At 73.9% G+C, this 55,530-nt stretch carries 57 protein-coding genes and 1 pseudogene; 36 read left to right on the top strand and 22 right to left on the bottom strand.

What is annotated here, in order from left to right; all coding sequences use genetic code 11:
* Positions 1-41: 41 nt before the first annotated feature.
* The 10 genes from ACU436_RS03575 (at position 42) to ACU436_RS03530 (ending at position 10,495) form a co-directional block, all read left to right on the top strand.
* Positions 42-740 carry a helix-turn-helix transcriptional regulator gene (locus tag ACU436_RS03575; RefSeq protein WP_459021546.1) on the top strand — a complete coding sequence of 233 codons (699 nt, stop codon included), beginning with the start codon at positions 42-44 and terminating at the stop codon, positions 738-740.
* A 45-nt stretch (positions 741-785) separates the two neighbouring features.
* Positions 786-1,505: a hypothetical protein gene (locus ACU436_RS03570; protein WP_459021544.1), complete on the top strand. Its 720-nt coding sequence runs from the start codon at positions 786-788 to the stop codon at positions 1,503-1,505.
* Positions 1,502-1,825, top strand: a complete 324-nt coding sequence (locus tag ACU436_RS03565; RefSeq protein ID WP_459021542.1) for a transcriptional regulator — start codon at positions 1,502-1,504, stop codon at positions 1,823-1,825. The genes ACU436_RS03570 and ACU436_RS03565 overlap by 4 nt, the downstream gene beginning before the upstream one ends.
* A 639-nt stretch (positions 1,826-2,464) precedes the next feature.
* Entirely contained in the window at positions 2,465-4,171 is a 1,707-nt protein-coding gene (locus ACU436_RS03560) for an HNH endonuclease signature motif containing protein (protein ID WP_459021540.1), read from the top strand.
* Positions 4,172-4,710: 539 nt separating this feature from the next.
* A complete protein-coding gene (locus ACU436_RS03555) occupies positions 4,711-6,258 on the top strand; it encodes an ABC transporter substrate-binding protein (protein ID WP_459021538.1) in 1,548 nt (515 codons plus the stop codon).
* A gap of 12 nt (positions 6,259-6,270) precedes the next feature.
* Positions 6,271-7,200, top strand: a complete 930-nt coding sequence (locus ACU436_RS03550; RefSeq protein WP_459021536.1) for an ABC transporter permease — start codon at positions 6,271-6,273, stop codon at positions 7,198-7,200.
* Positions 7,197-8,024, top strand: a complete 828-nt coding sequence (locus tag ACU436_RS03545; RefSeq protein WP_459021534.1) for an ABC transporter permease — start codon at positions 7,197-7,199, stop codon at positions 8,022-8,024. Before ACU436_RS03550 ends, ACU436_RS03545 begins: the two co-directional genes overlap by 4 nt.
* Positions 8,025-8,029: 5 nt before the next feature.
* Entirely contained in the window at positions 8,030-8,950 is a 921-nt protein-coding gene (locus ACU436_RS03540; RefSeq protein WP_459022607.1) for an ABC transporter ATP-binding protein, read from the top strand.
* Positions 8,951-8,966: 16 nt separating this feature from the next.
* Positions 8,967-9,755, top strand: a complete 789-nt coding sequence (locus ACU436_RS03535; protein ID WP_459022605.1) for an ABC transporter ATP-binding protein — start codon at positions 8,967-8,969, stop codon at positions 9,753-9,755.
* Positions 9,752-10,495 (top strand): class I SAM-dependent methyltransferase, encoded by a 744-nt coding sequence (locus ACU436_RS03530; RefSeq protein ID WP_459021532.1) that lies wholly within the window; start codon positions 9,752-9,754, stop codon positions 10,493-10,495. Before ACU436_RS03535 ends, ACU436_RS03530 begins: the two co-directional genes overlap by 4 nt.
* A gap of 2 nt (positions 10,496-10,497) precedes the next feature.
* On the opposite strand, the gene ACU436_RS03525 is transcribed toward ACU436_RS03530, so the two are convergent.
* Genes ACU436_RS03525 through ACU436_RS03480 form a run of 10 tightly spaced genes read right to left on the bottom strand, consistent with a single transcriptional unit; the run spans position 10,498 to position 21,209 of the window.
* Positions 10,498-11,706 carry a CaiB/BaiF CoA transferase family protein gene (locus ACU436_RS03525; RefSeq protein ID WP_459021530.1) on the bottom strand — a complete coding sequence of 403 codons (1,209 nt, stop codon included), beginning with the start codon at positions 11,704-11,706 and terminating at the stop codon, positions 10,498-10,500.
* Between the two features lie 8 nt (positions 11,707-11,714).
* Positions 11,715-13,190, bottom strand: coding sequence for a dihydroorotase (locus ACU436_RS03520; RefSeq protein WP_459021528.1), 1,476 nt, complete (start codon positions 13,188-13,190; stop codon positions 11,715-11,717).
* Complete coding sequence (locus tag ACU436_RS03515) at positions 13,187-14,548, bottom strand: FAD-dependent oxidoreductase (protein ID WP_459021526.1); 1,362 nt, start codon at positions 14,546-14,548, stop codon at positions 13,187-13,189. The genes ACU436_RS03520 and ACU436_RS03515 overlap by 4 nt, the downstream gene beginning before the upstream one ends.
* The gene (locus tag ACU436_RS03510; protein ID WP_459021524.1) at positions 14,545-15,162 is read right to left on the bottom strand and encodes an aspartate/glutamate racemase family protein; all 618 of its coding nucleotides are present in this window, start codon (positions 15,160-15,162) and stop codon (positions 14,545-14,547) included. Before ACU436_RS03510 ends, ACU436_RS03515 begins: the two co-directional genes overlap by 4 nt.
* On the bottom strand, positions 15,144-16,502 hold the full coding sequence (locus ACU436_RS03505) for an MmgE/PrpD family protein (RefSeq protein WP_459021522.1): 1,359 nt from the start codon (positions 16,500-16,502) through the stop codon (positions 15,144-15,146). Before ACU436_RS03505 ends, ACU436_RS03510 begins: the two co-directional genes overlap by 19 nt.
* Positions 16,499-17,200 carry an ABC transporter ATP-binding protein gene (locus tag ACU436_RS03500; RefSeq protein WP_459021521.1) on the bottom strand — a complete coding sequence of 234 codons (702 nt, stop codon included), beginning with the start codon at positions 17,198-17,200 and terminating at the stop codon, positions 16,499-16,501. Before ACU436_RS03500 ends, ACU436_RS03505 begins: the two co-directional genes overlap by 4 nt.
* Positions 17,187-17,918 (bottom strand): ABC transporter ATP-binding protein, encoded by a 732-nt coding sequence (locus tag ACU436_RS03495; protein ID WP_459021519.1) that lies wholly within the window; start codon positions 17,916-17,918, stop codon positions 17,187-17,189. The genes ACU436_RS03500 and ACU436_RS03495 overlap by 14 nt, the downstream gene beginning before the upstream one ends.
* Positions 17,915-18,970, bottom strand: coding sequence for a branched-chain amino acid ABC transporter permease (locus tag ACU436_RS03490; protein WP_459021517.1), 1,056 nt, complete (start codon positions 18,968-18,970; stop codon positions 17,915-17,917). The genes ACU436_RS03495 and ACU436_RS03490 overlap by 4 nt, the downstream gene beginning before the upstream one ends.
* Positions 18,967-19,950 carry a branched-chain amino acid ABC transporter permease gene (locus ACU436_RS03485; RefSeq protein ID WP_459021515.1) on the bottom strand — a complete coding sequence of 328 codons (984 nt, stop codon included), beginning with the start codon at positions 19,948-19,950 and terminating at the stop codon, positions 18,967-18,969. Before ACU436_RS03485 ends, ACU436_RS03490 begins: the two co-directional genes overlap by 4 nt.
* A complete protein-coding gene (locus ACU436_RS03480; protein WP_459021513.1) occupies positions 19,947-21,209 on the bottom strand; it encodes an ABC transporter substrate-binding protein in 1,263 nt (420 codons plus the stop codon). Before ACU436_RS03480 ends, ACU436_RS03485 begins: the two co-directional genes overlap by 4 nt.
* 176 nt (positions 21,210-21,385) lie before the next feature.
* On the opposite strand from ACU436_RS03480, the gene ACU436_RS03475 reads away from it, so the two are divergent.
* From ACU436_RS03475 to ACU436_RS03425, 11 genes are read left to right on the top strand one after another with little or no spacing between them, the layout of a single operon-like run.
* On the top strand, positions 21,386-22,186 hold the full coding sequence (locus ACU436_RS03475; RefSeq protein ID WP_459021511.1) for an IclR family transcriptional regulator: 801 nt from the start codon (positions 21,386-21,388) through the stop codon (positions 22,184-22,186).
* Positions 22,183-23,016 carry an HpcH/HpaI aldolase/citrate lyase family protein gene (locus ACU436_RS03470; RefSeq protein WP_459021509.1) on the top strand — a complete coding sequence of 278 codons (834 nt, stop codon included), beginning with the start codon at positions 22,183-22,185 and terminating at the stop codon, positions 23,014-23,016. The genes ACU436_RS03475 and ACU436_RS03470 overlap by 4 nt, the downstream gene beginning before the upstream one ends.
* Positions 23,013-23,828: a cyclase family protein gene (locus tag ACU436_RS03465; protein ID WP_459021507.1), complete on the top strand. Its 816-nt coding sequence runs from the start codon at positions 23,013-23,015 to the stop codon at positions 23,826-23,828. The genes ACU436_RS03470 and ACU436_RS03465 overlap by 4 nt, the downstream gene beginning before the upstream one ends.
* Positions 23,825-25,252 carry an MmgE/PrpD family protein gene (locus tag ACU436_RS03460; RefSeq protein WP_459021503.1) on the top strand — a complete coding sequence of 476 codons (1,428 nt, stop codon included), beginning with the start codon at positions 23,825-23,827 and terminating at the stop codon, positions 25,250-25,252. The genes ACU436_RS03465 and ACU436_RS03460 overlap by 4 nt, the downstream gene beginning before the upstream one ends.
* Positions 25,249-26,595, top strand: coding sequence for an MmgE/PrpD family protein (locus tag ACU436_RS03455; protein ID WP_459021501.1), 1,347 nt, complete (start codon positions 25,249-25,251; stop codon positions 26,593-26,595). Before ACU436_RS03460 ends, ACU436_RS03455 begins: the two co-directional genes overlap by 4 nt.
* Positions 26,592-27,104, top strand: a complete 513-nt coding sequence (locus ACU436_RS03450) for a pyridoxamine 5'-phosphate oxidase family protein (RefSeq protein WP_459021499.1) — start codon at positions 26,592-26,594, stop codon at positions 27,102-27,104. The genes ACU436_RS03455 and ACU436_RS03450 overlap by 4 nt, the downstream gene beginning before the upstream one ends.
* Entirely contained in the window at positions 27,105-27,476 is a 372-nt protein-coding gene (locus ACU436_RS03445) for an EthD domain-containing protein (protein ID WP_459021498.1), read from the top strand.
* Positions 27,473-28,036: a hypothetical protein gene (locus ACU436_RS03440; RefSeq protein WP_459021496.1), complete on the top strand. Its 564-nt coding sequence runs from the start codon at positions 27,473-27,475 to the stop codon at positions 28,034-28,036. The genes ACU436_RS03445 and ACU436_RS03440 overlap by 4 nt, the downstream gene beginning before the upstream one ends.
* The gene (locus ACU436_RS03435; protein ID WP_459021494.1) at positions 28,033-28,959 is read left to right on the top strand and encodes an LLM class flavin-dependent oxidoreductase; all 927 of its coding nucleotides are present in this window, start codon (positions 28,033-28,035) and stop codon (positions 28,957-28,959) included. Before ACU436_RS03440 ends, ACU436_RS03435 begins: the two co-directional genes overlap by 4 nt.
* The gene (locus ACU436_RS03430) at positions 28,956-30,329 is read left to right on the top strand and encodes an MmgE/PrpD family protein (protein WP_459021492.1); all 1,374 of its coding nucleotides are present in this window, start codon (positions 28,956-28,958) and stop codon (positions 30,327-30,329) included. Before ACU436_RS03435 ends, ACU436_RS03430 begins: the two co-directional genes overlap by 4 nt.
* Positions 30,330-30,386: 57 nt before the next feature.
* Complete coding sequence (locus ACU436_RS03425) at positions 30,387-31,211, top strand: endonuclease/exonuclease/phosphatase family protein (RefSeq protein WP_459021490.1); 825 nt, start codon at positions 30,387-30,389, stop codon at positions 31,209-31,211.
* 9 nt (positions 31,212-31,220) lie between these two features.
* On the opposite strand, the gene ACU436_RS03420 is transcribed toward ACU436_RS03425, so the two are convergent.
* Positions 31,221-31,949 carry an SDR family NAD(P)-dependent oxidoreductase gene (locus ACU436_RS03420; protein WP_459021488.1) on the bottom strand — a complete coding sequence of 243 codons (729 nt, stop codon included), beginning with the start codon at positions 31,947-31,949 and terminating at the stop codon, positions 31,221-31,223.
* 87 nt (positions 31,950-32,036) lie between these two features.
* Between ACU436_RS03420 and ACU436_RS03415 the strand changes: the two genes are divergently transcribed.
* Positions 32,037-32,378: an ArsR/SmtB family transcription factor gene (locus ACU436_RS03415; protein WP_459021486.1), complete on the top strand. Its 342-nt coding sequence runs from the start codon at positions 32,037-32,039 to the stop codon at positions 32,376-32,378.
* A gap of 61 nt (positions 32,379-32,439) precedes the next feature.
* Here the strand turns inward: ACU436_RS03415 and ACU436_RS03410 are convergent, their stop codons facing one another.
* The 3 genes and pseudogenes from ACU436_RS03410 to ACU436_RS03400 form a co-directional block, all read right to left on the bottom strand.
* Positions 32,440-32,751 (bottom strand): HNH endonuclease signature motif containing protein, encoded by a 312-nt coding sequence (locus ACU436_RS03410; protein ID WP_459022603.1) that lies wholly within the window; start codon positions 32,749-32,751, stop codon positions 32,440-32,442.
* Positions 32,688-33,065, bottom strand: coding sequence for a DUF222 domain-containing protein (locus ACU436_RS03405; RefSeq protein WP_459021484.1), 378 nt, complete (start codon positions 33,063-33,065; stop codon positions 32,688-32,690). Before ACU436_RS03405 ends, ACU436_RS03410 begins: the two co-directional genes overlap by 64 nt.
* Positions 33,066-33,195: 130 nt before the next feature.
* Positions 33,196-33,483, bottom strand: a pseudogene (locus tag ACU436_RS03400) (DUF222 domain-containing protein); the annotation flags it as partial.
* A gap of 649 nt (positions 33,484-34,132) precedes the next feature.
* Between ACU436_RS03400 and ACU436_RS03395 the strand changes: the two are divergent.
* The 5 genes from ACU436_RS03395 to ACU436_RS03375 all read left to right on the top strand — a co-directional run bounded on the left by ACU436_RS03395 (position 34,133) and on the right by ACU436_RS03375 (position 38,109).
* Positions 34,133-34,741, top strand: coding sequence for a TetR family transcriptional regulator (locus ACU436_RS03395; RefSeq protein WP_459021482.1), 609 nt, complete (start codon positions 34,133-34,135; stop codon positions 34,739-34,741).
* Positions 34,738-35,400, top strand: a complete 663-nt coding sequence (locus ACU436_RS03390) for a VC0807 family protein (RefSeq protein ID WP_459021480.1) — start codon at positions 34,738-34,740, stop codon at positions 35,398-35,400. The genes ACU436_RS03395 and ACU436_RS03390 overlap by 4 nt, the downstream gene beginning before the upstream one ends.
* Positions 35,401-35,474: 74 nt before the next feature.
* Positions 35,475-36,248, top strand: a complete 774-nt coding sequence (locus ACU436_RS03385) for a class I SAM-dependent methyltransferase (RefSeq protein WP_459021479.1) — start codon at positions 35,475-35,477, stop codon at positions 36,246-36,248.
* 47 nt (positions 36,249-36,295) lie between these two features.
* Positions 36,296-37,312, top strand: a complete 1,017-nt coding sequence (locus ACU436_RS03380; RefSeq protein ID WP_459021477.1) for a zinc-dependent alcohol dehydrogenase family protein — start codon at positions 36,296-36,298, stop codon at positions 37,310-37,312.
* 17 nt (positions 37,313-37,329) lie between these two features.
* Positions 37,330-38,109 carry a GntR family transcriptional regulator gene (locus tag ACU436_RS03375; RefSeq protein WP_459021475.1) on the top strand — a complete coding sequence of 260 codons (780 nt, stop codon included), beginning with the start codon at positions 37,330-37,332 and terminating at the stop codon, positions 38,107-38,109.
* A gap of 31 nt (positions 38,110-38,140) precedes the next feature.
* Here the strand turns inward: ACU436_RS03375 and ACU436_RS03370 are convergent, their stop codons facing one another.
* Together ACU436_RS03370 and xylB are read right to left on the bottom strand one after the other, a co-directional pair.
* Positions 38,141-39,130, bottom strand: coding sequence for a phosphotriesterase family protein (locus ACU436_RS03370; protein WP_459021473.1), 990 nt, complete (start codon positions 39,128-39,130; stop codon positions 38,141-38,143).
* Positions 39,127-40,623, bottom strand: coding sequence for a xylulokinase (xylB, locus tag ACU436_RS03365; protein ID WP_459021471.1), 1,497 nt, complete (start codon positions 40,621-40,623; stop codon positions 39,127-39,129). Before xylB ends, ACU436_RS03370 begins: the two co-directional genes overlap by 4 nt.
* Before the next feature lie 137 nt (positions 40,624-40,760).
* Between xylB and ACU436_RS03360 the strand changes: the two genes are divergently transcribed.
* The 7 genes from ACU436_RS03360 (at position 40,761) to ACU436_RS03330 (ending at position 47,469) form a co-directional block, all read left to right on the top strand.
* On the top strand, positions 40,761-41,369 hold the full coding sequence (locus ACU436_RS03360) for a glucose-6-phosphate isomerase family protein (protein WP_459021469.1): 609 nt from the start codon (positions 40,761-40,763) through the stop codon (positions 41,367-41,369).
* A complete protein-coding gene (gene eda, locus ACU436_RS03355; RefSeq protein ID WP_459021467.1) occupies positions 41,369-42,022 on the top strand; it encodes a bifunctional 4-hydroxy-2-oxoglutarate aldolase/2-dehydro-3-deoxy-phosphogluconate aldolase in 654 nt (217 codons plus the stop codon). The genes ACU436_RS03360 and eda overlap by 1 nt, the downstream gene beginning before the upstream one ends.
* Entirely contained in the window at positions 42,019-42,963 is a 945-nt protein-coding gene (locus ACU436_RS03350) for a shikimate dehydrogenase family protein (protein WP_459021465.1), read from the top strand. Before eda ends, ACU436_RS03350 begins: the two co-directional genes overlap by 4 nt.
* Positions 42,964-43,033: 70 nt before the next feature.
* Complete coding sequence (locus ACU436_RS03345) at positions 43,034-43,894, top strand: SIS domain-containing protein (protein ID WP_459021464.1); 861 nt, start codon at positions 43,034-43,036, stop codon at positions 43,892-43,894.
* Between the two features lie 43 nt (positions 43,895-43,937).
* Positions 43,938-45,446 (top strand): sugar ABC transporter ATP-binding protein, encoded by a 1,509-nt coding sequence (locus ACU436_RS03340; RefSeq protein WP_459021462.1) that lies wholly within the window; start codon positions 43,938-43,940, stop codon positions 45,444-45,446.
* The gene (locus ACU436_RS03335; protein WP_459021460.1) at positions 45,443-46,438 is read left to right on the top strand and encodes an ABC transporter permease; all 996 of its coding nucleotides are present in this window, start codon (positions 45,443-45,445) and stop codon (positions 46,436-46,438) included. Before ACU436_RS03340 ends, ACU436_RS03335 begins: the two co-directional genes overlap by 4 nt.
* Before the next feature lie 23 nt (positions 46,439-46,461).
* Positions 46,462-47,469, top strand: a complete 1,008-nt coding sequence (locus ACU436_RS03330; protein WP_459021458.1) for a substrate-binding domain-containing protein — start codon at positions 46,462-46,464, stop codon at positions 47,467-47,469.
* A 163-nt stretch (positions 47,470-47,632) separates the two neighbouring features.
* Here ACU436_RS03330 and ACU436_RS03325 read toward each other — a convergent pair whose 3' ends face one another.
* The 5 genes from ACU436_RS03325 to ACU436_RS03305 all read right to left on the bottom strand — a co-directional run bounded on the left by ACU436_RS03325 (position 47,633) and on the right by ACU436_RS03305 (position 52,405).
* Positions 47,633-47,860: a hypothetical protein gene (locus tag ACU436_RS03325; protein ID WP_459021455.1), complete on the bottom strand. Its 228-nt coding sequence runs from the start codon at positions 47,858-47,860 to the stop codon at positions 47,633-47,635.
* 96 nt (positions 47,861-47,956) lie between these two features.
* Positions 47,957-48,379, bottom strand: coding sequence for a hypothetical protein (locus ACU436_RS03320; protein WP_459021453.1), 423 nt, complete (start codon positions 48,377-48,379; stop codon positions 47,957-47,959).
* 454 nt (positions 48,380-48,833) lie between these two features.
* Positions 48,834-49,844, bottom strand: coding sequence for an ABC transporter permease (locus ACU436_RS03315; RefSeq protein ID WP_459021452.1), 1,011 nt, complete (start codon positions 49,842-49,844; stop codon positions 48,834-48,836).
* Positions 49,841-51,361: a sugar ABC transporter ATP-binding protein gene (locus ACU436_RS03310; protein ID WP_459021450.1), complete on the bottom strand. Its 1,521-nt coding sequence runs from the start codon at positions 51,359-51,361 to the stop codon at positions 49,841-49,843. Before ACU436_RS03310 ends, ACU436_RS03315 begins: the two co-directional genes overlap by 4 nt.
* 3 nt (positions 51,362-51,364) lie before the next feature.
* Positions 51,365-52,405 carry a substrate-binding domain-containing protein gene (locus ACU436_RS03305; RefSeq protein WP_459021448.1) on the bottom strand — a complete coding sequence of 347 codons (1,041 nt, stop codon included), beginning with the start codon at positions 52,403-52,405 and terminating at the stop codon, positions 51,365-51,367.
* A gap of 142 nt (positions 52,406-52,547) precedes the next feature.
* On the opposite strand from ACU436_RS03305, the gene ACU436_RS03300 reads away from it, so the two are divergent.
* The gene (locus tag ACU436_RS03300; protein WP_459021446.1) at positions 52,548-53,735 is read left to right on the top strand and encodes a TerC family protein; all 1,188 of its coding nucleotides are present in this window, start codon (positions 52,548-52,550) and stop codon (positions 53,733-53,735) included.
* Between the two features lie 6 nt (positions 53,736-53,741).
* Here the strand turns inward: ACU436_RS03300 and ACU436_RS03295 are convergent, their stop codons facing one another.
* Positions 53,742-54,464, bottom strand: a complete 723-nt coding sequence (locus ACU436_RS03295) for an SDR family NAD(P)-dependent oxidoreductase (protein WP_459021445.1) — start codon at positions 54,462-54,464, stop codon at positions 53,742-53,744.
* Between the two features lie 107 nt (positions 54,465-54,571).
* Between ACU436_RS03295 and ACU436_RS03290 the strand changes: the two genes are divergently transcribed.
* The gene (locus ACU436_RS03290) at positions 54,572-55,471 is read left to right on the top strand and encodes a LysR family transcriptional regulator (RefSeq protein ID WP_459021443.1); all 900 of its coding nucleotides are present in this window, start codon (positions 54,572-54,574) and stop codon (positions 55,469-55,471) included.
* Positions 55,472-55,530: the final 59 nt, after the last annotated feature.

Raw genomic sequence — 55,530 nt, 5'->3', positions numbered from 1 at the left:
AGAAAGTTGGCGTTACCACGCCGCGCAGCTACCGTGTCCGGATGGCGGACGGAGGGCCGATCAAAGCGGTCGCCGCGCTGGCGGACGACCTGCGCCAGGGGTTGTACGAGTACGTCCGCCGGGAGCGGCGGCCGGTCACCCGCGACGAGGCCGCCGCCGCCGTGGGGATCTCCCGCAAGCTCGCGGCGTTCCACCTCGACAAGCTCGTCGACGCGGGCCTGCTGCGCGCGCGGAACGAGGCCCGGGGCGGGGTTCGCAAGGTCGGGCGCGCACCCAAGGTCTACGAGCCCACCGACTCCGACATCCGGGTCAGCATCCCGGACCGCCGCTACGAGCTCCTCGCGGAGATGCTCCTGGACGCCGTCCTCACGACGCCCAGGGACCAGGATGTGCGCGACGCCGCGGTCCGCGTCGCACGGACGCGGGGTGAGCGGCTCGGCGCGAGCGAACGCGCCGAGCGCAGGCCCGGCCGGCTCGGCGCCGAACGGGCCCTCACCCTCGCGGAAGGGGTGCTCGCCCGGCAGGGCTTCGAGCCCGCCCGCGAGTCGGCGACCTGCGTGCGGCTGCGCAACTGCCCCTTCCACCCGCTGGCGGCCGGTGCGCCGGAGCTCGTCTGCGCCCTCAACCGCGCGTACCTCGCGGGGATGCTCAGCGGGCTGGAAGCGCGTGGCGTGGACGCGGTGCTCGCGCCGCACCCCGGCGACTGCTGTGTGCGGCTGCGCTCCACCGACGCGCGCTGACGTCGGGAAGTTGTCAAGATCGGCTTGTGATGCAAGCATGCTTGCATGACAAGCAAATGGGAGGCGGACGCCGCGCGGGAGACGCTCTCGACCACGCGGCACCTCGCCGGGCGCGTGCGCCGCGCGCAACGCAGCACCTGGTTGCCGCTCGTGCTGCTCGGCGTGGTGGTCGTCGCGTCGGTGCCCTTCTACCGCATGGGGCGCAACGTCGTGACCTGCGACCCGGCGCTGGGCGCCCGCGGCGGAGTCGAGATCATCGGCCGAGGTGTCTGCGTGCAGGTCGTCGGCTGGCCGGTGGGGCTGTACTGGATCGGTGCGTTCGTCCTGGCGTACGTGGCGATCGCCGCCGTCTACGTGCGCCGCGCCCGGAGTCGCGGGGTCGGTGCCCGGATCTTCCCGTACGTGGGCGCGGGTATCGCCGTGGGGCTGGTCTTCGGCGTCGTCTCGGCCTGGGCCCGGCAACTCGGCCTGAGCGGCTACGTCCTGGCCGGCCCGGTCGGTGTCGGCATGATCCCGCTGATCTCCATCGGTCTCGCGTTGTTCGTGCTGGCCCGGCTCGAACGCAACTGGTCCCTGCTGGTGTTCGGATGCTGCTACCTGGTGGTCGCGCTCGTCGCGACCGGGGTCGGCGCGCGACTGCTGGGCCCGCACGTCGGCCCGCACCTCGCCCCGACGTGGAGCTTCCTGCCGGGCCTGATCGTCGCCGGCGGCGTCCTGCTCCTCGGTGGCATGGGATTCGCCCTGGCCGAACGGCGCCGCGCATGACCCATCCGGCCATCGGGCTCGACGACGTCGTCCACCAGCGCGTCCGGCTGGGCATCCTCGCCGTCGCCCACGAGGCGCGGCGGGTGGAGTTCGGGTTCCTGCGGGCCACCCTGGACCTGACCACCGGCAACCTCTCCCAGCACCTGACCGTGTTGGAGAAGGCCGGGCTCGTGGAGATCGAGAAGGGCTACGAGGGCAGGCGCGCCCGTACCTGGATCCACCTGACCGCGGACGGCAAGAAGGCCCTCAACGACGAGATCGCCCAACTGAAACAACTCATCCGGCAGGTGGAGGAGCCCGGCGCGGTCAGGGGTGGATAGCTGACCCTTCTTGCGTTGGGCGCGCCGTGCCCGACCGGGCCGGACGGTCTCGTTGCCCGGGCCGAGGTCTGTGGGTGCATCGATCCCGTTCGCCTCGACCCCACACCCTGCGGGGGTGGCCGGTCGGGTTCACTACCGAACTCCGTGGTTGCGGGGGCGGCCGTTCCCGACGCGCTGGCACGCCAGTTGCGGACGCAGGGTTCCGGTTGGGTGCGACGCATCTGGCGGTGGTCCCGTTCCCGCCCCCGCGTCGTACAGGTGCTGAAGGTCATCGGCCGGGACCGCGTGCTCGTCGGTGTACTCCTGGCCTCGCCGCTCACGTACCGCCTGGCGAGGCAGTCAGGCGCGAGTGGGGGACGGCGCGCCAAGCCGAGCGTTTCATGGTCAGGTCGACCCCTTGGGTGTCGGGGGCGCCGCGGGCCCATGACGTCGACATGATCATGCAAGGCCAATCGGGACACTCGCAGATACTCGAAACGATCTCGAACCGGTCGCTTGACTTTCGTAGGAGCGCCGGAACGCAGACGGGCCGAAAATTGTCAGACCTCGGTGTCATCCTGGAGTCGAACATCAATCCGATGTCAGCCCGGCGATGAAATACCCGAGGTCGGCTGCGTGCGTGGCGCGTCGTGATCGACATTGCGAACCCATCCGAACGCGACTAGAATCGAACACATGTTCGAGCGCGTGTGCGAGGAGGAGGTTGCCGAACCCGGCGACCCCCGGCTCGAGGACGCGTTCGACTGGGCGAGCATCGAACGCGAACTACGCCGCGGCGGCGAGGACCGCACCTGGGGCGACACTGCCCCGTCCGGGCTGTTCGCCCTGGAAATCGATGCCGACACCGGTGACGAGGCCGGCCTGTCGGACGCACAGTTGATCGATGCGGTGGTCGGGTTCGAACGCCTCGCCGGGTGGGCGCAAGCCCGCCAGGCCCGGTTGTTGGCCGAGTTCGCCCGCCGCCGCCCCGGTGACGACCCGACCCTGGTGGCCACCGACAAGCCGTGCACGATGGGCCGGTTCGCCCCCGACGAGGTCGGGTTGGCGCTGAAACTGGCTCGGATGACCGCGAAGGCCCGGTTGGGTCGGTCGGTGCAACTGGAGCAGGTGCTGCCCGAAACCCTCGCCCTGTGGTCACAGGGGCGCCTGGATGAACGGCGGGTGGTCGCGATCTGCGAGGCCACCCACTACCTGAGCGTGGAGAAGGCGCGGGCGGTGCAGCGGCGTGTGCTGGACCGGGCCCCCGACCACACGGTCGGGCAGTTGAAGGCCGCGCTGAAACGCGCCGTCATCGCGGTCGACCCGGAAGGGGCCGCGGAGCGGCACCGGGCGGCGCGGGGTGAGCGGCGGGTGTCGATCAGTGAGGAACAGGACGGGATGGCGTCGTTGTGGGCGTTGATGTCCGCACCGGATGCCCAGGCCAGCTTCCAGTGGCTCACCCGCCTCGCCCGCGGCTGCGGCACGGACGATCCGCGTGGGATGGACGCCCGCCGGGCCGATCTCGCCGCGGCCCTGCTGTCCGGCCGACTCACCCACGCCGCCCCCGACGCCGACACCGACAGCGATGGGGCCCCTGACGATGTCGGCGACACCGACAGCGCCGCCGACACCGCTCCCGCCACTGACACCGGCGAGGGCGCTGACGAGGGCGCCGACGCCAGCAACGATGCTGACGCCGACCGGGCCGCCGGCGGTGTGGTGCCGCGCCCGGTGAACCCCGGCAAACCGCTCGTGCAGGTCCTGATGCCCTTCAGCACCCTGATCGGCGCCGATGAGCAGCCGTGTGACCTGGTCGGGTACGGCCCGATCCCCGCCGAGCTGGCCCGTGAGATCGCCGCCGACGCCACCCTGCGGCGCCTGGTCTACGACCCCCTCTCAGGCAGCGTCCTCGACCACGGCCGCAGCACCTACCGGCCCCCAGCCGGGCTCGCCGATCACGTCCGCGCCCGGGACGTGTACTGCCGTGGACCGATCTGCCGCCGCCGCGCCCTGGACGCCCATCTCGACCACATCACCCCCTACCCGCACGGGCCGACCAACGACAAGAACCTGCACGGCTGCTGCGGACACGAACACCGCATGAAACACGCACCCGGCTGGGCCGTACGTGCCCTACCCGACGGGCGGATCCAGTGGATCACCCCGACCGGGCACCGCTACCACAGCGATCCCTACGACTACCGGCCCGACGACGACCTGCCACCCGACAAGGCCCCCGCCGCACCCGGCCTGTCGAAGGATCTGGCGGCCAGGCTGGCCCGGCTGGACGCCGACCGTCGCACCACGGCGCTGTGGAACGGCGAGACCATCCCGTCCGACGACGAAGACGGCCCGCCACCGTTCTGACTCCCGGTTCCGCGGGTAGCAGATGCGGGATCTTGGGTTTCGGGTTCTCTGACGGTCGCACCAGCAGCACGTCACCGTGCCGGCCACCACTGCGGCGCATTGCTGATCACCGCCCGGTACGACACCGAGCCGATCCCGCGGAGCAACCGCCGACGCCAAGGTCGCGAAGTCCAGATGTGGGACCAGGCTCCACGATCATGCTCACGCCTCGGCGCTCGGGGAGCTCCCGGAGTTCCGGCGCGAGCCCTGCGCGTCATCGACCGCCCGAGCGGATGCACTGTTCGAGTTGGCCGAGGCAGTGTTGTGCGCCGAGTTGTGCGCCGACGGACCGGTCGCTTCGCCGTGCTCGCTGTGCACCGGCGGCCCGGCGACCCAAAGGCCCGAATGAGACCGACCGCCATCTCGCGCCGACTCGCGGAGACGGCGTTGACGTGTGGCACGGCAATTGCCGCTCCGGCGAGCGCTGGGTGAGCGAGCGCACAGAGCGCGCGAGCTGCCACCGCTTCCTTGGTGCCATCCATGTGCAATAGCGTGAGCCCGTGTTGATCGCCCTGCTGCTCGTGATGGGCCTGTTCGTCGGGGGTTGCGGGGTGGCCGACCCGGAGGCGCCGGGCGGTGGGGCGCCGGCCCAGGAGCTCCGGCTCTCCGCCAGCCGGGACCTCAAGGACTCGCCCCAGGGCCGGGGACTGATCTTCGAGACGCTGCTGGGTGCCGGGGCGGACGGGGAGCCCCGGCCGTTGCTGGCCGAGTCGTGGACGGCGAGCGACGACGGGCTGCTCCACACGTTCCGGCTCCGGCCCGGCGTCGTGTTCCACGACGGCACGCCCTTCACCGCGGACACCGCGAAGTTCTCGGTCGAGTACTTCGCCGAACGGATCGGCTACGCGCAGCACCTCGCCGAGGTGAGCGCCCCGGACCCGCAGACGCTGGTGATCCGGCTCGCCCATCCCTACGCCCTGCTGCTCGACCACCTCTCCAGCGAGCTGGCCATCAAGATGATCTCGCCGACGTCCGTCGAGCCGCCGGGCGACCTGGCGGGCGATCTGACGAACTACGTGGGCACGGGGCCGTTCACGCTGCAGTCGTACGCCCCGGACCAGGACGCCACGCTGGCGGCGAACGGGCGCTACTGGGCGGGGGAGCCGGACCTGAAGGTCCTGCACTGGCTGGTGATCCCCGACCCGAACGCCCAGGTGCTGGCACTGCGGGCGGGGGAGGTCGACGTCATCGGGCTGACCGAGCACCACAGCGCCCTGCCGTACGAGCAGATGGGCCGGCTGATGGACGACCCCGCCTTCCGGGTCGGGTACCGCTCGTACGGCCGGTACCAGACGCTCGAGTTCAACCTGCACCGCCCGGCGATGTCCGACGTGCGCGTCCGGCAGGCGCTCAACCACGGGATCGACCGCCGGGCCATGGTGGAGACCCTGTTCGCCGGGCTGACCGAGCCCGCCGAGCGGCTCAGCCCGTCCGCTCCCGGATGGGAGTGGGGCCCGCAGGAGTCCATCCCGCCGTGGACGTACGACGCGGGCCGCGCCGCCGCGCTCCTCGACGAGGCCGGTTGGGTGCTGCCACCGGGCCGGTCGGTCCGGGAGAAGGACGGGCAGCCGCTCGCGCTGGTCCTGCTCGTGCCGTTCGGCGAGACCAACGCCGACGTCGTGTCGCTGTACGTGCAGAGCGAGCTGCAGCGGCTCGGGGTCGGTCTCGACGTCGTGACGCTCGAGCCGAGCGCCGCGTCGGCCCGCCGGTCGACCGGCGACTTCGACCTCTACATGAGCCACTCGTGCGGGACGGCCACGTTCGGCTGCCTGGGCCCGGACGGGCTGACGAGCGGGTACGGCCGGAACACGATCTACAAGGACTCGCCCGAGCTGGTCACGGTCATCGACGCCGCGCTGACCGCGCCGACCGACGAGCGGCGGCGCGCCGGTCTCGACGAGGTGTGGAGCCGGCTGCACGGCGAGGCGCTCGGGCTGCCGCTCTACGACGTGAACAAGCCGGTCGCCATGCGGGCGGAAGTCAGCGGTGTCGGTTTCGGCCCGACCCTGTTCACCATGGACCTGCAGCACGCCGGCGTGCGGGGATAGGCGCGAGGCGCGGTGCTGGTGTTCGTGGCCCGGCGGCTGGTCGTCGGATCGTTCATGGTGCTGGCGGCGGGCGTGGTCTCGTTCCTCCTGCTCCGGGCGGCCCCCGGCAGCCCGGCCGAGGCGATGGTCCGGGCGCAGTCCGACCGCGAGGCCACCACCGGTGAGATGAGCGGGTTCGACGTGACGCACGGGCTCGACGGGAGCTGGTGGCGGGCGGTCGGGTCGTGGCTGGCGATGGCGCTGCGGGGCGACCTGGGGGACTCCCTGCGGACCGGCGAACCGGTGCTGCGGGAGTTCTTCGTGCGCTTCCCCGCCACCGCCCAGCTCACCGCCGCCGCCCTCGCCGTGGCGGTCCTCCTGGCGGTCCCGGCGGGCGTGCTGTCCGCCTGCCGCCGCGGGTCGGTCCTCGACCACGTCGCACGCGTGCTCGCGCTCGTCGCGGTGGCGCTGCCCCAGTTCTGGCTCGGGCTGCTCCTGATCCTCGTCTTCAGCGTGCAGCTGGGCTGGCTGCCGGCCTTCGGCTCGGCCGGGCCCGCGCACGTGATCCTGCCGGCGTTCGCGCTCGGCCTGTCGGTCGCCGCGGTCCTCACCCGGCTGCTGCGGGCGAGCGTCCTGGACGTGCTGGGCAGCAACTACGTCCGCACGGCCCGGGCGAAGGGCCTCTCGGAGTTCGGGGTCGTGACCGGGCACGTCGTGCGGAACTCGCTGGTCCCGGTGGTCACCGTGCTGGGCCTGCAGCTCGGGCACCTGCTCACGGGCGCCGTCCTGATCGAGACCGTGTTCTCGTGGCCCGGCATCGGCCGGTACTTCGTCGATGCCGTGGAGGCCCGCGACTACCCGGCCGTGCAGGGCTTCGTCCTGCTCTTCGTCGCCACCGTGATCCTGGTGAACCTCGCCGTCGACGTGCTGAGCGCCCGGCTCGACCCGAGGCTGCGGTCGTGACGCCCGGTGTGCTGCTCCGCGCGGACCGCAAGGTGCTCGTCGGCGGGGCGCTGCTGCTCGCGCTGGGCGTGCTCGCCCTGCTCGCCCCGCTGGCCGGCGACCCCGACGCGGTCAGCGTGTACGACCGGCTGCAGGGGCCGAGCGCCGCGCACCCGATGGGCACCGACCAGCTCGGCCGCGACCACCTCAGCCGCGTCCTGCACGCGGCCCGCGTCTCCTACGTGCTGGCGGTGCTGGTCGTGGCGGTGAAGGTGGCGTTCGGGACGCTCGTCGGGATCGTCGCCGGGTACGTGGGCGGCCGGGTCGACGGGGTGCTGATGCGCATCGTCGACGTCTTCCTGGCGTTCCCGAACGTCGTGCTCGCGCTGACGATCACCGTCGTGCTGGGGCCGTCCGCCGCCAACCTGGTGATCGCGTTGATCGCCGTCGGGTGGGACGTGTTCGCGCGGCTCTCCCGGAGCGCGGTGCTGACCGTGCGGCACCAGCCGTTCATCCCGGCGTCCGTGGCGATCGGCGCCACGCCCCGGGCGATCCTGCAGCGGCACGTCCTGCCGCACACTCTCTCCGCGGTGGTCGCCTACGCCACCATCGACATGGGCAACACGATCCTGGCCATGGCGAGCCTGAGCTTCCTCGGCCTCGGCGTGCAGCCGCCCACGGCCGAGTGGGGGTCGATGTTGGGGGAGAGCGCCCGGTTCCTCGAGGACGCACCGCACCTGATGATCTTCCCCGGCCTGCTCGTGGTGCTGTCCGTGCTGGCCTTCAACCTCGTCGGCGACGGGCTGCGCGACCAGTTCGACGTCCGGATCAAGGCGGCAGGGTGAGCGCGATGCTGCAGGTCCGCGGATTGGACGTGTCCTTCCCGTCCCCGACGGGCGTCGTCCGCGCCGTCACCGACCTCGACCTCGACGTCGAGCGGGGGCGCTCGCTCTGCCTGACGGGCGAGTCCGGGAGCGGCAAGAGCATCGTGGCGCTCGCGATCGCCGGCCTGCTGCCGGCGAGCGCCTCCGTGACCGGGAGCATCCGGCTGAACGGAACGGAGCTGACCGGGTTGAGCCCTGCGCGGTTCCGGGCGTTGCGCGGCTCCACGGTGGCGATGGCGTTCGAGCAGCCCTGGACGTGCCTCAACCCGACGCGGCGGGTCGGCGACCAGATCGCCGAGGCTGTGCGGGTGCGGCGGCGCTGCTCGCGTGCCGCGTCCCGGAGCCGGGCACTGGGGCTGATGGAGCAGGTCGGCATCGCGGACGCCGCCCGCCGGTACCGGGACCACCCGCACGAGTTCAGCGGTGGGATGCAGCAGCGGGCGGTCATCGCGATCGCGCTGGCGGGCGAGCCGGAGCTGCTGATCGCCGACGAGCCGACGACCGCGCTGGACATCACCGTCCAGGCGCAGATCATCCTGCTGCTGCGGGAGCTCACCGCCGCCGGTACCACGCTGCTGCTGATCACGCACGACCTGGCCGTCGCCGGCGGGCTGTGCGACCGGCTCGCCGTGATGTACGCGGGCGAGCTCGTCGAGCACGGCAATCTGGCCGCGCTCACCCGGAACGCTCGCCACCCGTACTCCCGGGCCCTCGTCGAGACCACGACGGGCGACCGGCTGCGCACGATCCCCGGCACCATGCCGCAGCTGTCCGACCTGCCCGCCGGGTGCCGCTTCCACCCCCGCTGCCCGCAGGCCGTGCCGGACTGCCGCACCACCCACCCGCCGCTGGTCGACCACGTGAGGTGCCCGCTGTGGAATCGGTGATGCTGTGGGACCGGTGATGCGGGTCGACGCGCTGTCCAAGGAGTTCGTCGCGTCGGGGTTGCGGCGCCCGCGGGTGCGGGCCGTCGAGGGCGTCTCGTTCGAGCTCCACCGCGGCGAGGTGCTCGCCGTGATCGGGGAGTCGGGATGCGGGAAGTCGACCCTGGCGCGCCTGCTGACCAGGCTCCTGACCCCGACCTCCGGGTCGATCCGGCTCGGCGACGTCGACCTGACCCACCTGAGCGGCGAGCCGATGCGGGTGCTGCGGCAGCGCATCCAGCCGATCTCCCAGGACGCCGAGGGGTCGCTGGATCCGCGGATGCGGGTCCGCGACCTGCTCGTCGAGCCGTTGCGGTCCTTCGGCCGCCCGGCGGACGAGGAGACCGTGCGGGCCCTCGCCGGGTCGGCGGCGCTGACCCCCGACCTGCTCGACCGCCACCCGCACCAGCTCTCGGGCGGCCAGCGGCAGCGCCTCGGCTTCGCCCGGGCGCTCTGCCTGGAACCGGAGATCGTCGTGGCGGACGAGCCCGCGGCGTCCCTCGACCCGTCCACGCAGGCGGCGCTGCTCCTCGCGTTGCAGCGGCGGCAGCGGCAGCGGGGCATGGCGCTCGTGCTGATCACCCACAACCTCCGGCACGCTCGGCTCGTCGCCGACCGGGTGGCGGTCATGGAGCGGGGCCGGATCGTGGAGATCGGGCCGACGGCCCAGGTCTTCGACCTCCCGCGCCACCCCTGCACGCAGGCGATCATGGCCGCGATGGACGTCCTCGCGGGCCGCAAGCACGACGAGAGGAGAGCGGACGCATGAACGGCACCGCGTGGCGGTCCTGGCTCGACCGCTGGGACCGCCAGCAGGAACGCTACGTCCCCTTCCGGGAGGACGTGTTCGACCTCGCGTTCGAGTGCGTCGACCGCCTCGGGGCGGCGCCGGGGCGGTTCCTCGACCTCGCCTGCGGGCCGGGCGCGCTCACCGCGCGCGTCCTGGACCGGTTCCCGGGGGCCGAGGTGACGGGGGTCGACATGGACCCGTTGCTGCTGGCGATCGCGCGGGGAGCGGTCGGTGACCGCGCGGAGTGGATCGAGGGGGACCTGCGGTCCGCGGACTGGTCCGCGTCCGTCTCCGTCCCGTTCGACGCCGTGGGTACCGCGACCGCCCTGCACTGGCTCGAGGACACCGAGGTCGAAGCGCTCGTCGCACGGCTGGCGGGCCTGATCCGCCCCGGTGGGGTCTTCTTCAACTACGACACGCTGCCCCACTACCCGGCCGACAGCCGGCTCGCCCGGCTCGTCACCGAGATCCGTGACGAGTGGCGGCCGCGTGGTGCGGGGTCCGGCGAGGAGTACGACGGCTGGTGGGCGGCGGCCCTCGCCGAACCTGCGCTCGCCGACCAGGCCGCGCTGCGGGAGCGGCGCTTCGCCGGGCGCACGCCGACGAAGCGGCGGATCGGCGTCGCCGAGCTGGTCGGCGCGCTGCACGCGGCGGGCTTCGCCGAGGCGAGGTCGATCGCCCAGGTCGGCAGCAGGCACCTGGTGGTCGCGATCCGCTGAGCTCAGCGGACCACGCCGCGCTCGCGGAGGTCGGCCACCTCGCTCTCGGAGAGGCCGGCCTCGGCCAGCACCTCGTCGGTGTCCTCGCCGAGCCGCCTGCCCGTCGAGCGGATGCGGCCCGGCGTGCGGCCCATCCGCCACAGGACGTTCTGCATGCGCATGGGTCCCAGGTCCGGGTCGTCGACGGTGGTGATCATGTCGAGCGCCTGGACCTGCGGGTCGGCCAGGAGCTCGCTGGGCCGGTAGACGGGGGCGACGGCGGCGCCCGCCTCCTCGAACGCGGCGGCCACCTCGGCGCGCGTGCGCTGCGCGATCCAGCCGCCGACGTACCCGTCGAGCAGGTCGGCGTGCCGCGCGCGCTGGCGGCCCGTCGCGAACCACGGCTCGTCGATCACCTCGGGGTGGCCGACCAGGTGCATCACGCGCCGGGCGATGCTGTCGGCGCTCGTCGAGATCGCGACCCACTCGCCGTCCTTGGTGCGGTAGGTGTTGCGCGGCGAGTTGTTGTTCGACCGGTTGCCCGTGCGCTCCTGGTCGATGCCGAGCTGGTCGGCGTAGATCACGCCGGGGCCGACCGCCGTCATGATCGGGCCGAGCAGGTCGAGGTCGATCTCCTGGCCCTCGCCGTCGAGCCGGCGCCGGTAGAGCGCCATCGACACGGCGGCGGCGCCCGCCATGCCGGCGATCGAGTCGGCCAGGCCGAACGCGGGCAGCGTGGGCGGCCCGTCGGGCTGGCCGGTGAGGTGCGCGAACCCGCTCATCGACTCGACGAGCGTGCCGAACGCCGGTCGCTTCGCGTACGGGCCGCTCTGCCCGAAACCGGTGACGCGCAGCAGGACCAACCCCGGGTTGTCCGCGGACAGGACGTCGTAGCCGAGCCCCCAGCGCTCCAGGGTGCCGGGCCGGAAGTTCTCGATGACGACGTCCGCGGTGCGCGCGAGCTTCCGGAAGACGCCGGCGCCCTCGGGACTGCCGAGGTAGAGCCCCAGGGTCCGCTTGTTGCGGCTGATCATCTTCCACCACAGCGGCTCGCCGTCCTTGTCGAGCCCGTGCCCGCGCATCCCGTCGCCGCGGGTGGGGTGCTCGATCTTGACGACGTCGGCCCCGTAGTCGCCGAGGATCTGCGCCACGAGCGGGCCGGCGAGGATCGTGGAGGCGTCGAGGACGCGGATCCCGTCGAGCGGCCCCGGCTGCGCCGCTGGTTCGCTCACAGGCGCGCTCATCGGGCCTGGGGGCGGCGCACGTACCGCCCCTGCGGGTCGCCGACGACGTTGCCGCGGTCCAGCACCTGGTGGCCGCGCACCCAGGTGTCGGTGACGCGGGCGCCCAGCTCGAACCCCTCGAACGGCGTGTACTCCTGCGTCGAGAGCGAGTCCTGCGCGTGCACCGTCCACGACGACGAGGTGTCGACGAGGCAGAAGTCGGCGTCGTAGCCGGGGGCGATCGTGCCCTTGCCGAGCAGGCCGAAGCGCTGCGCGGGGTTCCACGAGGCCAGCTGGGCGATCCGCTGGTTCGTGAGGCCCCGACGGCGGCCCTCGCTGACCAGGCCGGGCAGCAGGTACTCGGCGCCGCCGAAGCCGGACTTCGCGGCGAAGACGTCCTCGCGCGGGTCGCCGAACTTCATCTCGTCCTTGCAGCAGGCGTGGTCGGAGACGACCCAGCTCACGTCGCCCGCGAGCACGTGCTCCCACAGCGCCTCGACGTCCTCGCGGGGCCGGATCGGCGGGTTGACCTTGGAGCCGATGCCGTTCGCGGTGTCGATGTCGGCGAGCAGGTGCCCGATCGTCACCTCGCGGCGGAAGTCGACGTGCGGGAACGTCTTGGCCATCAGCATGGCGGCCTTCATCGCCTTGCGGGACGACAGGTGCAGCAGGTTGATCGTCGGCAGGCCGGTCTCGTCGGCGAGGAACGACGCGATCGTCACGGCGAGGCCCTCGGAGTGCGGCGGGCGCGACGCGCTGTAGGCGGCGAGGCCCTGAAGCGTGCCCTCCTGCTCCACGAGCTTCGTGTACGCGGTCATGATCTCCGCGGTCTCGCAGTGCAGCGACAGCGAGACGTACGCGGCGACGTCCGTCAGCTTCTCCCTGGCCTCCTGGATGCCGCGCATGACGAACTCGAAGTGCGCGAGGTCGTAGCGTTCGTCCTCGGGAATCATGAGGAACGAGCTCTGGTCCGAGGAGCGCCCGTGCAGGCCGTGGCTGCCGTAGAACATGAAGATCTTGAACGAGGTGACGCCGAAGTCCTCGACGATCGCCGGGATCTCGTCGATGTGCCGGCGCGACATCGGCGCGAGGTGGAAGGAGTAGTCGATGTAGGAGCGGCCCTCGCTGCCCGCGAGCACGTGCGGGAAGAACTCGGAGTAGGGGCCGCCGCGGTTGAGGTAGTACTGCCCGGTGCGCATGTAGGTCAGGCCCGTGGTGACGCCGCCCTGCGCGCTGGCGCGGCTCTCGGTCCCGGTGTCCTCGGCCAGCGAGTTGTAGATCCCCCAGTGCTGGTGGGCGTCGACGGCGCCGGGGAACGCCAGCAGCCCCCGGCCGTCCACGACGGTCTCGGCGTCCGCCGCGGGGATGTCCGCCGCGACCCGCACGAACGTCCCGTCCGCAATACCGATGTCCAGGCGGTCCCCGTCCGGGGAGGCGGCCGCGTCCGGCCGCACGACGGTGACGTTCTTGATCAGGGTCTGGATCTTCGTCATCGGGGTCCTTCCGTCGAGACGACGTGGTCGGCGGCCAGGAACGCCAGGCCCAGCGCCGGGAGGAGGCCGTTGCCGGCCAGGTAGCCGGACGCTCCGTGGCCGGAGATGCTCGCGGCGGCACCGCCGGAGGCGTACAGGCCGGGGATCGGATTCCCGTCCGGCCGGAGCACGCGGGCCGACCCGTCGACGACGAGCCCGCCCTGCGTGTGGAACAGCGCCGGGACGACGCGGACCGCCGCGTAGGGCGGTTCCAGGGGCGCCTCGAAGTCGGTGCGACCGAACCGGTCGGCCCCGTCGCCGCGGGCGAGCGCGGCGAGTTCGTCGGCGACCTCGCCCGCGGGGAGCCCGGTCACCTCGGCGAGTGCCGGCGCGTCGTCGGCCCAGACGAGCGAGCCGGACTCGACGGTCTGCCGGAAGTCGGTGAACGGCAGGCACGCGTCGTGCACGCGCCGGTCGAACACCAGCCACCCCGTGGCCTCCGGCCGGCCCGCGAGCACGGCGGCGTACTCGGAGTAGCCGGTTGTCTCGTCGCCGAAGCGGCGGCCGGTCAGGTCGAGCATGAACCCGCCGTGCATGACGGTGGCCCAGCCGACGAGCGTGGCCGACCTCTGCGCGAGCGCGGCGTGGCCCTGGTAGGAGTCGAGGAACGCGGTCCGCGCCCCGAGCGCCGCACCGATGCGCAGCGCGTCGCCGCGCGAGGTCTCGCTGCCGTGGTAGACGGCGTCCGCGATCTCCGGGCAGTGCCGGGCCACCAGTTCGGCGTCGGCCCCGTAGCCGTTCGTCGCCAGCAGCACGGCCGGCGTCTCGATCTCCTCGCGGGCGCCGTCGGGTGTCTCCACGACGGCCGCGCGCACGGCGCCCGCCTCGTCCACCAGGACGTCGACGAGCCGGGCCGGCGCCATGAGGTCGATCCGGGGCGAGGCGGTCGCCGCGGCGGCGAGGTGGTCGAGCAGTACGGTGCCGTGCCGGCCCTCCACGGTGTGGCAGCGGTCGACGGAGTGGCCGGGGTAGTGGAAGTCGGTGACGAGACTGAGCGCGAGGCCGGTGTCGTCGGCCAGCCAGTCGACGAGGCGCGGGCTCACCTCCGCGAGGGCGCGCGCCAGCCGCTCGTCCCCGGCGCCCTTCGTCTTGCGCCGCACGTCCTCGACGAAGAGGTCGGGCGAGTCCGCGAGGCCGGCCTCGCGCTGCCACCGCGTGCCGATCCCGAGGATCATCGCCGTGGACATCGAGGTGTTGTTGCCGCGCCGGTAGTGCTCGCTGGCCTCGACGACCAGCACGTCGAGTCCCTGCTGCGCGGCCCGCAGCGCTGCGACGAGCCCGCCGCCGGCCCCGGCGACGACGAGATCGGGACCGTTCATCGGCCGGCCGCCAGCACCCGCAGCGCGAGCGCGGTCGGGTCCACCACCCGGACGTCCCCGGCGGGCACGTCCACGGCCGAGCAGCCGTTGATGACGGCCGCGGCGCCGTCCTGCCCGAGCGACTCGAGCGCGGCGCCGACCGCGTCGTTCCAACGCCGGGTGTCGGCGATCGCGTGCACGTCGAGGTCGAGCACCCGGACGCCGGTGAACTGGCCGGACCAGCCGTACGCCGCCACCTTCCCGGCCAGCTCGTCGGCGATGGCCTTGTTGCGGGCCACCGCCCCGGCGCGCCGGCCGGTGAGCACCTGCCAGCCCAGCGAGAGGCGCAGGATGCCGACGACCGGGAGCTCGCCCTGCAGCCGGTCGACGCCGGGGTCGAGGACGCAGTCGGGCAGGAGCACGTCGTACCCCGGCGGGGCCGCCCGCAGCGCGGCGACGACGAGCCGCTCGGACTCGCGGACCTCGTCGGCGGTGTCCAGGGCGCGCGGCGCGTCCGGCCCGATGTCGTGCAGCTCGAGGTGCAGGCCCGGCGGGCACAGGGCGTCGTAGCGCGCCTGGCGGCGGGCCAGCTCGCCGCCGTCGACGTGGATCGGTGTCACGGCGTGGATGCGCACGCGAGCCTCCTGAGCGGGATCGAGACGTCGTGGGCGGCGGGGATCGCGGCGCCGAGCCGGGCGATCTCCGCCGCCGTGTCGGGGCCGAGGAGGTCCGCGAGCAGGTCCTGCAGCGCGGCGGCATCCATCGGGTGGTGGGCGCTGTCGCCCACGGGGTTCGGCACCTCGCGCGTGACGTCCCCGGACGGACCGCGGACCGTCACGCGCGCGGCGCGCTCGTCGGGCAGCCGGGCGGTGAGGTCGGCCGCCTCCCGGACCACCACCCGGGCCGCGAGGGCCTCGACGCGGGGGTCGTGCAGGGCCGCGCCGCTGGACACGGCCGGGCGCACGTGCCCGTGGACGAGCGCGGCCGCGACGACGAACGGCGTGGAGAACAGCGCGCCCAGCCGCGAGTCCCAGGTCGGGCGGGTGAGGCCGGCCGCGAGCGCGTGCGTCTCGACGACGATCTCCTGCACCTCGTCCAGGGGGATCCCGGGGCGCAGTATCTCGGGGCGAAGGGCGAGCACGACGTCGGCGGCCGGGTGGGTGAACGAGCAGGCCGCGTGCCGCTTGAAGTAGCCCAGCTCGACGTCCCAGCGCTCGCCGAGCCCGTCGGCCACCGCGTCCGGGTCGAACCCGCCGAGCAGCTCGCCCAGCGCGAGCGCGGCGGTGCCGGTGTTGCGGGCGACGCCGGCCTGCGCCATCCGCGCGGCGGCGAGGCCGGAGAGGTTGGACGCCGCCATCCAGGCGTCGCGCACCGGGTTGCCGTCCAGGGCGCTGCCGAAGTGGCCGGCGACCGGCAGGCCCGCCCCGGTGTCGACGGCGGCCGCGACCTGGGCGGCGCCGAGCCCGAGCAGCCGGGCACAGCCGGCCGCCGCCCCGGCCACGCCCCAGGAGCCGTGCGGGTGGGCGCCGGTCCGCAGGCTGGTGGCGCGCCCGAACCGGCTCGCCACCTCGTACGCCGCGAGGAGCGCGGCCATCGTCTCCGGGCCGGACGCGCGCAGGTCGGCGGCCAGCGCCAGCACGGCCGGGAACGCGTGCGCCGCGGGATGGCCCTTGGCGTACTTGTTGCCCTCGTCCAGCTCCAGCCGCACGAGCGCCGCCGCGTTCAGCCACGCGGACGCCTCGACGGTGGTGGTGCGGCCCGCGCCCAGCAGGGGAGCGGGGCCCGGCGCGGGACGCCACGCCTCCACCAGCCGCTCCTGCTCCGGCTCGCGGGCGCCGGCGAGGCACACGCCGAGCGTGTCCAGCAGCACCAGGGCGAGCCGGTCGTGGACGCGCGGCGGGACGTCCTCCCACCGCAACGTGGACGCCCACGCCCCGGCCCTCGCAGTCGCTCCGGCCGCGTCCACGGCCGTCACAGCCCGAGGTACGCCGCGCGGACGCGGTCGTCACGGGCGAGGTCGGAGCCCGGGCCGCTCAGCACGATGCTGCCGCTCTCCAGCACGTACGCGCGGTCGGCGATGTCGAGGGCCTGCGCGGCGTTCTGCTCCACGAGCAGCACGGCGACGCCGCGCTCGCGGATCACCTGCACCGCGTCGAGGACGGCCCACGTCAGCTTCGGCGAGAGGCCGGTGGACGGCTCGTCGAGCATCAGCAGCCGGGGACGGGCCATCAGGGCCCGGCCGATCGCGAGCATCTGCTGCTGGCCGCCCGACAGCGTCTCGGCGGGCTGCCTGCGGCGCTCGGCGAGGATCGGGAAGAGCGCGAACACCTCGTCGAGGTCCTCGTCGAGCGGCCGCCCGCCGCGCGTCCAGCCGCCCATGCGCAGGTTCTCCAGCACGGTGAGCGGGCCGAAGAGCGCCCGGCCCTCCGGCACGTGCACGAGGCCGCGCCGGACCAGCTCGCTGGGCCGCACCCCGCCGGCGGGCTCGCCGCGGAAGGTGACGGTGCCGCCGGTCGGTGCCAGCATCCCCGAGATCGTCTTGAGGGTGGTCGTCTTGCCGGCCCCGTTGCCGCCGACGACCGCGACGATCTCGCGCTCGTCCACGTGCAGGTCGATCTCGTGCAGGATCTGCAGGTGGTGGTAGCCCGCCGACAGGCCCTCAACGGTCAGCATCCGGCTCCTCCCCGAGATAGGCCTCGATGACCCGCGGGTCGCGCGTGACCTCCTCCGGCGCGCCGTGCGTGAGCACCCGCCCGAGGTCGAGCACGAGGACCGAGTCCGAGAGCCGCATGACCGCGGCCATGATGTGCTCGACGAACACGAGCGTGACGCCGTCAGCGGTGCGCAGCTCGTCGAGCAGGTCCATCACCGGTTCGCGCTCGGCGGGTACGAGCCCGGCCAGCACCTCGTCGAGCAGCAGCACGCGCGGCCGGCTCGCGAGCGCCCGGGCCAGTTCGAGGCGCTTCAGCGCGGCGGTGGGGAGTCCCTCGCTCGGCGCGTCGCGCCACCGCGCGAGGCCGACACGCTCGATCACCTCTGCCGCCGTGGTGCGCGCCGTGCGGCGGGACCCGCCGCCCGCCAGCACGGCGATCGTGACGTTCTCCAGCACGCTCATCGAGTAGAACGGGCGCATCAGCTGGAACGTGCGGGCCATCCCGGCGGCGAGCACGCGGTGCGGGGGACGTCCGGTGATGTCCGTGCCGTCGAGGTGCACCGTGCCGGCGTCCGGGGCGAGCGCGCCCGCCACCAGGTTGAACGTGGTGGTCTTGCCGGCGCCGTTGGGCCCGATGATGCCGAGGATGGCGCCCTCGGCCACCTCGAAGCCGACGTCGTCCACGGCCCGCAGGCCCTTGAAGGACTTCGTGAGCCCTTCCACCCGCAGCAGGGTCATCGCCGGGACCACCGATCTCGCAGCGCCCCGTAGATGCCCTTGGGCAGGAGCAGGATGATCACGATCAGCAGGAGCCCGTAGAGGATCACGTCGAGGCCGCCGCGGCCCTGCAGGAAGTCCAGGAACGGCGGCGGGTTGCGCAGGACCGTCGCGGTGACGTCGGAGAGCGGCCCGAGCACGGCGGCCCCGATCACCGGGCCCCAGATCGTGGCCACGCCGCCGATGACGGCGGGCAGGATCGCCTGGATCGACTGGCTGGAGCCGAACGCGAGGTCCGGGTCGATGAACAGGTAGTACTGCACGTAGAAGGCGCCCGCGACGGAGCTGATCGCGCCGGCGAGCGCCATCGTCATGAGCTTGTAGCGCATCACGGGGATCCCGATGCTCGCGGCGGCGTCCTCGTCGTCCCGCGCGGCCATCGTGAACTGCCCGGGCCGGGAGCGCAGGAACAGGATGCTGACGACGAGCGCGGCGACGGTGAGCGCGAGGGCGACCCAGAAGTAGTTGGGCGATCCCGGCTCGAACTGCAGGTACCACCACGAGCTCGCGGGCAGCAGCGGCACGTGGTAGCCCTCGGCGCGGTTGACGAGGTCGCTGTTGGTGGCCCAGAGCCGCAGCATCTCGGCGAACGCGAACGTCGCGAGCGCGAAGTAGGCGCCGCGCAGCTTGTAGCGCAGTGCGAGGAAGCCGATGACCACGGCGAACACCGCGGCCACGACCATGCCGGCGGCCATCCCGATCCAGGGCGAGACACCGCCCTCGACGAGCAGCCAGGCCGTGGTGTACGCGCCGAGGCCGAAGTAGGCGGCGTGGCCGAAGCTGAACATGCCGCCGAAGCCGCTCATGACGTTCCAGCCGATGGCCAGGATCGCGAAGATCATCACCCGGACGACCACCGCCTCCTGCGCGCCCGGCAGCACGAGCGGGAGCGGCACGAGCAGCACCGCCAGCACGGCGACGACGGCGAGGTGCCGGTTCCACGGCTGCCGGGGGAGCGCGGCGGGCGGTGCCGGTTCCTTCGTGGTGGTTGCGCCCGCGTCCGACACCGTCATCCGGACCTCCCGAACAGGCCCTGCGGGCGCAGGAAGAGCACCAGCACGAACACGATGAAGACCGACAGCAGCGGGCTCTGCCCCGGCAGGAGCAGCCCGCCGATCTGCTCGGCGAGTCCGATGACGAGGCCGCTGAGCAGGGCGCCGACGACGTTGCCCATGCCGCCGAGCACCACCACGACGAACGCGATGATGTTGAACTGGGCGCCGGTGGTGGGCTCGATCGTCACGAGCGGGGCCACGAGCGCGCCCGCGGCGCCCGCGCACGCGGTGCCGATCGCGAACGTCAGCATGTGGATCCGCCGCGTGTCGATCCCGACGAGCTCGGCGCCCGCCGGGTTGGCCGCGACCGCACGGATCGCCGTGCCCAGCCGCGTGCGCCGCAGCAGCACGAACAGCAGCCCGGCCAGCACGATCGCCCCGGCGAACGCGAGGATGCGGGAGAGGTCGGCGACCGCGCCGAGGATCGGCACACCGCGGTCGCCGGGCAGGGTGACCGAGCGCGGGTCGGCGCCGAAGAACAGCAGCAACGCGTTCTCGATGACCATCGCGAGGCCCAGGGTGATGAGCAGCTGGTTCTCCAGGGGCCGGCCCATCGCGCCGGCGAGGATGCCGCGCTGCACCAGAGCCCCGAGCACGAACATCACGACGGTGCAGATGCCGAGCGCGACGTAGGGGTGCATCCCGGTCGACGCGACGAGCCAGTACGTGGCGAACAGGGCCAGGGCGAGGAACGCCCCGTGCGCGAAGTTGACGATGTCGAGCACCCCGAAGATCAGGGTCAGGCCCATCGCGATGAGGCCGTAGACCCCGCCGACCAGGATCCCGGTGACCACGGCCTGGGAGACCACGATGCCGCTGCCCGACTGCACGTAGGCGAGCACGATCGCCACGACGATCACGCCGAGCACCGCGCCCACCCGCCCCCAGGGGAGCGGGGGGCGGGTGGGCGCGGTGGCCGCGGGAGCGGTGGTCGTCATCGCGTGGCGGGCGCCGGCTGGCCGGGGTACACCGGGGCGGCCTCGGCGAAGGAGTCGGGGTGGACCTGGCGGACGGTGCCGCCCTGCACCTGCATGAGGATCGGGATGGCGCCCCGGTTCTCGCCCTTCTCGTCGAACGCGATCGGGCCGCTGCTGGCCAGCAGGGTGTCGACGCTGCCGCTCGCGATGGCGTCCCGCACGGCCGTGGGGTCGGCCGACGCCGCTTTCTGCAGCGCCTGGGCGATCACCTGCACGGAGTCGTGGGCGAGCACGGCGCCCGTGCGGATCGTGTCGCCGTAGCGTTCCTGGTAGAGCTTCGCGAGGTCCTGCATCGCGGGCTTGGTCATGTCGGCGTGGTAGTTGGCGTCGAAGAAGCCCTCGCCCGCCTGGCCGACCTCGGCCGGGAACTGCGCCAGGTCGAACGCGCCGTTGGCCACGCCGTACACGGCGTCGACGCCCGGCTGCACGGTCTGCACGGCCTGGGCGGCGAGCACGCCGTCGCGGTAGTAGCCGGCGACCACGAGTACGTCCACGCCGGCCGCCTTGACCTGGGTCATCTGCGTGGTGAGGTCCGGGACGCTCGCCGCGTCGTAGGCGATGGCCGGGCCGACGGTCATGCCGAGCTTCTGCGCCTCCGCGGTGAAGGAGTCGCGGACGGCGCTGCCGAACGGACCCTGCTCGTGCAGGATCGCGACGGTCTTCGCCGGGGCGTTCGCGGCCGTGGAGACCTCGCTCAGGTACTGCGCCGCCCGCGTGCCGAGCACGGTGGAGCTGGGCTGCACGCGGAACGTGTACTTGTAGCCCTGCGCCAGGATCGAGTCGGCGCTGGAGACGTCGATGACCAGCGGCACCTTGTTCCGCTCGGCCACCGACGAGACGTTCGCGGTGACGGCGCTCTGGTAGGTGCCGACCAGGCCGACCGCGCCCTCTTGCACGAGGCGCTGCGCCTCGCTCTGGCCGACCTCGGGCTTGCCCTGCGTGTCGGCACTCAGCAGTTCGAGCTTGGCCCCGCCGAGGGCCGCGATGCCGCCCGCGTTGTTGATCGCCTCGACGGCGAGCTTGGCACCGTTGTCCATCTGCTGCCCGTCGGCCGCGGCCGCGCCGCTGAGCGGGTGCAGCGATCCGATCTTGATCGTGCCCTCGGGGCTCACCCCGCCCGCGGGGGCGTCGTCCGTGGCGCCCGAGGGCGCCGACCCGCCGCAGGCCGCGAGGCCGAAGGAGAGCGCACACGCCACGGCGGCGATCCAGGTCTTCCTCATGTCTGCTCCTGCCCGCTCGGGCTTCGTTCCGGTTGCCGGAACAATGGTTGCGGAGGATGCTGCACCGGATCGGGTGCAGGGTCAAGTGTGTAGATAGATGCAGATAGAGGCCTTGACGGATCTCGTTCCGCTGGCCGACTATCGTTCCGCTTGCAGGAACATCGGGGAAGGCGGGGGTGTTGGCGGACATCAACGGAACGGAGGCCGCGGCCCGGGTCGCCGACGTCCTGCTCCTGTTCACCGACGGCCCGGAGTCGCTTGGCGTGTCGGCGATCGCGCGCCAGCTGGGCCTCTCGAAGGCCGTCGTGCACCGGATCCTGCGGACGCTGACCGACCGGGGCCTGCTGGCCGCGGACCCGGTCTCGCGCGGCTACCGGCTCGGCGCCGCGTCGGCGGCGCTCGGGGCCAGGGCCCTGCGCGAGTCGACGCTCCGCAGCGCCGCGATGCCGGTGCTGCGCGAGCTGCAGCGCGCCACCGACGAGACCACGACGATCTCGGCGCGCGTGCCGGACGGCCGCGTGTACCTCGACCAGGTCGAGAGTGCGCAGGAGATCAAGATGACGGTGGAGGTCGGCCGGCGCTTCCCGCTGCACGCCGCCAGCTCCAGCACCTGCATCCTGGCGTTCCTCCCGGCCCACGAGCAGGAGGCGGTGCTCACGAGCGAGCTCGGGGCGTTGACCAGCCGCACCGTCACCGACGTCGACGCGCTGCGCGCCCGCCTGGCGGAGGTCCGCGCCGTCGGCTACGCCCACTCGATCGGTGAGCGCCAGAGCGGCGCCGCGTCGGTGGCCGCGCCGGTGTTCGGGTTCGACGGGACCGCCATCGGCGCGATCTCGGTGTGCGGGCCGGTCGACCGGGTGGACGACGCCGCGCGCGAACGGTTCGTGCCGTTGCTGGCCGAGGCCGCGGACCGGATCTCCCGCGCGCTCGGCTGGCGCGGCGGGCTCCCGACCCAGAGCGGCCAGGAGTCGGCATGACCCTGCGCTCCTGGCTCTACGTCCCCGGCCACCGCGCGGAGCGCGTCGCGAAAGCGCTGCTCGCGGCCGCCGACGCCGTGGTCGTCGACCTCGAGGACGCCGTGCCGCCCGACCGCAAGGCCGACGCGCGGGAGGCGGTCGCCATCGCCGTGGACGCCGTCGCCGTGGACGGCCCGCAGGTGTGGGTGCGGGTGAACGACCCCGACGGCCCGTGGGGCGAGGCCGACCTGGACGCCGTCACCGGTTCCGGGATCGCCGGCGTCCGGCTGCCGCGCAGCGCCGACCCGGACACCGTCCGGCGCGTGGCCGAGCGCACCGGCCTCCCGCTGCAGCTGGTGATCGAGTCCGCGGCCGGGCTCACCCGCGCCGCCGACCTCGCCGCGGCGCACCCGCTCGTCGCCGGCATCGGGCTCGGCGAGGCGGACCTGTCGGCCGACCTGCGGCTCGTCTCCGACGCCGGGCTCGACTGGGCGCGCGGCTGGGTCGTGGTCGCAGCGAGGGCCGCCGGCCTGCCCTCCCCGGTGCAGAGCGTCTGGACCGACGTCGCCGATCTCGACGGGCTGCGCGCGAGCTGCGAGCGGGGGCTCGCCACCGGGTTCGTCGGGCGCTCCGTGGTCCACCCGCGGCAGCTGCCGGTCGTCCACGACGTCTACACCCCGACTCCCGAGCAGGTGCGCCACGCCACCGCCGTCGTCCGCACGGCCGACGAGGCCCGGGCCCGCGGCGAGGTCGCCGTCCTCGACGAGGACGGGCGGTTCGTCGACCCCGCTGTCGTCGAGCGCGCCCGGGTCGTGCTCGAGCTCGCCGTTCCCACAGGAGGAGACCGATGACCGATCCGCTTCTGGCCGCGGTGAGCCGGGGCGTGCGCCTCGTCGAGCTCGGGCAGCCGCACTTCACCGGGATGCCCTGCTCCCCGAACCACCCCGGCTTCCGGATGAGCCTGGCGCGGCGGCACGGCGACGTGGTCCGCCCCGACGGCGGCTCGGCCTCGAACGAGATCATCGTGACCGGCGGGCACGTCGGCACCCACGTCGACGCGCTCTCGCACGTCAGCCACGACGGCCTCCTGCACGGCGGCGTCGACGCGGCGGAGGCCCAGCGCGGTGGGCGCTTCTCGCAGCTGGGCGCCGAGCACACGCCCCCGCTGCTGCGCCGCGGCGTGCTCCTCGACGTCGCCGCGACCCGGGGCGTGGACGTGCTCCCCGCGGGCTACGGCGTCACGGCCGGGGACCTGCAGGACGCGGCCGCCCGCGCGCGCGTGCAGGTGGGCCGCGGCGACGTCGTGCTGGTCCGGACGGGCTGGGCCCGGCACTTCGACACCGACCCCGCCACCTACCTCGGCCAGCAGGACGGGGTGCCGGGGCCGACCCCCGACGCGGCGGCGTGGCTCGCCGAGGCGGGCGTCGTGACCACCGGCGCGGACACCACGGCCTACGAGCAGATCAAGCCGGGCGCCGGGCACAGCGTGCTGCCGGTGCACCGCGTGCTGCTCGTCGAGTCTGGCGTGCACATCATCGAGCACCTGAACCTCGAGCCGGCGGCGGCGGAGGGGCTCACCGAGTTCGTGTTCGTCATGGCGCCGCTGCGCATCGTCGGCGGCACCGGCTCGCCGGTGCGGCCGGTTGCGGCGGTCTCGGCGTGACCGCGGCAGCCACCGAGACCGTCGTCCAGCGCCTCGCGCGGCTCGCCCACGACGTCCAGCAGGACGGGCTGCCGCCGCACCTGCGCGCCGACGTCGCCCGGCGGGTGCTCGACGTCCTCGGCAACAGCGTCGCCGCCACCGGCCAGCCGACCGCCGGCTCGGTCGCCGAGGTCGTGCGCGGCTGGGGCGGCCCGGCGGACGCCACCGCGATCGGCACCGGGCTGCAGCTGCCCGCGCCCTCGGCCGCCCTGCTCAACGGCACGCTCGCGCACTCCCTCGACTTCGACGACACGCACCTGCCGTCGGTGCTGCACCCGTCGTCGCCGGTCGTGCCCGCGGCGCTGGCCGTCGCCGAGGCCACCGGTGCCCCCGCCACCGCGCTGCTGGACGCCGCGGGCGTCGGCGTCGAGGTCGCGGTGCGGCTCGGCATGGGGGGGTACGACCGCGAGCTGGGCAACTCGGTGTTCTTCGAGCGCGGCCAGCACGCCACGTCGATCTGCGGGGCCGTCGGCGCGGCCGTCGCCGCCGCGATGGTCGGAGGGCTGGACGCCGAGCGCATCGGGCACGCCGCGGGGATCGCGGCCAGCATGGGCGCGGGGCTGCTCGAGGCCAACCGCACCGGCGGCACCGTGAAGCGGATGCACTGCGGATGGGCCGCGCACTCCGGCGTCGTCGCGGCCGACCTCGCGCGGCACGGCCTCACCGGCCCGCCCACCGTGGTGGAGGGCCGGTTCGGGTTCCTGCAGGCCTTCTGCGGCGAGCGCGCGGACGTCGACGCCGTCGTGGCCGGCCTCGGCGAGCACTGGGAGCTGCCCGGAATCTTCTTCAAGCCCTACCCGTGCAACCACTTCACCCACGCCGGCATCGACGCGGCCCTGGAACTGCGCGCCCGCGGCGTCGACCCCTCGCGGATCGAGGAGATCGAGCTCGGCGTCGCCTCGCCCGTGCTGCGTACGATCGCGCAGCCACCGGAGGAGAAGGCGCGGCCGCGGTCGGGCTACCACGCAGCGTTCAGCGGGCCGTACACCGTGGCGGCGGCGCTGCTCGTCGGCGGCGGGCCCGGACATGGGCTGGGCCTTGGCCACGACGACTTCACCGACGCGGCCGCCGCCGACGAGCGGCGGCTCGCACTGGCCGCGAAGGTGCGCTGCGTGGCCGACGCCCGCTGCGACGAGATCTTCCCGAACCAGTTCCCCGCGGTGCTGCGCGTGCGGCTCGACGACGGCGCGCGCCACGAAGTGCGCGTCGACGCCAACAGGGGAGGACCGGGCAACCCGCTGAGCGCCGAGGAGCACGCCGCGAAGTTCCGGCTCAACGCCGGGCGGGTCCTCGACGCCGGCGCCGTCACCGCCGTCTCCGACGCCGTGCTGGCGCTGCCGGAACGCGGAGCCATCGGCCCCGTGATGGACCTGGTGCGGGGATGAGTGGCCTCGCCGCGGCCCTCGCGTCAGCCGTCGCCGGCACCTCGTGGCGGGACGCGCCGGCCGCGGTGCGCGACCGGGTCGTGGACCTGGTGGCCGACTGCATCGCCGTCGCGGCGCTCGGCAGCGCCCGCCCGGAACTGATCGCCCTGCGCTACGGGCTCGCCCGCACCCCGGTGGGTACCTCGACGGTCGTCGGATCGCCACGGGGCTGGCCCGCCGCGACCGCGCAGCTGCTCAACGGCTCCGCCGCCGCGGCCGACCAGCTCCAGGACGGGCACCGGCCCGCGCGCGGGCACCCGGCGTCGCACGTCGTGCCGGCCGTCCTCGCGCTGGCCGAGGAGCGGGACCTCCCGGGCGACGAGACGCTCGCCGCCGTCCTCGCCGGGTACGAGGCCGGGGTCCGGGTCGGCCGCGCGATGGGCGGCACCCCGCCAGGCGTGCACGACATCGGCACCTGGGGGCAGGTGGCCGTCGCCGCCGGGGTGGCCCGGCTGCTCGCTCCCGGCGACGTGGAGGCGGCCCGGCGCGCCGTCGAGCTCGCGGCGTCCGCCGTGCTGCTCTCCGACGCCGCCACGATCTTCCGCGGGCGCACCGGCGGCCACGCGTTCCTCGGGGCGTCGGTGCAGCTCGGCGCCGCGCTCGGGAGCGCGGCCGTCGCCGGGCTCGAACCGGAGCCCGGTGCGCTCGACCGGCACCTCGCCGCCGTCGCCGCGCGGGACTGGGATCCTTCCGCGCTGACCGCGGGCTGGCCCGCGTACGAGGTGCTCGCCGGCTACGTGAAGGTGCACCCGACCTGCGCCCACCTGCACGGGGTCAACGACGCCGTGGCCGACCTCCTCCCGCTCGACGCCGCGGAGATCGCCGAGGTGGAGGTGCGGGCGTTCGCGGCGGCCGCGGGGTTCGACGCCGTGGCGGACGACGAGCTGCGGGCCCGGTTCAGCGTTCCGACCTCCGTCGCGGTCGCGCTGGTCACCGGCCGGCTCGACGAGACGACGATGACCGCGCCGACCGTCGCGTCGCGCGCGGTGCAGGACCTCGCGCGGCGGGTGCGGGTCGTCCACGACCCGGAGCTGGACGCCGGCTACCCGGGCGGGCGGCCCGCACGGGTCACCGTCGTGCTGCGCGACGGTGCCGTCCGGACGGCCGCCGGGGACCGCCCGCGCGGCGACGCCGACCGCGCCCTCGACCGGGCGGACCTGGGGGCCAAGGCGGTGCGGCTGCTCACCGGCCGCTTCGGCGACGCCGGTCGCGGCGTCCTCGACGCCGTGCACGCGCTCGCGGACGGGGGCTCCCCGCGGGAGCTGGGGGAGCGGTTGCGGGCGGCCGCGAAGGTGGCGCCGTGACCGACCCCGAGGCCGCGGCGCGGGAGTTCGTGCTGACCGAGGCGGGCTTCGCCCAGGTCACGACCATCGACCGGAGCGGCTTCCCGGTGGTCCGGACGATGACGGCCTTCCTAGCCGACGAGTGGGCCGTCGACCTCGTCCAACGCCGCGGGCACCGCCGCATCGCGCAGTGGCGCCGCGACCCGCACACCACCGTGACGTGGGTCGGGAGCCCGGCGCCGGGCGCCACCAACGAGCGCCCTCACGTCTTCGACCTCTCGCTGCTGCCGCCGCGGGTCGTCTCGATCCGCGGCACGGCCGAGGAGATGCCATCGGAGTGGACGGCGCGCCGCTACTTCGAGGAGCTGGTCCGGCTGCGGGCGCAGGGCGGGACCCGGGCGCCGGTGCGCAGCCCCGAGCAGGTCGAGGACGAGCTGGTGGGCGTCCGGATCCGTCCCGCCCGGGTGCGCCTGGAGGGCTTCGGGGCGGGCGCGGAGTCGTTCACGTTCGACATCGAGGAGGAGCTCTAGATGACGGTGAAGACCATCCTCGGGTACGAGGTCGCGGAGGGCCTCACGCCCGAGGAGTACGAGCGCTGGCTCTTCGAGGTGCACGCCCCCGACCTGCTCGCCAACCCGCACCTCGACCGGATCGTGTTCAACAAGGTGCTGCGCCCGGTGCGCCAGGCCTCCGGTGGTACGGCGGAGATCCCGGAGGGCTACTCGTTCTACCGGATCGCCGAGATGCACTTCGCCGACGAGGACGCGTACGCGCGCTACCGCGAGTGGTTCACCGACCACCCGATCCCGGCCGGGCGCGGCCCGGCCGGCCGCACCGACTTCAAGTTCTACGTGCTCGCCGACAGCACCGAGGTGACCCGCGAGTCGCTGGCCGCGAGGTGACCGCCGCGCTGGAGGCGCTCGAGCGGCTGGCCGCCACCCCGCCGGACGCCGACCTGGGGGCGTGGGCCGCCCGGATCGCCACACCGGACGGTGCCGTGTCCCTGCCCGGGACCGGCCTGCGTGCCGCGACCTACCCGGGGCTGCTGTGGGCCGGGGAGCGCTGCGCGCGGGCCGGCCTCGGCCAGGATGTCATGACGACGCTCGTCGGTCTCGTCGTCGCCGCGGAGCACGGACGCGGCGCCGCGGACCTGAGCGACGCGGTGCGCACCGGGCTCGCCGCCGGCGAGGCGGTTCGGCCGGCCGCCCTGCCGACCGTCGGCGTCGTTCCCGCGGCGGTGTGCGCGGCCGTGCTCGCCGGGGTCCCACCCGCGGACCTGCCCGCGGTGGTCGACCTCGCGGGCAGCCTGCTGGCCGTCACCGCGCCGGACGGGCCGCCCGGTCCGTGGGCGGGCCACGCGGCCGCGGCGGGCTGGCTCGCGGTCCACACCTTCACGAGCGGGCTGGTCGGCATGCCCGACGGCCTCGACCACACCCTCGACGTGCTGGAGGGGCCGCGGTGAGTCCCCCGGTCCTGCTCAACGTCGCCCGGCCCCGGGGCGAGGCGGACCCGGTGGCGCTGGCGGCCCGGGCGCTCGACGCGGGCCTCGACGGAGTCGGGCTCGCGGACAGCCCGCGCCTGTTCCCGGACCCGTTCGTGGAGACCGCGCGCGTCCTGGCCGGGACGGACGCGCGGCTGGCCGGCCCGTGCGTCCTCGGGCTGGGGCTGCGCCACCCGGCGACGGTCGCCGGCGCCGTGCGCACGCTCGTCACCCACCACCCCGGGCGCGTCGTCGCCGTCGTCGGGCGCGGCGAGAGCTCGGTGCGCAACGAGGGGCTGCCGGTCCCGTCCCTGCGGGAGCACGAGGAGGCGCTGCGCTCGGTGCGCGACCTCGTCGACGGCGCGATCCTCCTCGGCGCCGCGTCCGGTCCGCGCACGATCGCGGCGACGGCGGCCGCCCTCGGCGGGGTGCTCGTGGACGTCGGCACCGACCCGGCCGTGCTGGCCAGGGCCGTGGAGCTCGCGCGCGGCGCCGCTGTGTGGGTCTTCCTGCGGGCAGCCGTCACGTCGTCCGCCGAGGAGGCGGAAGGGGCGGCACGGCCCGTTCTCGGTTCCTGCGCCGCGCGCATCGCCGGTGCCCCGGACTGGTACGGCGTCGCCGGGGACGAGCTCACCCACGTCCGGGCGGTCGCGGCGGCCCACGACTACCGCCGCCACGGCACGGCCGCCGCCGGCCACGCGACCGGACCCGGTGACGCGCTGGTACGGGAGCGGTTCCTGATCACCGGCGACGGCCCGACCGTGACCGCGCGGGTGCGTGACCTCGCCGCCGTGGGCGTCGACGGTGTCGTGCTCGCCGGCGCCGTCGCGGGCGTGACCGAGCGCCTCGCCGACCTCGCCGCCGCCGTCACCGGCGGCCTCTCCGCCGAGGGAGCAACCCGATGATCGACGCCCGGCCCCTGGCCGCGTTCGCCCACGAGACCCGGCTCGAGGACGCGCCCGCCGACGTCGCGCGGCTGGCGCGGCTGCTGCTGCTCGACTCGGTCGGCGTGCTCGTCGGTGGGCTGCACTACCCGCCAGTGCGGGCGTTCGTCCGCGGCCTGCGCGCCGCCGAGCCGTCCGGGCCGCGGGACGCGCCGTTCGCGCGGCTCGCGGGCCTGGGCACCGCGGCGACCTGGCTCGACGCCGACTCCGGCGGCTCGTTCCACCCCCAGGGCCACCGCCTCCCGCCCGTGCCCACCGCGCACCCGGCCCCGCACTGCCTGCCCGTGCTCCTGCACGCCGCGGCGGCCGGCGGGGTGCCGGACCGGCGGCTCACGGAGGCCTTCCTCCTCGCGTGCGAGATCGGGATGCGGTTCGGCGTCGGCACCTCGCTGCGGCCCGGGCTGCACCCGCACGGGATCCACGGGCCCGTGGCCGCGGCGCTCGCGGCGAGCGTCCTGTCCGGGCTGACCCCGGCCGACACCGCGGAGGCGCTGCTGCTCGGGGCGTCCGTCCCGATCGCGGCGACGCTCGCCGTGCCGATGCGGGGCGGCACCGTCCGCAACGTGTGGACCGGGCTCGGCGCCTACTACGGGGCCGCCGCGGCGGGGCGGGCCACCGACGGCACCCGCGGCAGCGCGGACCTGGTCACCCGGCTGCTCGACTCGGCCGTCTGCACCGACCTCGACCCGCAGGAGCTGACCGGCGGACTGGGGCAGCGGTGGCGCCTCGCCGACAGCTACCTCAAGCCCTACGCGTGCGCCCGCTGGATCCACCCGGCCCTCGACGCCTGGCGCGCCGCCGTCGCGGACGTGCCGGACCCGGCGCGGGACCGGGGCGGCATCGCGGAGATCGTCGTGGAGACGTTCGCGTTCGCCGTGTCGCTGGACGCGGTCGAGGTCGGCTCGGACATGCACGCCCGGTTCTCCCTGCCCGTGTGCCTCGCGGCGCTCGCCCTGGACGGGGACCTGGTGGCGCAGACCTTCCTGCCCGGCCGGCTCGCCCGCCCCGAGGTCCGCGAGATCGCCGCCCGCGTCCGGCTGGTGGCGGAACCCGCGTTCTCCGCGGCGCTGCCACGCGAGCGGCCCGCGACCGTGAAGGTCCGGTGGCGCGACGGCTCGTCGGCCACGGCCGCGGTGCGGAACGCGCGCGGCAACCCGGACGACCCGCTGGGCGCGGACGAGGTGGAGCGCAAGTTCCGGCTGAACGTCGCGGGCCTCCTCGGCGACGACACCGCCGACGCCCTGGTCGGCGCGCTGCTGCATCCCACCGGTGCGGACACGACGGCCGTCGCCCGGCTGGCCTCCGAGGTGCTGGCGGAGATCGGCTGCTGAACCACGCGACCATGAACCCCGTGTCGCCAGTGGGTGGCCCGGTGGGGAGGACAGCGCATGGTCGGCCGGTCGTACCGACGGTGGTGGGCCGCGATCGTCGCCTGCCTGGTCGCGGGTCTCGCCGGGTGCACGGACGTGACCGCGGCCGTTCCTCCGGTGGCGGACCCGCCGCCGACACCGGCTACGTCGGTGCGGGTGTTGCAGATGAACCTCTGCAACAGCGGCATCGCCGGGTGCTACGCCGGTGGCCGCTCGATCGACGAGGCCGCCGCCGTGATCCGGACCGAGGCGCCGGACCTGGTTACCCTGAACGAGGTCTGCGAGGGCGACGTGTCGGCACTCGCCGGCGCGCTGCCCGGTGCGGAGGCCGCGTCCGCCTTCCGGGCGGCGCGCGACCGCGACACCGGCGACGCGTACCGGTGCCGCAACGGGCAACGGTTCGGCAACGGCATCGTGTCCCGGTGGCCGCCGGTGCCCGGGTCCGCGGAGAGCGGCGGGATCTACCCGATCCAGGACCCGGACGATCCGGAGGAGCGGGCGTGGGTGTGCCTGGAGGTCGGGACCACCCCGGCGGTCGGCGTCTGCACCACGCACCTGGCCTACACCGACCGGGACGTCACGCTGGGCCAGTGCCGGCACCTGTTCGGCACGGTCGTCCCCGGAATGCGCGCGCCGCTCGTGGTCGGTGGTGACCTGAACCTCGGCTCCGACGACGGCGCCGACCTCGGGTCCTGCCTCCCCGCCGGCGCCGTGTTCGCCGACGACGGCGACGTGCAGGTCGTCGCGACCACGCCCGAGCTGGCCGTCACCGACACCCGCATGATCGACCTGCGCGGCGCGTCCGACCACCCGGGCCTGCTCGTCACGCTCGCTCCCCGGTAGGGGAGCGGGTCACGTCAGGGCGAGGCCGCCGTCGACGGCGAGGACCTGCCCCGTCACCCACGCGCTGCCGGGGAGTGCGAGGTGGACGATCCAGCGTGCGACCTCCTCGGGTTCTCCCCGGCGCCCGAGCGGGATGCGGGCGGCCTCGCCGTCCTTGACCCGGTCGATCACGACCGGGTCCAGCCCCGCCGCGGCGAGGGCCTCGCTCTCGGTCGGCCCGGGCGCGACGGCGTTCACCCGGACACCGTGGGAGGCGAGCTCCAGGGCCCAACTCCGCGTGAGGTGCTCGACCGCGGCCTTGGTGGCGCCGTAGTGCGCCGCGCCCGGTGCCGGGCGGTGGCCGAACGTGCTGGAGACGTTGATGATGGCGCCTCCGGTCTTCTTCAGATGGGGGAGGGCCGCGTCGGCGAGCAGGCTGGGCGCGGTGACGTTGATGGTGGTGATCTCGGCGATGCGCTGCGCGTCGAGCTCGCCCAGCGGCATCGCCGTGAAGACGCCGGCGTTGTTGACCAGCACGTCGACGCGACCCCACCTGCCGACCGCCTCATCGACGATCGTCGCCGCGGCGTCGCCCTCGCGGATGTCGAGCGCGAGCGTGGCGATGGACGCGTGGTTCGCCGCCGTCTCCTCCAGGCGCTGGGCCCGCCGCCCGATCCCGAGAACACGTGCGCCGGCGTCGGCGAACGCGATCGCGGTCGCTCGCCCGATCCCGGAACCCGCCCCCGTCACGATCACCACATGCTGATCGAAGCCGTCGTGCGTAGCTACCACGTGTCCCCCTTGTTCGATGTTCGCCGATCATCGAACGAGGGTACGCTCAGGATCATGGCTCACGCGCGACACCCGGACGTCGCCGAGATCGAGCTCACGCAGGTGCTCGCCGCGTTGAGTGACCCCACGAGGATCGGCCTCGTGCGCGTCCTGGCGGACGGCGAGGAGCGGGCCTGGGGCGACCTGCGCGTTCCACTCGCGAAGTCGACGCTGAGCCATCACCTCAAGGTCCTGCGCGACGCCGGCGTCACCCGCACCCGGCAGGAGGGCACGCGCTGCTTCGTCCGGCTGCGCGGGCCGGACCTCGCCGAGCGGTTCCCGGGCCTGCTCGACGTCGTGCTCGCCGCCGCAGGGGTCGACGGCGTGGACGGTGGGGTCGGCATCGGATCGCGGTGAGCGCCACCCCCTCCCTTGTGCGCCTCGGACCGTTCTGCGCGTTCCGCGGAACGCGACTCGGTCAGGCTGCCGTCCTGATCCGTTTGGGTAGCAGGACGTCGAGGATCGGCTCGAGGTCGAGTCGGTCTCCGTCCCAGTTCGGGGTGAGCGTGTTGCGGTCGATTCGCAGCCGGGCCCAGGTGTGCATCTCGATCAAACTCTCGGCATTTCCGGTCAGCGGTGTCGCCGTGGTGGGGATCTGGGAGCCGTCCGGGCGCAGGAACTCCCACCTGCCGGAAATGCGGTGGATGCGATAGCCGTGGTCGTGGATCACGCCGTGGTGGAAAGAGCACACCAGAACCAGGTTGTCGATGTCGGTGGGTCCGCCGAACAGCCAGTGCCGCCGGTGGTGGGCGTGGAGGTAGCGGTGAGGGCGGCGATTTGGGCGGGGGTGGCCAGGCGCCGGCTGCGACCCAGGTACATCCGATTGCCGTCCCGGTCGTCGAGTAGCAGTTGGACGCGGGCGTCACACGCCAGGCGTGCGGCGGTGGAGGCCGGGATGTCGGGGCCGCCGGCGATCCGGGCGGCGCCGGTGCCGGCGTCGAGGTGGACGATCACCTGGGCGGTGCCGCGCTCGACCGCCGGCCCGTCCTCGCCGTTGCGGCCGTGGATGAGGGTGAGCAGGGCGTCGGCGCGGCGGGCTTCCATCCGGTCCACGGCCGGGCCGGGTTCCTGTTCCCGGGCCCGCTCGTCCAGGTCCTGCGGGGACGGTTCGACGGGGTGGCGGATCGGGGTGCGCGGCGGCCATCCGGGTCAGGGTGGCGGTGTCGCTGCCGGTGGCTCGGGTGATGGCCCGGACCTTGGAGTAGGAGATCCGTCCGGCGGCGAAGGCTTCGGTGATGCGGGGTAGGTGTTGTAAGGCGTGGGCGACCCGGAGGCGTTCGGTGGCGGTGCGCAGGTTCATCCCGGCCCGCCAGGACAGCCAGTGCGCACACGAGCGGATCCCGTCGCCGACCCAGCCGCCGCGCTGGTCGAACTCGGCCAGCAGTTGGAGGAAGCGGCATTCGGCGGCGGCGATGTGCCCGGCCAACCCCAACAACTCAGATTCCAGATCATCGGTGCTCATCCCGTCCAGCCGAGTGGGCAGTGGAATGATCGTCGCAGTCGACATGGGGAGCCTCCAGGATTCGGATTGCTGTTCGAGTCCAGGATGGCACCAGGGTCCGACAATTCTTGACGGTCTACGTTCCGCGGAACGCGGGTGGGATGGCAGCGATCTTGTAGTGATGGCTGGTGTCGATTCGGAACCACAGGATAGTTGCCTAGGCGCCCAGCAGGGGGTCCCGTTAGTAACGGGCGTGCCCTACAGCCGGGAACGGCCGCCAAGGCGCCCACGGGAGACGGTAGTGACCCCAACCCGGCCACCCCCACACGCACCGGATCGACGCGAACGCGATGACAACGCGCGAGGCCCCGTCGGAGGACGGGAGCATCGAGTCCCGAGGCGACCCGGCTCGCCCAACGCAAGAAAGACCGAATCGGCGGCCGCCCGCGTTCCGCGGAACCCGTTCGACAGCGACCTCTCGCCGCGAACCGGCGCGACTTCGGGGACGGCCGCCGCCCCCACACGTGCGTCGCCCGTGTGGGGCGGGAGCGTCGAGTTCTGAGGCGACCGGGCTCGCCCAACGCAAGGGGATCGGCTACCGGCCCGGCGAGACCGGCCCGGACGGCATACCGGCTTGCGCCGCCTTGCTCGATCAAGCTAACTTCTGCTCGTGCGAGCAAGAACAAGAACCTTCACCGAGTCGGGCCGGCGGGCCCAGATCGTGATGGCGGCGATCGAGGTGATCGCCGAGGTCGGCTACGCCAGGGCGTCGTTCAGCCGGATCGCGAAGCACGCGGGCCTGTCCAGCACCGGCATGATCAGCTACCACTTCGCGGGGAAGGACGATCTGCTCGCGGCGTGCGTCGCCGAGATCGAGCAGGTCACCGGGGCGTTCATGGGGCCGCGGATCGACGCCGCCGAGGGTCATGTCGCGCAGGTGCGCGCCTACGTCGAGTCGAACGTCGCGCTCGTCGGCGTGCACCCCGCCGCCATCCGGGCGCTGATCGACCTCGTGAAGAACGCCGGCTCGCACAGCGCCGGGGTCAGCGGGCGGCTCGCCCTGTTCGAGGGGCACTTCCGCGCCGGGCAGGAGGCGGGCGTCTTCCGCCCGTTCGACACCCGGACGGTGGCGCTCGCCCTCATCGCCGGCCTCGACGCCGTCGTCGCCACCGCGGCCGCCGCTCCACCAGAACCCACCGAGCTCGCCCGTCTCGGCCGCGAGCTCGCCGACCTGTACGTACGGGCGATCGCGCCCGATCCCGAGGGGGGATCCAGATGATGATCGACGAGGCGCCCGTGCCGGACGCGGGCCTGCGCCGGGTGGTCCGCGCCAACGTGCTGACCGTCGTGTTCGAGGTGGTCGCGCCGATGGCGCTGTTCTACGGCCTGCGCGCCATGGGCGTGGGCCAGTGGTGGGCGCTGATGGCCGGCGTGCTGGTGGCGGCGCCGTACGTGGTGTGGACGATCGTGCGCAACCGCCGCGTCGACCTCGTCGCCCTGGTGACGTTGAGCGTTCTGGTGCTGTCCGTCGTGCTGGGCCTGCTGTCCGGCGACCCGCGCACGCTCGCGGTCCGGGAGGGGTGGACCGCGGCGCTGGGCGGCCTGTTCGGGGCGTGGATGCTGGTCACGGTCGTCGTCGGCAGGCCCGCGCAGCTGACGTTGGGTCGCACGATCGCCGAGGTCAAGCGGGGCGCCGAGGGCGCGGCGGCGTGGGCGGCCCGCTGGGACACCGACGCCCGGTTCCGGCGCGGGCTGCGCATCGACACGGCCGCGTGGGGTGCTGTGCTGCTGGCCAACGCGGTGGTGCACATCGTGCTCGTCTACACGTTGCCGATCGACCTCATCTCGCTGGTCACCACCGTGGTGTGGTTCGCCGCGATGGCCTGCCTGATCACCTGGCACGTCTGGTACCTGCGCAAGGAGGACCTGGAAGCCTGAGCGTGCCTACCCGTGATCGGTTCGCTGCCGGGCGCCGACTCATTGGCGAGCCGGGCACCGGCATGATCGGGCGCGTGAACTTGCGTGCGGCGGACGGCAGCGCGGGCGACGCGGACTACGGCGCGATCGGCGGTGCGTACTCCGCCTACCGGCGGCCGGAGCCGCGGATCGCGGCGGTGCTCGAGGCCGCGCTGGCCGGGGCCCGCACCGTGGTCAACGTGGGGGCGGGCGCCGGGTCGTACGAGTCGGCCGCGTTCGAGGTGACGCCGGTGGAGCCGTCGGCGTCCATGCGGGCGCAGCGTCCGCGGCACCTGCCGGTGGCCGTCGACGCGGTCGCGGAGCGGTTGCCGTTCGGCGACGACGAGTTCGACGCGGCGATGAGCACGTTCAGCGTGCACCAGTGGAGCGACGTCGGCGCCGGCCTGCGCGAGATGCGCCGGGTGGCCCGCGGCCCGGTCGTGATCCTCACCTGCGACCCGGACCGGGTGCGCGACTTCTGGCTGTACGAGTACGCGCCGTCGGTGCTCGACACCGAGGCGCGGCGGTACCCGGCGATCGGCGACATCACGGCGATGCTCGGCGGGCGCGCCGAGGTCACGACGGTGCCGGTCCCGGCCGACTGCGTCGACGGCTTCAACGAGGCGTACTACGCGCGCCCCGAGATCCTGCTCGACCCGGCCGCGCGCCGGTCCTGCTCGGCCTGGAGCTTCGTGCCGGCGGACCTCGCCGCGGAGTACGTGGAACGGCTGCGGCGGGACCTCGGGTCCGGCGCGTGGGACGAGCGGTTCGGCCACCTCCGGCAGCAGCCGTCCCTGACCGGTTCGCTCGTGCTGGTCCGGGCCACCTGACGCTTTCCTCTCATCCTGTAAGTACAAGGGCTGGTAGCGTGCGGGCGGTGAAGGCCGTCCAGTACGACCAGCCGCGTCGCTTCACCGTCACCGAGGTGCCCGATCCGCACGCCGGTCCGGGGGAGGTGCGGCTGCGCGTGGTGCTCGCCGGCGTCTGCGGTACGGACGCACACCTGCACGACGGCCAGTTCGATCCCGTCTACCCGCTGACGCCGGGCCACGAGATCGTCGGTGAGGTCGACGAGATCGGTGCGGGCGTCACCGGGTTGCGGGTCGGCGAGCGGGTCGTGCTGGACAACCAGCAGTACTGCGGTGTGTGCACCAGCTGCCGGCGTGCCCGGCCGGCGTTCTGCCGGGAGATCGTGGCGCAGGGGGTGAACGCGCCGGGCGGGTTCGCGGAGTACGTCGTGGCACCGGCCGGCAAGTGCCACCCCGCGAACGACCTGGCGCCGGAGGCCGCGGTGCTCGCCGAGCCGACGGCCTGCGTGATGCACGGGCTCGACGTCCTCGGCCTGCCGCCGGGCAGCGACGTGCTGGTCTTCGGCGCCGGCCCGACGGGGCTGCTGCTCGCGCAGCTGCTGCGCCACGCGGGCGCGAGCCGGGTCACCGTCGCCGCGCCGACCGCCGCCAAGCTGGAGCTCGCCGCCCGCCACGGCGCCGACGAGACCGTGCAGATGGACCGCGCGGCCCCGGAGGCCGCCGTGGCCCGGCTGCGGGAGCTCGCCCCGGAGGGGTTCGACGTCGTCGTCGACGCGACGGGCGCCGTCGGCGTGCTGGAGCAGTGCCTGCCGCTCACCCGGGACGGCGGCACGGTGTTCGTCTACGGCATGACCGACGAGGCCGACCGGCTCACCGTGTCCCCCTACGAGGTGTTCCGCCGCGAGTTGGTGATCAAGGGCTCGTACAGCCAGGCGTACAGTTTCGACCGCGCCCTGCAGGCCCTGCGCACCGGCCGCGTCGCCACGGACGGCATCGTCACGCACACGTACGCCCTCGACGACTACGCGGACGCGCTGGCCGCGCTGCAGGACCGGGGATGTGTGAAGGCCGTAGTGCGGCCGTGAGCGGAGCGGGAGGAGCGATGAGGCGCGGGCGTATCGACCGGACCTCTGCGCTGCCCTACTACCACCAGCTCAAGCAGCTGCTGGTGCAGGAGATCGCGCGCCGCGACCTGCAGCCCGGCGACCTCCTGCCCGGCGACAACGCGCTCTGCGAGGCCTACGACGTCTCCCGCACCGTCGTGCGGCAGGCGCTCACGGAGCTGGAGTTCGAGGGCGTCATCGAGCGGCGCAAGGGCAAGGGCACCTTCGTGGCCCGTCCGAAGACCGCGGAAGGGCTCGTGCAGTCGCTCACCGGCCTGTTCGAGGACGTCGCCGCCCGGGGTGGGCAGCTGCGCAGCCAGGTGCGCACCCTCGCCGTGGTCCCGGCCGACGACCAGGTGGCCGCCGACCTGCGGATCGAGCCGGACTCCCCGGTGGTGCTGCTCGAGCGGCTGCGGTTCGTCGAGGACCAGCCCTGGGTGCTCACCGTGACGCACCTGCCGCACGCGCTCGTGCCCGGCCTGGAGCACGAGGACCTCACCGACCGCTCGCTCTACGCCGTGCTCGAGGAGTCCTACGGCGTGCGGCTGGCCCACGGCCGGCGGTCGGTCGAGGCGAGCGCGGCCCCGCAGCCGCTCGCCGGGGCGCTCGGCGTCGCCACCGGTGCGCCGGTGCTCGTGCTGCGCAGCCTCAGCTTCGACGCCGACGAGCGGCCGGTCGAGAGCTTCGTGGCCTACCACCGCGGCGACCGCAGCCGCTTCGAGGTGGACCTGGTGCGCGAACCGAGCGCCCGCGCCAAACCCTCGATGATCGTGACGTAGTCCGGCGGTAGCGAACCGCAGCAAGGGGGCTTTACTGCGGTAGCACCGGAGCAAAGCCACCTTGCTGCGGTCCCGGATCGAGGGTGAACACCCTCGCCGGGTTCGTCACCAGCACGCGGTGAAGCAGCTCATCGCCCAGCCGTTCCCGGACGCGCGGCAGGAAGCGGCGGGGCAGGTAGTCCAGGCCGGGGAGACCGCCGTAGGCGCGGTAGCGGGTGCGGCGGGCGACGTCGCCGCCGAGCAGCAGCCGGTCGGCCCCGCCGGCGCCGGCCACGCGTTCCAGGCAGTCCAGGATCGCCGAGTCCGGGGCCTCGCGGTGGCGGGCCATGCCGTCGTAGCCGAGGTACGCGCCCGCGGCGGCGAGCTCGGCGTGCAGCCCGGGGTCGAGGTTGCGGTCGGCGTGGGCGAGCACCACCCGGTCGGCGGCCACGCCGTCGGCGGCGAGCGTGGCGAGCACCTCGTGCGCGGCAGACCCGTGCTCCAGGTGCACCATCACCGCCACGCCGGTCGCGGCGGCCGTCGCGGCGGCCGCCGCCAGCACGCGCCGCTCGAAGGGGTCGATGCGCCAGTAGCCCACCCCCGCCTTGACCAGCCCGGCCCGCACGGGAACGCCGCCCGGCCCGACGGCGGGGGCGCCGCGGCCCGGGCCGTCGACGGCGGGCAGCCCGTCGCGGACGGCGGCGGTGAAGCGCGCGCCGAGATCGGCCTCCGGGCAGGCCGGCAGCCAGTGCCCGCTCCCGTAGTGCTCGCTGCGGTGCGCGCCGGTGGTGTGCACGACGCGCAGGCCGGTGGCCGCGCTGATGCGGGCCACGCCGGCCGGGTCGCGGCCAAGGCCGGTGGGGGTGGCCTCGACCATCGCGTCGATCCCGGCCGTCCGCAGCGTCGCCGCCTCCGCGCCGCTCGCGGCCTCGTCGTCCAGCTCGTCGCCGGGCAGCAGCGGCGAGACCTGGAACAGGTGCTCGTGGTAGTCGCAGCGGCCGAGCTCGTCCGGTGCGATGTCCCCGAGGACCGTGCGGATCACAGGCTCTCGAACCACGGCTCCAGCCGCCGGTAGGCGTCGAGGAACACCGCGTGCCCGCGGCGGTAGCGCTCGTGCGCCGCCGGGTCCGGCTCGCAGGGCGGCGCCTGCTCCGACATCCGCCGGGCGACCGAGAAGTCGGCGTAGAGCCCGACCCCGACGCCGCCGACCACGGCCGCGCCCAGCGCGGTGGCCTCGTCCACCAGCGTGCGCCTGCGCACCGGCACGCCCCACACGTCGGCGAAGATCCGCAGCAGCGGGGCGGCGTTGGCGGCCCCGCCGATGGCATCCATCCGCTCGATCGTGGCGCCGTTCTCCACGAACGCCAGCAGCCCGGTGTAGAGGTTGAACGCCACCCCCTCCACGACGGCGCGGGCCAGGTGCTCGGGGCCGTGGTGGCGGGCGAGGCCGGCGAACACCGCGCGGGCCCGCGGGTTCCAGTACGGGGAGCGCTCGCCGAGCAGGTGCGGCAGGAAGTACAGCCCGTCCTCGGCCGCGGTCACGCCGTCGGCGGCCGCGAGCAGCCGCTCGTAGCGCCCGTCCTCGCCGGGGGCGAGCACGTCCATGATCCACTGCAGGGACGCGCCGCCGGCCTGCATCGTGGCCGTGGGCACGTAGCGGCCGGGGATCACGTGGTTGAACGTCATCGAGCGCATCTGCGGGTCGTGCAGCGGCGCGTCGGCGGCGAGCGAGACCCACGACGACGACCCGAGGTAGGTGTAGGCGCCCGACGTGGCGTCGACGATCCCGGCGCCGAGTGCCGCCATCGGGCCGTCCCCGCCGCCGAGCACGACCGGGGTGCCCGCGGGAAGGCCGGTGGCCGCGGCCGCCTCCGCCGTCACGTTCCCCACGACGGTGGTGGACGGTACGACCTCGGGGAACAGCGCCGCGTCCAGGCCGGCCGCGTCGACCAGCTCCGCCGACCAGGTGCCGGCGGACTGGTCGTAGGCGTTCGTGCTGCTCGCGTCCGACGGGTCGGTGGCCAGCGCCCCGGTGAGCCGGTGCACGACGAAGTCCTTGGCGTTCACGACGTGCCGCACGCGGGCGAACGCGTCGGGCTCGGTGTCGCGCACCCACATGACCTTGGTGAGCGAGTACGTCGGGTTGAGCCGGTGCCCGGTGATCCGGTAGCCGGCCTCCATGCCGACGCGTTCCAGCAGCTGGTCGGTCTGGGCGGTGGAGCGGGTGTCGGCCCAGATGATCGCCGGGCGGACCGGGTCGCCCGCGGCGTCCAGCAGGACCGCACCCATCATCTGCCCGGAGAAGCTCACGCCTGCGACGGAGTCGCGCGCGCCGGGCACCTGCCCGAGCAGCCGCCGGGTGGCCGTGCAGACCGCCTGCCACCACGCCTCGGCGTCCTGCTCGGCCTTGCCCCGGGGGCCGAAGTCGGTCTCGTAGGTCGCGGTGACGGCGGCGACCACCTGCCCTTCGGCGTCGACGAGCGTCGCCTTGTCGCCGGTGGTGCCCAGGTCGTGGGAGACGATGAATGCGGTCATCTGTCGTTCCCCTTCACGGCCGTGGTTGTAGTAGTACTAGCTGAAGGTGCGGGCTGTCGCAAGGTCATGGCCATCCCTGCGCTTCCTGACGGGGATTTCTGTAGTAGAACTACACAGCGATGGAAGATGGCGACCCGATGACGTCCCCCGTGCCCGAGCCCGGCGCCCTGACGATCGACCCCTCGGGTGCGATGCAGGGCCGCACGGGGGGCTACGAGAAGCAGCTCGGCGACATGGCCGGCGTGTACCGCGACGAGCGCGCGTTCGCCGCCGCGCTGGCCGAGCGCGGCGCCGACCACGTCGTGTACCGGGTGGCGGAGCACCGCAGCGGGGACGGTCCCGGTGCGCTGATCATCGGCACCAGCACCCTGCTGCCGGGGCGGTACGGGGACGAGTTCGCCGTCACGCGCGGGCACCTGCACGCCCGCGCCGACCGCGCCGAGCTCTACCACTGCCTCTCCGGGCGCGGCGTGCTGCTGATGGAGGCCTTCGACGGGCGCAGCCGCGCGGTCGCCCTCGGGCCGGGCGACGCCGTGCACGTGCCGGGGCACTGGGTGCACCGCAGCGTGAACACCGGCGACGAGCCGTTCGTGACGCTGTTCTGCTACCCGGCCGACGCGGGCCAGGACTACGCGCTCATCGCCGACGCGGGTGGCATGGCGCGGCTCGTCGTCGACGACGGCACGGGCGGCTGGACCACCCGTCCCAACCCCGACCACACCGGCTACCGGAAGGAAGCGGCCTGATGGAGCTCGAGTCCGACGTCCTCGCCGCCGTGGAGGCGCTCGCGGTCGTACCCGTCGTCGAGATCGACGACGCGGCCACCGCCGTACCGCTCGCGCGCACCCTCGCCGACGCCGGGCTCCCGGTCGTCGAGGTCACGTTCCGCACGCCCGCCGCGCGCGATGCGGTGGCCACGATCGCGGCCGAGCTGCCCGGCTTCCTGCTCGGCGCGGGCACGCTGGTGCTGCCGGACATGGTCACCTCCGCCGCCGCGGCGGGCGCGCGGTTCGGGGTCTCCCCGGGGTGGTCGGCCGCCTGCCTGGCCGCGGCCGCGGCGGCCGGGCTGCCGTTCGTGCCGGGCGCGGTCACGCCGAGCGAGGTGGGGGCGTGCCTGGAGGCCGGGGCCCGGCACATCAAGTTCTTCCCGGCGGGCGCCTACGGCGGAATCGGCACCCTGAAGGCGCTCGACGGACCGTTCGGCTGGACGGGGGCGCGGTTCATGCCGACCGGCGGGGTGCGCCCGGAGAACGCGGCGGAGTACCTCGGCCTGCCGAACGTCTTCGCCGTGGGCGGCACCTGGATCGCCCCCCGCGCCGACATCGCCGCGGGGCGCTGGGACGTGATCGCGCAGCGCGCCCGCGCCGCCGCGGCGCTGCGCCCCGCCGGTGCGGCGTGACCGTCGAGCTGCCGCGCCCGGCCGAGCGGCCGACGCTCTACTTCGTCGGCGTCACGACCGGGCGCTCCTCCATCCGCCCGGTGTTCCCGCGCTGGGCGCGGGCGCTCGGGCTGGGCGACGTGCCGCTGGTCGGGGTGGACCTGCCGCTGCACGCCCCGCGCGCGGACTACCGGCGGATCGTGGAGTTCCTCGCCGCCGACCCGCAGAGCGCCGGTGCGCTCGTCACCACGCACAAGATCGACCTGTACGCGGCGTGCGCCGACCTCTTCGCCGACGTCGACCCGCTCGCGCGGCTGATGGGCGAGGTGAGCTGCCTGGCCAAGCCGGGCGGGGCGCTCGTGGCGTCCGCGAAGGACCCGGTCACGGCCGGGCTGGCCCTGGACGCCATCACGCCGCCCGGGGCCTGGGCGGCCGCCCCGGCCGACGCGTTCGTCATGGGCGCAGGCGGCTCGGCCATCGCGATCAGCTGGTACCTCACCCGCGCGGAGCGCGGGGCGGACCGGCCGCGGCGGATCGTCGTGACCGACCCGGACCGCGAACGGCTCGCCGCGCTGCGCCGCGTCCACGACGAGCTGGGCACCGACGTTCCCGTCGAGTGCCGGCCGGTCGACGACCCCTCGGGCAACGACGCCGTGCTCGCCGGGCTGGCCCCGGGCGCGCTCGTGGTGAACGCGACCGGCCTGGGCAAGGACGCGCCCGGCTCGCCGCTCACCGACGCGGCCCGGTTCCCCGGGCAGGCCGTCGCGTGGGACCTCAACTACCGGGGCGACCTGGTGTTCCTCGACCAGTCCCGGAACGCCGGAGCGCGCGTGCACGACGGCTGGGAGTACTTCCTGCACGGCTGGACGCGGGTGATCGCCGAGGTCTTCGAGGTCGACATCCCCACGTCGGGCCCCCGCTTCGAGGAGCTGGGCCGGCTGGCGGCGGCGGCGCGCCGATGAGCGAGCTTGCGAGCGAATCAATGTCACAGCGCCCGCGCGAAGCGCCGCCCGAGCGCAGCGAGGGCGAGCGATGAGTGCGGAGCCGGTGCTGGAGCTGATCACGAGCAGGCAGGACCGGATCCGGCCCTCGGAGCGCAAGGTCGCGGCGGCGGTGCTCGCCGATCCGGCCGCCGCGGTGCACCTGAGCATGGCCGGGCTCGCCGACGCCGCCGGCGTGAGCGAGCCGACCGTGATGCGGTTCTGCACGGGGCTGGGCTTCGGCGGGTTCCAGGCCTTCCGGCTCGGGCTCGCCCAGTCGCTCGCGGTCGGCATCCCGGTGACGCACTCCGCGATCGCGCCCGACGACCCGGTCGAGGCGATGGCCGGCAAGGTCTTCGACCACACCCTGAGCAGCCTCGACCGCACGCGCCGCTCCCTCGACACCGCCGCGGTCGCGGCCGCGGTCGACACGCTCGTGCGGGCGGCGTCGGTGCACTTCGTCGGGCTGGGCGCGTCCGGGATCATCGCCCAGGACGCCCTGCAGCACGCGGTGCTCTTCGGCGTGCCGTGCAGCGCGCCGGTCGACCTGCACCAGCAGTACATGGCCGCCGCGGTGTGCGGGCCGGGCGAGGTGTTCGTCGCGATCTCCAACACGGGGCGCACGACGTCGGTGCTGGAGGTCACCGAGCGTGCGAAGCGCGGCGGGGCCTCGGTCATCGCCGTCACCGGAGGTCCCGGTCCGCTCGCCGACCTCGCCGACGTCGCGATCGTCCTGCGCACATTCGAGGACACCGACATCTACACGCCGACCGTCAGCCGCCTCGCCGGGCTGGTCCTCATCGACGTGCTGGCGACGGCCGTGGCCGTCCGCAGGGGGCCGGGCCACCTCGAGCGGCTGCGGGAGATGAAGGAGGCGCTCTCGGTGTTCCGGGGCAGCGCCGACGACAGCTGAGGACACTTGACATCCTGTAATTACAAGTGATCCGATGGGTGCGATGAACAGAGTCGTTTTCTCCGCGCGCGGGGTGGGCAAGAGCTACCCGGGCGTGCAGGCGCTCTCCGATGTGGACCTCGACGGGCACGCCGGCGAGGTGCTCGCGATCTGCGGTGCCAACGGGGCGGGCAAGTCGACCTTCGCGCGGCTCCTGGCCGGGCAGGAGCCGCCCAGCGCCGGCGAGATCCGCGTCGCGGGGCACCCCGCGCCGGTGGCCGATCCCGCGGAGGCCGACCGCGCCGGGATCCTGCTCATGCACCAGGAGCCGCTGGTCGTCGACGACTTCACCGTGGGCGAGAACGTGTGGCTGTACCGGCTGCGCTCCGGGCGCGACATCCGGCCGTGGTCGCTCGCCCGCCGCGGGGACGACGAGACCACCCGGCAGGCGCTGCGCGACGTCGGGCTCGGTGACGTGCCGCCGGGCCGGCTCGCCGGATCGCTGGCCCCGGGGCAGCGGCAGATGCTCGCGCTGGCCCGCGCCCGCGTCACGCCGCACGAGGTGCTGATCCTCGACGAGACCACGGCCTCCACCACCGAGGAGCACTTCGCCGACGTGCAGGAGATGGTGGCCGCCGAGAAGGCCGCCGGCACCGCCGTCGTGTTCGTGTCGCACCGGATGCCCGAGGTCTTCGCGCTCTCCGACCGCATCGCCGTGCTGCGCGGCGGGCGGCTCGTAGCGGTGTTGCGCACGGCCGAGACCGACGCCGCCGAGGTCACGATGCTGATGATCGGCGAGGGGGTCCGGGCGCTGCAGCGCCCGCCCGCGCACCGCGCGGAGGGTCGCGCCCCGGCACTGTCGGTGCGCGGCCTGCACGCGGGCTCGGCCACGGACGTGTCGTTCGACGTGCGCGGCGGCGAGGTCGTCGGGATCTACGGGCTGGTCGGCAGCGGCCGGTCCTCGGTGGCGCGCTCGGTCTCGGGACAGCAGCAGCCGCGGGCCGGCACCGTCGAGGTCGGCGGCCGCGCGGTGACGATGCGCAGCCCCGGCGCCGCCCTGCGCCACGGCGTCGTGCACCTCACCGAGGACCGGCGCCGCGAGGGGTTCGTCGGGGAGTTCACGAACGCCGAGAACCTCAGCCTCGTCACGCTGCCGCGGCTCGCGACGGCCGGCGTCGTCCGCCGCCAGGAGGAGCGGACCCGGGTCACCGAGCTGATCGAGCGGTTCCAGGTCACGGGCGGGCCCGAGACACCCACGCGGGCGTTGTCCGGGGGCAACCAGCAGAAGGTCTGCCTCGCGAAGTGGCTGGCCGCCGACCCCGGCGTGATCGTGCTCGACGAGCCGACCAAGGGCATCGACGTCGGAGCCCGGCTGAACATCTACGAGATCATCCACGGCCTGTCGCAACAGGACAGGGCGGTCCTCGTGGTCACCAGCGAGGCCGAGGAGGCCCTCCTGCTGTGCCACCGCGTGCTCGTGCTGCGCGACGGCCGGCAGGTCGCCGAGCTCGACGCCGCCGACGCCTCCACCGAGGACCTGATCCGCGCCGCCCTGGGAGGAGCCGCCGCATGACCGTCAGGGCGAAGAAGGCGAGCGCCCCTGCCGAGACCTCGGCGTGGGCCGGGCGTGGCCTCGGGTGGCTGCGCACCCAGTACCCGCTGCTCATCCTGCTCGTGCTGGTGGTGCTCGCGGCGGTGCTGTCCGACGCGTTCCTGTCCACCCGCAACCTCGAGAACCTCGTGCTGCAGATGTCGGTGATCGGCATCGTGGCGCTGGCGCAGTTCATCGTCGTGGTGTCCGGCGGCATCGACATCAGTGTCGGCTCGGTGCTGGGGCTCGCGTGCGTGCTGTCCGCCGGCCTGTTCGGTGGGGCGTCGACGGCCGTAGCGGTGCTCGTGGCCGTCGCCGTCGGCGCGCTGCTCGGGGCCGTCAACGGGTTCCTCGTCGCGTTCCGCGGGCTGGAGCCGTTCATCGTGACGCTCGGCATGCTCGCGCTGGCCCGCGGCCTCGTCTACGCCTACACCGAGGGCGTGCCGGTCCGCCCGGCCGACCCGGCGTTCACGCTCGTCGGCACGGCCACGGTGCTGGGCGTGCCGGTGCTCGGTGTCATCTGGGTCGCGGTCGCCGTCGGCATGGCGTTCCTGCTGCGCCGCACCGTGTTCGGCCGCCGCGTGTACGCGGTCGGGAGCACGCGGGAGGCCGCGCACGCCTCCGGGGTGCCGGTGCGCGCCACCCTGCTCGCCGTCTACGTCATCGCCGGGGTGCTGGTCGGACTCGGCGGGTTCCTGCTGGCGTCCCGGGTCGGGGCGGGCACGCCCACCGCGGGCAACCTCTTCGAGCTGGACGCCATCGCCGCCGTCGTCATCGGCGGGGCGCGCCTGTCCGGCGGGCAGGGCCGGGTGTTCGGCGCCGTCGTCGGCACCGCGATCTTCGGCGTCATCACGAACCTGCTCGTCCTGCTCAACGTCTCGACGTTCCTCCAGGACGCCTTCCGCGGCGCCCTGATCCTGCTCGCGGTGGCGCTGGCCACCATCGGCCGTTCCCCCGCCCGACGCGGTCGCTGACCCCGACAACAACCGGAGACCCCATGCGCACCCCCCGCCTCCTCGCCGTCGCGGCGGCCGCGTCCCTCGCGCTGCTGTCCGCCTGCGGCACCGTCGGATCGAGCTCGTCGCCCACCGAAGCCCAGGAGGCGAAGCCGGTCACCGAGGTGACGATCGGCTTCGCCCAGCGCCAGATGGACGCCCCCTACTACGCCGCCATGGAGGCGACGGCGCAGCAGCGCGCGCAGGACGAGGGCTTCCACCTGCTGTACCAGAACGCGGGCGGGGATCCGGTCACCCAGCTCAACCAGGTGCAGGCGATGCTCGCCCAGGGCGTCGACGCGCTCGTCGTCAACGCGATCAGCCCGGAGACCCAGCGCACCCAGCTCGAGCAGGCCGCGGGCGAGGTGCCGGTGCTGTTCGTCGACACCTCGATCCCGGACATCGGGCTCACCGCCGTGCAGTCGGACAACCACGAGATCGGCCGGCTGTCCGGCCAGATCACCGCGAAGCGCATCGGCACCGGCACGACCGTCCAGGTGGCCGTCCTGAACGGCGGGCCCGACGACGAGATCGTCGGCCCGGCCCGGCAGGAGGGCTTCCTCGCCGGGCTGACCGAGGGCGGCGTGACCCCCGAGGTCGTCGCCTCGGCCACCGCCACCTACACCCAGGAGGAGGCGATCCCGGCCACCGAGTCGATGCTCGCCGCCCACCCCGAGACCGACCTGGTGCTCGGCCTCAACGACTCGATGGCCCTCGGCGCGCTCAGCGTGCTGCGCAACCAGGGCAACAGCACGGTCCTCGTCGCCGCCGCGGCGGACGGGCAGAAGGAGGCGCTCGCCGAGATCGCGGACGGCGGCTGCACCGGGCAGTACGTCTCGACCGGCCTGAACTCCCCGAGCCTCGCGGCCGAGCAGGTGTTCGACCTCGCCGTGGGCGTCGCCACCGGGCAGACCGACCCGGCGACGGTCCAGAAGACCTCGCTCACCAAGGCCGGGGGCATCGGGTGCGAGAACGTCTCCGAGTTCTACGACCCGAGCAGCGTCTTCTGATGCGGTGCCGCGTGTGTGCTAGACGGTGCACCGGATCGTCGATCAAGGGGAAATGGTGGCCAAATGATCTCTGGGAGCGACCATTTGCCCTTGATCAGCTGGGCGGCCTGATCGCAGCCGGCCCACGCGCAGCGGTCGGGGACCTCTCGGCCGCACCTGAGGCTCAGGCGCTGGCCAGGCCCGCCCAACGCGCGAAACCGGCCAGGGTGTCGGTGCGGCGTCGGTCCGACTCGGCGAGCGTCGCGACGGTCTCGCGCACCTGCGGGTGGTAGCGGGTCTGCAACGGCGCGATCTGGCGAGCCCGGAACCCAGCGAGATCGTCGCCTTCTACATCGCGAACGACCTGACCGAGCGGATGCTCTCCACGCACGTCGACGACGGCACCGGGCACTGCGCCGGATGCGCCTGGCAGCAGGCAGCTCAGCCCGCCACCCCTGCGCGCTGCGATACAACGCCGAGGTCGCCGACCGGCAGAAGCGGCGGTAGCTCAGCGGCGTGGAGTGTCGCTCAGGCTCCACCCGGACACCCGCGCCAGTGCGACCTCCAGCTGCGGCATCTTGATCACATCCGTCTTCACGAGATCGTGGATGGTCACGTTGATCAGGTGCGCGTGCTGGATCTGCGTCGCGTGCACCGGGGGCTCGTCCTCGTAGCCGCTGGCGACATCCCGGAGCGCGACCCGCACCGCGGCGGTGGTCGCGCCGTCACCGGGCCCCGTCTGCCCGGCCAGGGCGCGCAGCCACGCCGAGCGGCCCACCGCGTGCCCGGTGATCACCTTGCCGTCGACGTAGAGCGCGACCCCGAACCCGTCGTCGACGCGCGCGAAGTTCTCCAGCATCCCCCGCAGCACCGGGAACCGGCCCTCGTCATCCCACTCGTCAACGCTAGGGGGCTGCATACCCTCTGTCATGTCGCGACCCTATCGAGTCACCCTGCGCGGCTCGGGAGGAGGAGCCGGCGCCCGGCGCGCCATCTCGGCCGCGCGTCCCGCGTAGCAGCGGATCGTGCACGGATGCACCGGACGCGCCTGCTGATGCCACGAGCAGCCTGCGCTCCTGTTGCCACCGGAGGCCGGTTTCGCTGGCTGACTGACCCACAGTGAGCGCACTGAATCGCCGATCAAGGGGAAATGGTCGCCGAATGATCTCTGGGAGCGACCATTTGCCCTTGGTCATCCCTGCCGGGCAGCCATTTGCCCTTGATCGCTGCGACGGCCGGTCCGGCTCCGACCCCACCCCGGTGGGAGCGCCGCCAGGAGGCCCCGAGAAGGACCCCACGATCTTGCGCGATCATCCTCCCGGGGCCAGATCCACAACGCTCGGCGCTGATCTGGCCGGACGGCGCAAGCCGGGACTGAAGCCCCTTCAGCCCCTGGCCGCCCGGCGGGCGTTGAGCTGATCCAGCCCCACGGCCACGAGGATGAGCACGCCGATGGCGATCTGCAGCCAGAACGGGTCGATGCCGAGCAGCGTGCCGCCGTTGTTGAGCAGCCCGACGATGACGGCCCCCAGGAGCGCGCCGACCGCCGTGCCCCGGGCGCCGAACAGGCTGGCCCCGCCGATCACGCACGCGGCGATGGCCTGCAGCTCGTAGCCGGTGCCCGAGGTGGGGACGCCGTTGCCGAGGCGGGACGCGAGCAGGATGCCGCCGAGCCCGGCGAGCAGCCCGGAGATCGCGTAGACGCTCACGAGCACCGGCCGCACCGGCACCCCGGACAGCCGCGCCGACTCGGCGTTCGAGCCGACGGCGTAGACGTAGCGGCCCCAGACCGTGCGGCGCAGGGCGAAGGCGACGGCGGCCGCCACGATCAGCATGATCCAGATCAGGTTGGCGATGCCCAGCGTGGTGCCGCCCGCGATGTCCTGGAACGCCGGTGGGAGCGGCTGGACGGTCCGCCCGCCGGTGATCAGCAGCGTCGCGCCGCGGGCGATCCCCAGGCCGGCCAGCGTCACGATGAACGCCGGCATCCGGAAGACCGCCACGAGCACGCCGTTGACGGCGCCGACCACCGCGCCCGCCAGCAGCGCGAGCAGCACCGCCAGCACGACCTGGCCGCCCGCCGTCGCCTCGAACACCACGGACGCGGAGATCACGCCGGACAGCCCGACCACGGAGCCGACGGACAGGTCGATGCCGGCCGTGAGGATCACCAGGAGCTGGCCGATCGCGATGATCGCGAAGATCGACACCTGCCGGCCGAGGTTGTCCAGGTTGGTGCCCGTGAGGAACGTGTCCGTGGCCAGCGAGAGCGCGAGCGCCAGCAGCACCAGGACGGGCAGCCCGCTGACGCCGCGGCCGAGCAGGTCGCCGACGGTGAGCACCTGCGGCGGCGCGGGCCGTGGTCCGGCCAGGGTGAGTGTGCGCGGCTGGGTCACTCGGTGGTCTCCTCGTCGCTCTCGATGTCACGGCGGGGGCTGGCGAGCTCGAGGATCCGGTGCTCGGTGGCGTCGGCGGCGGCGAGCTCCCCGGCGACCGCCCGCTCGCGGAGCACGACGATCCGGTCGCAGAGGCCGATCAGCTCGGGGAGGTAGGACGACACGACCACGACCGCGAGCCCCTGCTCGGCGAAGTCGGCGATGATCCGGTAGAGGTCGGACTTGGCGCCGACGTCGACGCCCTTGGTCGGTTCGTCGAGCAGCAGCACCTTCGCGCCGGTGCCGAGCCACCGGCCGAGCAGCGCCTTCTGCTGGTTGCCGCCCGACAGCGACGTGATCGGGTCGTCCCAGCCGCCGTGCCGCAGGCGCAGGCCGGCCACCGCGGTCTCGGCCCCGGACTGCTGCGCCCGGGCGCTGATCACGCCGGCGCGGGCGGCGCGGGGGAGCGTCGCGATCGTGACGTTCTCGCGGATCGACAGCTCCGGCAGCAGCCCGGACTCCTTGCGGTCCTCGGTGAGCAGCGCGATCCCGTGCCGCATCGACGTGCGCGGCGAGCGCAGCGGCACCTCCGCGCCGTCGACGAGGACGGTGCCCGCCTGTACCGGCGCCCCGCCGAACAGGGCGTGCAGGAGCTCGGAGCGTCCCGCGCCGAGCAGGCCGGCGAGCCCGAGGATCTCGCACTGCCGCACGGCGAGGTCGACGGGCGCCGGGAACCCGGCCGGGTGCAGGCCGCGCACCTCGAGCCGCACCGGTCCGGGGTCGCGGCGGGTGCCCGGGTAGAGCTGGGTGATCTCGCGGCCCACCATCGCGGCGATCAGGCCGGCCTCGTCGAGCCCTTCCAAGGGGCGCGTGGTGACGTGCCGGCCGTCGCGCAGGACGGTGACGCGGTCGCCGATCGCGAACATCTCCTCGAGCCGGTGGGTCACGTAGAGCACGGCGGTGCCCGCGTCCCGCAGCACCCGGATGCGGTCGAGGAGCGCCTCGGCCTCCCGCTCGGACAGCGCGGTGGTGGGCTCGTCGAGGACGACCAGGTCGGTGCCGGACCCGACGACGCGGGCGATCTCCACGAGCTGCCGGGTGGCCGTGCCGAGGTCGCCCACCGCGGCGTCGAGCGGCACCGCCCGGAGCCCGACGCGGTCGAGCAGCTCCCGGGCGGCGGCGCGCTGGCGGCCCCGCGACACCACCCCGAACCGGTGCGGCAGCCGGCCCATCAGCAGGTTGTCCATGACGCTGAGCTCGGGCAGAAGCGACAGCTCCTGGTACACGACGCCCACGCCGGCCTGGCGCACCTGGGCCGGGGTGGGGTGCGGGCCCATGTCCCGGCCGTTCACCGCGTACCCGCCGCCGTCCCGGGCGACGGCCCCGGTCAGCACCTTGATCAAGGTGGACTTGCCGGCGCCGTTCTCGCCGGCCAGGCAGTGCACCTCGCCGGGGAGCACCTCCAGGTCGACGTCGTCGAGCGCGACGACGGGGCCGTAGGTCTTGCGGGCGCCGGTGAGCGAGACGACGGGGGCCACCGGTCAGCCCGTGGTGGTCGGCGGGTCGAGCAGGGCGGCGAGCGCCGGATCGCCCACGTTCGACGGGTCGACGAGCACGGCCCCCGGGTCGAGGTTGACCGGGGGAGTGGAGCCCTGCAGCGCCATCGCGGCCTCGACCACGCCCTGGTAGCCGAAGAAGAACGGGTTCTGCACGAGGATCGCGTCGATCGCCCCCGTGCGCACGGCCTCGACCTCGGCCGGGTCGGAGTCGAACGCCACCACCGCGAGGGCGTCCGCCCGCCCGGATGCCCCGACGGCACGGGCGGTGCCGGTGCCGGAGGTGTTGTTGTCGGCGAAGATCCCGGCGAGGTCCGGGGTGCGGGTCAGCGCGTCGTTGACCTGCCCGACGGCGGTGTTGAGGTCGTTGCCGTTCACCAGCGTCTGGATGATCTGCGCGTCCGGGCAGCCGGTCCCGAGGCCGGAGCGGAAGCCCTCGAACCGGTCGATCAGCACCTGCACGCCGGACACCGCCGACTCGTGCAGCACCTTGCCCGCCGGGTTGCCCTGCCGGGTGAGCAGGTCGCACATGCGCTGGCCCGCCTGCTGACCGGCCTTGATGTTGTCGGTGCCGATGAAGCCCTCGGACTGCGCGCCGATCGCGTTGTCGACCGTGATCACCGTGATGCCCGCGGCGCGGGCGCGGCCGACGACGTCGTCGAGCGCCGTCGAGGAGTTCGACGCCAGCACGATCGCCTCGGCCCCGCGGGAGATCGAGTTCTCCACGAGGCTGACCTGCTGGGCGATGTCCGTCTCGGAGGTCGGGCCGAACAGTCCCAGCTGCACGCCGAGGTCGGCGCCCGCCTTCTCGGAGCCGGCCATCATCGACTGCCAGAACTCCGAGTCCGTCGCCTTCACGATCACGTCGATCCGGCTGCCCGCGACGGGCGCCTGCCCGGCCACCGCCGCCGGATCGGATGCGCCGCCGGACGCCGCCCGCCCGACCAGCAGGCCGGCCCCGAGGGCGACGACGGCGGCGACCGCGAGGACGCCGAGCGAGACGCTCCGGACTGTCGTGCGCGTCACAGTGGGCACGGCCAGAGTTCATCCTGTCATGACAGGATTGTCAAGGCGCGCGGCGCATCCTCGGACAGGTGACATGTGGGCGGACCGGGCGCTTCGTCCGCCGTAATGTGGGCCACCTGGTCGGCCTGAACCGGGAGCCTGGATGGACGCATCGGCCCTGATCTGGGGCGCCACGATCGTCGGGATCGTTGGCCTGCTCGCCCTCGACTACTTCTTCCACGTGCGCAAGGCGCACGTCCCGACGATCCGGGAAGCCGCGGTGTGGTCGGCGCTCTACGTCGGGATCGCGGTGCTGTTCGGCGTCGGCGTGCTGGTCCTCGGCGGCACGGCGATGGGCGCGGAGTACTTCGCGGGCTACCTGACGGAGAAGGCGCTGTCGGTCGACAACCTGTTCGTCTTCCTCGTGGTCATGACCAGCTTCCGGGTGCCGCGCGCCGACCAGCAGAAGGTGCTCCTGTTCGGCATCGTGTTCTCGCTCATCGCCCGCACCGGCTTCATCCTCGTCGGCGCCGCGCTGATCAACACCTTCGCCTGGGTGTTCTACCTGTTCGGGCTGGTGCTGCTGATCACGGCGGGAAACATCCTCCGGCCCCGGGACTCGGAGAACCGGTCACCGGACAACATCATGGTCCGGCTCGCCCGCGCGCTCTTCAGGACGTCCGAGGAGTACGACGGCGACAAGATCTTCACGGTCCGGGACGGCAAGCGGGTCATGACGCCGATGCTGCTGGTCATGGTGGCCATCGGCGGCACCGACATCATGTTCGCGCTCGACTCCATCCCCGCGATCTTCGGCCTGACGCAGAACGTGTACGTGGTGTTCACGGCCACGGCGTTCTCCCTGCTGGGGCTGCGCCAGCTGTACTTCCTCCTCGACGGCCTGCTCGACCGGCTCGTCTACCTCTCCTACGGCCTGGCGGCCATCCTCGCCTTCATCGGCGTCAAGCTGATCCTGCACGCGCTGCACGAGAACAACGTCCCGTTCGTGAACAACGGGCAGGCGGTCGACGTCATCGAGATCAGCACCGGCATGTCGCTCGTCGTGATCATCGGCGTCCTGGTGGTGACCGTGGTCGCCTCGCTCGTCAGCCCGAAGGGCCGGGCCGTGAACCTCGTGTCCGCGGCGCGGCGGCACGCCACCGAATACCTGACGTGCGAGATCGACCCGGCGGTGCGCGAGAACGTCTTCCGCAAGCTGCTCGGCGAGGAGGCCCAGCTGCGCAAGCTGCCGGAGAAGTACCGGGCGCGGATCCGGCAGGAGGAGCAGCTGATGGAGCTCCTGCGGCGGGCGCACGCGGAGCACGACGGCGTGGCCACCCGGCGCCCGTGACGCCGGTCAGCGGGTGGTCCGCTCGCCGCCGTTGACGGCGACGCACTGGCCGGTGATCTGCCGGGCACCGGGGGAGGCGAGGAACGCGACCGTGGCGGCGATGTCGTTCGGCGTGCTCGGCCGCCGGGTGGCGGCGGCCCGGATCAGGGCCGACCGGCGCTCGTCGGTGAGCCGGTCCCGGAAGAACTCCGTGTCCGCGACGTAGCCCGGTGCGACGGTGTTGACGGTGACGCCGCCCGGCCCGAGCTGGTGGGCCAGGTCCACGGTCCAGGACGCGAGCCCGGCCTTCGCCGCGCCGTAGGCGCCGGCGCCCTTGTCCGCGGCGATCGATCCGATGTGCACGACCGTGCCGCCGGGCCGCAGCCGGTCCCGCAGGGCGGTGGTGACGAGCACCGCGGACAGCAGGTTCGCGTCCAGGTTCGCCCGCCAGTCCGAGGCGACCGCGGCGAGGCCCGCGGGGGCGTCGCGGTCGAGGTCGGTGTTGCCGCCCGCGTTGTTGACCAGGACGTCGACGTGTCCCGGCAGCAGGTCCAGCGCGGCCTCGACGGCGCCGGGGTCGGACGCGTCGAACGGGACGGCGACGGCCCGGCCGCCCAGCTCCGCGACGAGCTTCTCCAACGGGTCCGGTCGCCGCCCGGTGACGACGACGTGGTGGCCGTCCGCGTGCAGCGCGACGGCGATGGCGCGGCCGATACCAGTGCCTGCTCCGGTGACGACGGCGGTGCGCATGGTTCTCCTCGGGGTCGTAGGACACGTACTCGCCCACCGTGTCGCGCCGGGCCGATCGATGCTGCTCTCATGATGAATTCCGGCTGATCGATCAGTAATCTCTAATGATGGAGATCCGCTGGCTGCGGGCCGCGGCAGCCGTCGCGGAGCACCTGCACTTCGGCCGCGCCGCCGCGACCCTCGACATCGCGCAGTCGCAGATCAGCCAGCAGGTGGCGGCGCTGGAACGCGAGCTCGGGGTGCGGCTGTTCGACCGGGACAGCCGCAACGTCGCGCCGACGTCCGCCGGTGCCGCGTTCGTCGCCGACGCCCGCGCGGCACTGGAGCGGCTGGACGCGGCGGCCGGGCGGGCCCGGGCGGCGGGGCGCGGGGAGCACGGGACGCTCGCCGTCGGCACGGTGGGGTCGGCGCTGAGCGCACCGCTGCCGCGCCTGCTGCGGGCCTTCCGGGAGCGGTTCCCCGCAGTCACGGTCAACTTCGCCGAGCTCACCACCGCCGAGCAGGTCGAACGGCTGCGCGCAGGCACCCTCGACGTCGGGTTCCTGCGCCCGCCGCTGCCCGATCCGGGTGCCCAGGAGCTCGAGCTGGTCACCGTCGCCGTGGAGGGCCTGGTCGCGGTGCTGCCGCCGGGCCACCGGCTGGCCGGGCGATCGGCCGTCCGGCTGTCGGCGTTGCGCGACGACGCGTTCGTCCGCAACCCGCGCCGCCTCGGCGCGGGCCTGCACGAGACGGTCACGGCGCGTTGCCGGGCGGCCGGCTTCGAGCCGCGGGTGGCGCAGGAGGCCGTCGACATGGACACCGTGGTCGGCCTGGTCGCCGCCGGCTACGGCGTGGCTGTCGTACCGGCCTCGGTCGCCGGGCGCGCGCCGCGCGACGTGACCTTCGCCCGGCTGGTGCCGGCCGGCCCTCCGATCGAGCTGGCCCTGGCCGTGCCGGAGCGACCGCCGTCGCCGGTGGCGGAGCGGTTCATCGCGCTGGCCCGAGACATCGGCCCGGTTCGGTTGTGAGCGCGAGCCCGTTGCGGGAGGATCGTCCGGCTCCCCTCGCCGGGAGCCGCGCGGGCTCC

It is taken from the genome of Pseudonocardia wallangbongensis, assembly GCF_054486945.1.
The sequence above is the reverse complement of the archived record's forward strand: the minus strand, read 5'-3'. Positions and strand labels throughout refer to the sequence as shown.

Bases quoted from the DNA above. Each gene is read 5' to 3' on its own strand.
- ACU436_RS03345 (WP_459021464.1), top strand. From the start codon at position 43,034: ATGAGTGCGGAGCCGGTGCTGGAGCTGATCACGAGCAGGCAGGACCGG.
- ACU436_RS03530 (WP_459021532.1), top strand. From the start codon at position 9,752: ATGAACGGCACCGCGTGGCGGTCCTGGCTCGACCGCTGGGACCGCCAG.
- ACU436_RS03500 (WP_459021521.1), bottom strand. From the start codon at position 17,200: ATGCTGACCGTTGAGGGCCTGTCGGCGGGCTACCACCACCTGCAGATC.
- ACU436_RS03360 (WP_459021469.1), top strand. From the start codon at position 40,761: ATGACGTCCCCCGTGCCCGAGCCCGGCGCCCTGACGATCGACCCCTCG.
- ACU436_RS03445 (WP_459021498.1), top strand. From the start codon at position 27,105: ATGACGGTGAAGACCATCCTCGGGTACGAGGTCGCGGAGGGCCTCACG.
- ACU436_RS03470 (WP_459021509.1), top strand. From the start codon at position 22,183: ATGACCCTGCGCTCCTGGCTCTACGTCCCCGGCCACCGCGCGGAGCGC.
- ACU436_RS03570 (WP_459021544.1), top strand. From the start codon at position 786: ATGACAAGCAAATGGGAGGCGGACGCCGCGCGGGAGACGCTCTCGACC.
- ACU436_RS03565 (WP_459021542.1), top strand. From the start codon at position 1,502: ATGACCCATCCGGCCATCGGGCTCGACGACGTCGTCCACCAGCGCGTC.
- ACU436_RS03375 (WP_459021475.1), top strand. From the start codon at position 37,330: ATGAGGCGCGGGCGTATCGACCGGACCTCTGCGCTGCCCTACTACCAC.
- ACU436_RS03390 (WP_459021480.1), top strand. From the start codon at position 34,738: ATGATGATCGACGAGGCGCCCGTGCCGGACGCGGGCCTGCGCCGGGTG.
- ACU436_RS03295 (WP_459021445.1), bottom strand. From the start codon at position 54,464: ATGCGCACCGCCGTCGTCACCGGAGCAGGCACTGGTATCGGCCGCGCC.
- ACU436_RS03480 (WP_459021513.1), bottom strand. From the start codon at position 21,209: ATGAGGAAGACCTGGATCGCCGCCGTGGCGTGTGCGCTCTCCTTCGGC.
- ACU436_RS03520 (WP_459021528.1), bottom strand. From the start codon at position 13,190: ATGACGAAGATCCAGACCCTGATCAAGAACGTCACCGTCGTGCGGCCG.
- ACU436_RS03455 (WP_459021501.1), top strand. From the start codon at position 25,249: ATGAGTGGCCTCGCCGCGGCCCTCGCGTCAGCCGTCGCCGGCACCTCG.
- xylB (WP_459021471.1), bottom strand. From the start codon at position 40,623: ATGACCGCATTCATCGTCTCCCACGACCTGGGCACCACCGGCGACAAG.
- ACU436_RS03330 (WP_459021458.1), top strand. From the start codon at position 46,462: ATGCGCACCCCCCGCCTCCTCGCCGTCGCGGCGGCCGCGTCCCTCGCG.
- ACU436_RS03490 (WP_459021517.1), bottom strand. From the start codon at position 18,970: ATGACGGTGTCGGACGCGGGCGCAACCACCACGAAGGAACCGGCACCG.
- ACU436_RS03300 (WP_459021446.1), top strand. From the start codon at position 52,548: ATGGACGCATCGGCCCTGATCTGGGGCGCCACGATCGTCGGGATCGTT.
- ACU436_RS03535 (WP_459022605.1), top strand. From the start codon at position 8,967: ATGCGGGTCGACGCGCTGTCCAAGGAGTTCGTCGCGTCGGGGTTGCGG.
- ACU436_RS03465 (WP_459021507.1), top strand. From the start codon at position 23,013: ATGACCGATCCGCTTCTGGCCGCGGTGAGCCGGGGCGTGCGCCTCGTC.
- eda (WP_459021467.1), top strand. From the start codon at position 41,369: ATGGAGCTCGAGTCCGACGTCCTCGCCGCCGTGGAGGCGCTCGCGGTC.
- ACU436_RS03335 (WP_459021460.1), top strand. From the start codon at position 45,443: ATGACCGTCAGGGCGAAGAAGGCGAGCGCCCCTGCCGAGACCTCGGCG.
- ACU436_RS03340 (WP_459021462.1), top strand. From the start codon at position 43,938: ATGAACAGAGTCGTTTTCTCCGCGCGCGGGGTGGGCAAGAGCTACCCG.
- ACU436_RS03485 (WP_459021515.1), bottom strand. From the start codon at position 19,950: ATGACGACCACCGCTCCCGCGGCCACCGCGCCCACCCGCCCCCCGCTC.
- ACU436_RS03290 (WP_459021443.1), top strand. From the start codon at position 54,572: ATGGAGATCCGCTGGCTGCGGGCCGCGGCAGCCGTCGCGGAGCACCTG.
- ACU436_RS03405 (WP_459021484.1), bottom strand. From the start codon at position 33,065: ATGGAAGCCCGCCGCGCCGACGCCCTGCTCACCCTCATCCACGGCCGC.
- ACU436_RS03320 (WP_459021453.1), bottom strand. From the start codon at position 48,379: ATGACAGAGGGTATGCAGCCCCCTAGCGTTGACGAGTGGGATGACGAG.
- ACU436_RS03430 (WP_459021492.1), top strand. From the start codon at position 28,956: ATGATCGACGCCCGGCCCCTGGCCGCGTTCGCCCACGAGACCCGGCTC.
- ACU436_RS03425 (WP_459021490.1), top strand. From the start codon at position 30,387: ATGGTCGGCCGGTCGTACCGACGGTGGTGGGCCGCGATCGTCGCCTGC.
- ACU436_RS03515 (WP_459021526.1), bottom strand. From the start codon at position 14,548: ATGAACGGTCCCGATCTCGTCGTCGCCGGGGCCGGCGGCGGGCTCGTC.
- ACU436_RS03540 (WP_459022607.1), top strand. From the start codon at position 8,030: ATGCTGCAGGTCCGCGGATTGGACGTGTCCTTCCCGTCCCCGACGGGC.
- ACU436_RS03495 (WP_459021519.1), bottom strand. From the start codon at position 17,918: ATGACCCTGCTGCGGGTGGAAGGGCTCACGAAGTCCTTCAAGGGCCTG.
- ACU436_RS03575 (WP_459021546.1), top strand. From the start codon at position 42: ATGGCGGACGGAGGGCCGATCAAAGCGGTCGCCGCGCTGGCGGACGAC.
- ACU436_RS03415 (WP_459021486.1), top strand. From the start codon at position 32,037: ATGGCTCACGCGCGACACCCGGACGTCGCCGAGATCGAGCTCACGCAG.